The sequence below is a fragment of the Aeromonas sp. QDB20 genome (genome assembly GCF_027707805.1).
Taxonomy (GTDB): domain Bacteria; phylum Pseudomonadota; class Gammaproteobacteria; order Enterobacterales; family Aeromonadaceae; genus Aeromonas; species Aeromonas dhakensis.
On record NZ_JAPCJC010000006.1, the window covers coordinates 38,253 to 95,304 of the forward strand.

Sequence of the window (57,052 nt, forward strand, 5' to 3'; positions counted from 1 at the left end):
TCTCTCACGTACTTTTTCCCGACCTGCAAGTAAGGAAGCCTGATGACTGAACGCTATATAGGCTTGATGTCCGGTACCAGAATACGGCATGGGATCGAGGCCACTCCCTCTCTCACGTACTTTTTCCCGACCTGCAAGTAAGGAAGCCTGATGACTGAACGCTATATAGGCTTGATGTCCGGTACCAGCATGGATGGCATTGACGCCGTGCTGGTCGTGATCGAGGGGGATCAACTGCGGGTCGAGGCGGCCCTCAGCCACCCCTGGCCCACCGCCCACGAGCTGCACGCACTCAGCACCCCGGGCGACAACGAGATCGATCGCATGGGGGTGGCCGACAACCTGGTCGCCCGCGAATTTGCCGCCGCCACCCACGCCCTGCTGGCCAAGGCGGGGCTGACTCCCAAGGATATTCGCGCCATCGGCAGCCACGGCCAGACCATCCGCCACCGTCCCCAGCTCGGCTTTACCCTGCAGATCGGCAACGCGGCCCTGCTGGCGGCGCTGACCGGTATCGACGTGGTGGCCGATTTTCGCACCATGGACATGGCCCTCGGCGGTCAGGGGGCGCCACTGGTGCCCGCCTTCCATCAAGCCTTCTTTGCCCGCCCCGGCGCCCTGCGGGTGGTGCTCAACCTCGGCGGCATCGCCAATATCTCTGTACTGCCGGGCCAGGCCGATGGCGTCTATGGCTTTGATACCGGCCCGGCCAACACCCTGCTCGACGGCTGGTATCGCCGCCATCACCCCCAGGGGGCCGGCTACGATGCCGGCGGCCAGTGGTCGGCCAGCGGCCAGCTTATCCCTGCACTGCTGGAGCAGCTGCTGGCTCACCCCTACTTTGCCGCCCCCCACCCCAAGAGCACCGGGCGGGAGATGTTTACCCTCGACTGGCTCGATGGCGAGCTGGCCGGCCACGCCCATGCCCCGGCGGATGTGCAACGCACCCTGCAGGCGCTCACCTGCCACAGCGTCGCCCGCCAGCTGCCCGCACTGGCTGATGCGCAGAGCCAACCCGAGCTGTATGTCTGCGGCGGCGGCGCCCATAACGCCCCTCTGCTGGCGGAGCTGGCCAGCCTGCTGCCCGGCTGGCGCATCGCCAACACGGCCGAGCTGGGGATCGCCCCCGACTGGATGGAAGGCGCGGCCTTTGCCTGGCTGGCACAACGCTTTATCCACCGCCAACCCGGTAACCTGCCCGCCGTCACCGGTGCCAGCCGCCCCGCCGTGCTGGGTGCCCTCTATCCCGCCTGAGCCAGGACTAGCCCAAGGCACCGCCTGAACAAGGAGGGCAACCTGCCCTCCCATACGCCTGTGCCAGCCGCCCCGCGATACTGGGTGCCCTCTATCCCACCTGAGCCATACCTGGTCTAAGGCACCGCCTGAACAAGGCTCCTGCAACCCAGGCGGCCGACCTCTCAAACACCAGACCCAGTCGCGCCGACCATGGGGCGATACCGGGTTTTTCCGCCAGAACAGGGCAACGCGGCAGCGCTATCTTGTCCGGGTTCCAGGCACAAGCTTTACACCCGCTGAACCAGCCTGCCCCCCCTGTTGCATCATTCGCCCGATATCGGCTGGGCTGGAACATCCGTCCTAATATTTGCCCCTGATGGCGCTTGTCCCACGCTGCAATTTCATTGCATAAACCTGACGGGTGCCATCTGGAAAATAACGGCAGCCAATATCTGGCAAATAACGGCTGCCCGCGGCGAGCTTTGCCTGCAAATAAGCAGACAGCCATGCAAAATCACTGAATGATATGTCAGGTGCCGACGAATGGGCACAATAACCGCCCCCGGCTAGCATATTTTCCATGCATATGACAGCCCCTTTCAACGCAATGAAATGCATAGCCATGCATAGTTTTTTGCATTAACAGCGAAATAGTGCCAATCATTAACGCTTTATTCACAGGACCGATCGCTGAGCATGATGGCGGGAAGCCACGCCATTCGGCCTTCACCACCATAACGCACTATATGAAGCCATTTATCCCGTCATTTATCGTGCATTGAATGCCATTCTGGCTATATTTCAGAGCGTTGAGCCACCTCATAGAAATGCGATCCCGGTTTGCATCCCCTGAATACCCTTCATAGAATCCTCTCGTCTGAGATAACCAACCCAATCCATACCTCTGTTATCCGATCGCCTGCACAGGCGACCTTGACTCAATATGCGAGGCGATGTTTGCCACCCGTCATTATTTGGCGGGAATGGCCGGCTATTGCCGAAATAAAGAGGAGAGCCCGCTCGCTGGCGAGCCGAGGCGGCCATCAGAAGATGAGGGAGGGTGACCCGTACCTACACCAATAATGATTGAAAAAGGAGTATCGCCATGAGTGGTACCATCATCAAGTCAGCCAGAAATACCGCCAATGCACCGCAGGATCTGAGCCCCAGCACCCAGAGCGTGGCCTTCTCCCACTACAACAATATCTCCGCCCAGCTGCCGGTCGACCCGAAAACGGGCGCTCTGGTCGCAGGGGATATCAAGGCGCAGGCCAGACAGTGCCTCACCAATATCAAGGCCATCGTCGAGAGCATCGATCATGTGATGGATGACGTGGTCAAAATCACGGTATTTCTCAAAGAGATTGCCGATCTCGACGCGGTCAACGCCGTCTATGGCGAGTTTTTCCCCCACCTGCTGCCGACCCGCACAGTGCTGGCGGTGGCCGGTCTGCCGCTCGGCGCCGCCGTGCAGATGGACGCGCTCATCTCCAACGGCGAAGGCACCTTCCCGCAGGCCCCCTGCCCGCTGCTGAAGCTCTCCCGCAACAGCGACAAGGCACCGCAGGATCCGCTCTCGACCCATACCGTCGCCTTCTCCCACTACAACAATATCGGTGCCCAGCTGCCGGTCGATGCCGCGTCGGGCCAGCTGGTCGCCGGTGGTATCCAGCAGCAGGCTGGCCAGTGCCTGCGCAACATCAAGCACGTGCTGGAGAGCATCGATGTGCCGTTTGACGATATCGTCAAGGTCACCGTCTATCTGACCGATCTGGCCGATCTGGATGCCGTCAACGAGGTCTACACCACCTTCTTCCCGGACTCCGCCATTGCCCGTGCCGTCGCCTATCTGCCAGCCCGCAGCGTGATCGTCGCCTCCGCCCTGCCGCTGGGCGCCCGGGTGCAGATGGATGCGGTCATCTCCCACGGTGACGGTACCCCGCCACAGCTGGTGGAAGACAGACACAATCTGGTGATCAGCGCCCGCAATACCGACAAGGCGCCGAGAAGCCCGCTGCACACCCAGACCGTCGCCTTCTCCCACTACAACCATATCGCCGGCCAGTTGCCGCTCGATCTGGCCACCGGCAAGATCCTGACCGGTTGCATCAAAGAGCAGACCGCCCAGTGCCTCGGCCATATCAAGACCATCGTCGAGAGCATCGGCCACGTGATGGACGATATCGTCAAGGTCAATATCCAGCTGAAGAACATCGCGGATCTGGCGGAGGTGGATGCCATCTACACCAAATACTTCCCGGCCTATCTGCCCGCCCGCACCGTGATTGGCGTGAGCGAGCTGCCCGCCGGCGCCCTGGTGCAGATTGATGCTGTGATGTCCAACGCGGAAAGCACCCCGCCGCAGGCGTAAGGTTTGTTGAAATAAAAAGAGACCGGCTATATGCCGGTCTCTTTTTTGGTAACACGAGGGAATATTCTTCTTATGGCATCGACACAGATGCGCGAACGTCCGATGACGCTACGCTAATCGAACCTGTGGGCCAATAACACGCTATCAAATATGGCGTTTCAATTCAGCTTCCCACTGCTTGAACAATTTAAAATCGCTCTCTGCCCTGCTCTTGGCCGCTGTGAACCACTGCACTCCGACCTCATCAGAATGTCTGAACTCCAACCTGAACTCATACTTGGTGCTAATCACCAGTGCCAGACATGCTCCAATCAGAAATGCAATGGCAGGAAGAATCCATGTAATAGCCTGACCTTGTGCATCCGTTGGCACAAATATGAACAGTAGACTGGAAGCGATGGCCCCCAACATAATCATATTGAGTATTTTGTCTTTCCAGGAAAGGACCCGAACCTGTACGTTCGATATTTTACCGAGATCATAACTATCTTTATTGACTTGTAGCTTTTTTGCTGACTGATTGATGACAATGGAACAAGACATGGGAAAACTCCATTTCAGATATACGTCACATGACATTTTTATAATTAACAACGGCACATACAGAATTGACCAGGCCCCGGAAAGCTTGCCGCTTGATGCAATCACCAGGCAGCGACACATAGCTTACGTCACGTTGGCTGAATGAAAACGGCCGAATATCCATGGAGAGCTGATGATGACGGGGATGGTCGGCAGGAATGGTATCGTATGGCGCTATTTTTGGAAGTAACTTGCAAAGAAAAAGCGAGATGGATCAAGTAATCTATCCGGCCAATCTTCACATCGATTTGCTCACGCTCGCCATGCCAAATTCGCCAATAAAAAACGCCCCCCATCTTGCGACGGAGGGCGTTTGATTTTCCAGCTATTGGGCCTGCGCGGCCCAACGTTCAGGAATTACAGGGGCGATTACAGGGACTCTGCGGTCGCAACCACGTTTTCCACGGTAAAGCCGAATTCCTTGAACAGCAGCTCGGCCGGCGCAGACTCACCGAAGGAGCGCATGCCGATGATCTTGCCGCCAAAGCCCACGTACTTGTACCAGTAGTCGGCGATGCCGGCTTCGATGGCCACACGCTTGGTGACGGAGGACGGCAGCACGGACTCCTTGTACTCGGCGGATTGAGCGTCGAATACGTCGGTAGACGGCAGAGAGACCACACGCACGGCACGACCCTTGGCAGTCAGCTGCTCATAGGCGGCAACGGCCAGTTCCACTTCGGAACCGGTGGCGATCAGGATCAGCTCCGGAGTACCGGCGCAATCCTTCAGCACGTAGCCACCCTTGGCGGTATCGGCCAGCTGCTGAGCGGTGCGGTCCATCTGGGCCAGGTTCTGACGAGAGAAGATCAGAGAAGTCGGGCCGTCGGTACGCTCGATGGCGTGTTTCCAGGCGATGGCAGATTCAACCTGGTCACACGGACGCCAGGTGCTCATGTTCGGAGTCAGACGCAGGGAGGCGATCTGCTCGACCGGCTGGTGAGTCGGACCATCTTCACCCAGACCGATGGAGTCGTGGGTGTAAACGAAGATGGAACGCTGCTTCATCAGGGCAGCCATGCGCAGGGCGTTGCGGGCGTACTCCATGAACATCAGGAAGGTGGCGCCGTAGGGGATGAAACCACCGTGCAGGGCGATACCGTTCATGATGGCGGACATGCCGAACTCGCGTACACCGTAGTGGATGTAGTTGCCGGAGGCATCGTCGTTGGTCAGGGACTTGGAACCGGACCACATGGTCAGGTTGGACGGAGCGAGATCCGCAGAACCACCCATGAACTCCGGCAGCAGCTTGCCGAACGCTTCCAGTGCGTTTTGAGACGCTTTACGGGTGGCGATCTTGGCCGGATTGGCTTGCAGGGTTTCGATGATCTTGGCGGAGTCGGCAGCCCAGTTGGCCGGCAAGTCGCCTGCGGTGCGGCGCTTGAACTCGGCAGCCAGTGCCGGGTGAGCGGCTTCATAGGCGGCGAACTTGGCAGCCCAGTCGGATTCCAGCTTGGCGCCCTTCTCCTGACCGTTCCACTCGGCAGCGATGTCGGCCGGGATAACGAACGGTGCGTGGTCCCACTTCAGGAAGGCACGAGCGGCGGCGATCTCGTCGTTGCCCAGCGGTGAGCCGTGGCAGTCGTGAGAGCCGGACTTGTTCGGGGAACCGTAACCGATGATGGTGCGGCAGCAGATCAGGGTCGGCTTGCCGGTCTCGGCCTTGGCGGCTTCGATGGCAGCGTTGATCGCTTCCGGACTGTGACCGTCAACGGCCGGGATGACGTGCCAGCCGTAGGCTTCGAAGCGCTTGACTGTGTCGTCGGTGAACCAGCCTTCCACGTGACCGTCGATGGAGATGCCGTTGTCATCCCAGAACGCGATCAGTTTGCCCAGTTGCAGGGTACCGGCCAGGGAGCAAGCCTCGTGGGAGATACCTTCCATCAGGCAGCCGTCGCCCATGAAGGCGTAGGTGTAGTGGTCAACGATGTCGTGACCCGGCTGGTTGAACTGCTCGGCCATGGCCTTCTCGGCGATCGCCATGCCCACGGCGTTGGTGATGCCCTGACCCAGCGGACCAGTGGTGGTCTCGACGCCCGGCGCATAACCGTACTCCGGGTGACCCGGGGTGCGAGAGTGCAGCTGGCGGAAGTTTTTCAGATCGTCGATGGAGAGGTCATAACCGGAGAGGTGCAGCAGGGAGTACAGCAGCATGGAGCCGTGGCCGTTGGAGAGGATGAAACGGTCGCGGTCGGCCCACTTGGGGTTGTTCGGGTTATGTTTCAGGTGGCTGCGCCACAATACTTCGGCGATATCCGCCATTCCCATGGGGGCGCCCGGGTGACCGGAGTTGGCTTTTTGAACGGCATCCATACTCAATGCGCGAATGGCATTGGCAAGCTCTTTACGAGAAGGCATCTGTATCTCCTGCGATTGCTTCATTTGATGGCCAAGATTAAGGCGCGTCATTGTCCCAGCAGGGGGCGCGGCGTGCAAATATTATCTGGGCGAATAAAGCCGCTTTGGGAGCTCAATCGCTTTTCTTGACGGGGCAAACGATTGAGTCGTAACCACTATCTACCCCAAATGGGGTGAAGAACGGATCTTGTTCGGCCAGGGGGCGGCAAAACCAAAATAGTGCTGGCAATCGAGGGGGTCGCTAACTAAAATGGACGTCCAGATGTAGATACCTCTACAATCATCCTATCATCACCCGGTTATTGCTGCGGCGATAACCCCAGACAAGCTGAGAATCCCATCATGGCAAAGCTGTTTACTTCCGAGTCGGTCTCCGAAGGCCATCCCGACAAGATTGCGGATCAGATCTCCGATGCGGTCCTGGACGCCATCCTCAAGCAAGACACCAAGGCACGCGTCGCCTGCGAGACCCTGGTCAAGACCGGCATGGTCATGGTGGCCGGTGAAGTAACCACCACCGCCTGGGTAGACATCGAGCAGATCGTGCGCGACACCGTGCGCGAGATCGGCTACACCCACTCCGACATGGGCTTCGATGCCGACTCCTGCGCCGTGCTGAACGCCATCGGCAAGCAGTCCCCGGACATCAACCAGGGCGTTGACCGCAGCGATCCGCTGGAACAGGGCGCGGGCGACCAGGGCCTGATGTTCGGCTACGCCACCAACGAAACCGACGTACTGATGCCGGCCCCCATCACCTACTCTCACCTGCTGGTGAAGCGTCAGGCCGAAGTGCGCAAGAATGGCACCCTGCCGTGGCTGCGTCCAGATGCCAAGAGCCAGCTGACCTTTGCCTACGACGACGCCGGCAAGATCATCGGTGTGGATGCCGTGGTGCTCTCTACCCAGCACGCCGAATCCATCAGCCACAAAGACCTGGTTGAAGCAGTGCGCGAAGAGATCATCAAGCCGGTGCTGCCGGCCGAGTGGATCAACAAGGACACCAAGTACTTCATCAACCCGACCGGCCGTTTCGTTATCGGCGGCCCGATGGGTGACTGCGGTCTGACCGGTCGCAAGATCATCGTCGACACCTACGGCGGCATGGCTCGTCACGGTGGTGGCGCCTTCTCCGGCAAGGATCCGTCCAAGGTTGACCGCTCCGCTGCCTACGCCGCCCGCTACGTGGCCAAGAACATCGTCGCCGCCGGTCTGGCCGATCGCTGTGAAGTGCAGGTCTCCTACGCCATCGGCGTGGCCGAGCCGACCTCCATCAGCGTCGAAACCTTCGGCACTGCCAAGGTGGCCGAGGATCTGCTGGTCAAGCTGGTTCGCGAGCACTTCGAACTGCGTCCGTACGGCCTGATCCAGATGCTGGATCTGAAGCGCCCGATCTACCAGGCCACCGCCGCCTACGGTCACTTCGGTCGCAACGAGTTCCCGTGGGAGCAGACCGACAAGGCCGAACTGCTGCGTTCCGCCGCCGGCCTGTAAGCGTCGCGCTTGTGGTATAAAGGGGAGCCTGGCTCCCCTTTTGCTTGTCCGCCATTTGCCGAGAACCCGATGCCCGCCACAGCTACCCGCCTCGATCCCGCCCTGCACCAGCAGTTGCTCACCCGAATCGACGCCTGTTTTGTGCAGGCCGAAGCACGCCTTGGCCGCTCCTTTCCCCGCCCGCAAGTCCATTGCAACATGCGCGGTCGGGCGGCAGGGTCGGCGCGGCTGCAGACCTGGGAGCTGCGCTTCAACCCGGCCCTCTATCAGGCCAACCAGCAGGCGTTTCTGGCCGAGGTGGTGCCCCACGAGGTGGCCCACCTGCTGGTTTATGCCCTGTGGGGCGAAGGGCGTGGCAGATCGCGGGTGCTGCCCCACGGCCGCCAGTGGCAATCGGTGATGCGGGAGGTGTTCGGCCTTGAGCCCAGAACCACCCACAGCTTCGATCTCACGGTACTGGCGCAGCCGACCATCCCCTATCGCTGCCTCTGCCAGCAGCATCAGCTGTCGGTGCGCCGCCACAACAAGGTGGTACGCGGCGAGGCTCGCTACCACTGCCGCCGCTGTAAGCAGCCGCTGGAACGGGTTGGCTCATCGCAGTAAGCCAGCCGGTGTCGCGCCCTTGTGGTAGGGTGCCCGCCATCGTTCGTCAATCATCCCGTTTGCAAGGAATCCCATGCGTCTCATCTCTTCCCTCGCCCTGACCCTGCTGGCCGGTTTGCCGCTGCTCAGCGCGCCCCTGCATGCCCAGACCTTTCGCGAAGCCAAGCAGGATCTGGTCAAGCTCTACCAGAGCCAGCCCGCTGTCACCACCATCTACTGCGGTTGCAACATCGACTATCAGGGCAAGAAAATGAGCCCGGATCTCGCCAGCTGCGGCTATGAGCCGCGCAAGCAGCCCAAGCGCGCCGCCCGCATCGAGTGGGAACACGTGGTACCGGCCTGGGAGTTCGGCCACCAGCTCAAGTGCTGGCAGCAGGGGGGCCGCAAGAACTGCGGCAAGAGCGACGAGTTCAACCAGATGGAGGGGGACATGCACAACCTCTTCCCCGCCGTTGGCGAAGTGAACGGCGATCGGGCCAACTTCCGCTTCTCCGACTGGAACGGCACTCCGGATCAGTACGGCCAGTGCCGGATGCTGGTGGATTTCAAGGAGCGCCGGGTGCAGCCACCCAAGGGGCCGGTACGGGGCCAGATTGCCCGCGCCTACCTCTACATGAGCCAGCAGTATGGGCTGCGTCTGGCGGCGCAACAGCGTAAACTATTCGAAGCCTGGGACAGGCAGTACCCGGCCGACGGCTGGGAGTGCGAGCGCAACCGCCGCATCGGCAAGCTGCAGGGCAATACCAACCCCTTTATTGAAAAGCAGTGCCAGTAACCCCATTTGACCTGGGAGGGGGATCGCCCCCTCTTATCATGAACCCCTTCACCCTCTGTCTCGTGAGCCTTGCTCACCGCCGTGCAGTAGGATATTGAAGGGTTTCCAAGCAAGAGACTGACTATCAGCCATGCGCATTCCACGTATCTATGAACCGGCCGCCCTGCAGGTGGGCCAGACCCTCGCCCTGTCGGAAGACGGCGCCAACCACATCGGCCGGGTACTGCGCATGCAGCCGGGTCAGCAGCTCGAGCTGTTCAACGGCGACGGCAACCAGTACCCCGCCACCATCGCCAATGTGGGCAAGAAGTCGGTGGAGGTGACCATCGACAGCTGCGAGCAACGCTCGGTGGAGTCACCGCTGGCCATCCACCTGGGTCAGGTGATCAGCCGCGGCGACAAGATGGACTTCACCATCCAGAAATCGGTGGAGCTGGGCGTCACCTGCATCACCCCGCTCTTCTCCGAGCGCTGCGGCGTCAAGCTGCCGGCCGATCGGCTGGAGAAAAAACGCGAACAGTGGCAGAAGGTGGTGATCAGCGCCTGCGAGCAGTGCGGCCGCAATACCGTGCCCGAGGTGCGCATGCCGATGGAGCTGGACGCCTGGCTGGCGGAAGAGACCCAGGAGCTCAAGCTCAACCTGCACCCGCGCGCCCCTTACAGCATCAACACCCTGCCAATCCCCGAGCACGGCGTACGCCTGCTGATCGGCCCGGAAGGGGGCTTGTCGAGCGACGAGATCGCCCGTACCGTGCAGGAAGATTTCAAGGAGATGCTGCTGGGGCCGCGGGTGCTGCGCACCGAAACCGCCGCCCTGACCGCGATTACTGCGCTGCAGTGCCGCTTCGGCGATCTGGCCTAACTCCCGGAGCCTGCCAAGGCGGGCTCCTCTACAGAAGGAACAGCGGATGACCATTAAACTCGGCATCGTGATGGACCCCATCTCGGCCATCAACATCAAGAAGGACTCCAGCTTCGCCATGCTCGAAGAGGCGCAAAAGCGCGGCTACGAGCTGTTCTATCTGGAGATGAAGGATCTCTACATGGAGGGCGGTCGCGCCTTCGGTACCATGCGTCCGCTCACCGTCAAATATGACTATGCCGACTGGTATAGCCTCGGCGAGGTGGTGGATCAGCCGCTCTCCAGCCTGGACGTGATCCTAATGCGCAAGGATCCCCCCTTCGACACCGAGTTCATCTACGCCACCTACATGCTGGAGCGGGCCGAGGACGAGGGTTGCCTCATCGTCAACAAGCCCCAGAGCCTGCGCGACGCCAACGAGAAGCTCTACACCGCCTGGTTTGCCGAGCACACCCCGACCACGCTCGTCACCCGCCGCGCCGACAAGCTGCGCGCCTTCCACGCCCAGCACAAGGACGTGATCCTCAAGCCCCTGGACGGCATGGGCGGCGCCTCCATCTTCCGCATGAAGGAGGATGACGCCAACGTCGGCGTCATCATCGAGACCCTCACCGCCCACGGCAGCCAATACTGCATGGCGCAGACCTATCTGCCCGCCATCAAGGATGGCGACAAGCGGGTGCTGGTGGTGGATGGCGAACCGGTGCCCTACTGTCTGGCCCGCATCCCGGCCCAAGGGGAGACCCGTGGCAACCTGGCGGCTGGTGGCCGTGGCGAGGCGCGCCCCCTGAGCGAGGCGGACTGGGCCATCGCCCGCGCGGTGGGCCCTACGCTGAAAGAGAAGGGGCTCATCTTCGTCGGCCTCGACATCATCGGCGATCGGCTGACCGAGATTAACGTCACCAGCCCCACCTGCATCCGCGAGATTGAAGCGGCCTTCGACGTGCACATCACCGGCATGTTGATGGATGCCATCGAGCGCCGGCTGGCCAAGGCTTAAGCCGTCCCAGCCCAGCAGTGACGACAGACTATAAACAACAGAGGCGGCCCAGGGGCCGCCTCTTTTCTATCCATCCATCTATCCAGCGTCAGTCCCCTCAGCAGCGGAACTGCCCCACTTTCTCCTTGAGATCCCCCGACAGCTGCTCCAGCTCGTGGCAGTTCTGGTTGAGCTGGGTGGCCGCCCCGGTCGACTCGGTCGCGATATGGGCGATGTTGACCACGTTGCGGGTGATCTCCTCGGCCACCTTGCTCTGCTCTTCCGCCGCCGTGGCAATCTGGGTATTCATCTCGTTGATCACGTTGACCGAGCTGACGATCTCGCCGAGCGCCTGACCACAGGCCAGCACGGTACGGTTGGACTCCTCCACCTGCTCCAGCCCCTGCTCCATGCTGCTGGCCGCCTGATTGGCCCCCTGCTGCAACTTGACGATGGTCTTGCCGATCTCTTCGGTGGAGCGCTGGGTACGCTGGGCCAGGGTGCGCACCTCGTCGGCCACCACCGCAAAGCCACGCCCCTGATCCCCTGCCCGCGCCGCCTCGATGGCGGCGTTGAGGGCCAGCAGGTTGGTCTGCTCGGCGATGCCGCGAATGGCGTCCATCACGCTGCCGATGTCCCGGCTGTCATCCGCCAGCTGGGTGATCATGGCCGCCGTGTTCTGGATCTGGGAAGAGAGGTGTGACATGCGCGCAATGGCATCCTCCACTATCTGGTGGCCGTGCCGTGCGCTGTCGTCGGCATGGCGGGCCGCATCGGCCGCCTGGTTGGAGCTGTTGGCCACCTCGGCCACCGTGCTGCTCATCTGGTTCATGGCGGTCGCGGTCTGATCCGTCTCCGCCTGCTGCTGGGCAAACCGCTGGCGGCTCTCGACCCCGATATGGGCCAGCTGGGCCGATGCCCTGGCAAGCTGCTCGGCAGTCTCGTTGATCTGGGCGATGAGGCCGCGGAAATGGCGGATCACCTCGTTGAGGGAGTGCGCCAGACTGCCCATCTCATCCTTGCGCAGCACGGGAGCCAGCCGGCTCAAGTCGAGATCCGTCTGCATGCCGCGCAGGATCTGCCCCATGGCCGCCAGCGGCTGGCTGACGCTGCGCCCGGCCCAGATCCCGATGAACAGGACGCAGCCCCCCACCACCACAAACAGCGCGACAAACAGCTGGGTCAGCTGCTGCCTGAGCTGGTTGAGCTCGATCACCTTCTTCTCCGCCTCCTGCAGCTGGAACGCCACCTGCTCGCTCACCGCGTCGCTGACCGGGTCGATCACCTGATAGAGCGGCATGATGGCGGCGGCGAGCGCCGCGTTGTGCTCGCCCGGCGAGCCCTCCAGCAGCCCCATCACCTTTTCTATCTCCCGGTTGGCGGCGGCAAACAGCGCCTCCACCTTGTCCGCCCGCCTGCGCTCCTCGTCACTCATGTCATGGCTGCGATACTGGCGCCAGATGGTGGCGATCTCCTGCTGGGCGGCGCTCATGTCAGCCTTGGAGCGAGCCGGCTCGAAGCCCCCGACGTTGGCCTTGTTGGCGGCATCGATCACCTTGACCGCATAGAGATCGGCGATCTGCTTGAGCTCCTTGAGCTGGACCACCTCCCCCTGATACATGGCGTTGATGCCGGTCATCAGCCGGGACATCGCCTGGGTTGCTCCTATGACCAGCAGCAACAGCGCCAGCAGGGGAACCACACAGCCCAGGATCAACTTCTGCCTGATTGAAATACCTTCCATGGCTTTCTCTCCACTGAAACAGATTGACTGGTCTGAGCCGGCCGCCCAAAAAGCGGTTTTGCCAGACGAAGCGAGCTGCCATAATTGACTGCAAATACCTTTGCAATATTTGGCCCATATGCAAACACTGCAAAATCACTTCCTGCTCGCCATGCCGAGCCTCACCGACCCCTATTTCGAGCGCTCGCTGGTCTATCTGTGCGAACACAACGAAGAGGGCGCCATGGGGCTGGTGGTCAATATTCCGGTGGACATGTCGCTGGAGACCATGCTGGATCAGCTCAAGCTGGCACCGCCCGCCAACCCGGAACTCAAACAGCCGGTGCTGCAGGGGGGGCCGGTTCACGCCGATCGCGGCTTCGTGCTGCACAGCTTCCGCCCCGGTTTCAACTCCACCCTGCAGGTGGGGGACGAACTGATGGTCACCACCTCCAAGGACATACTGGAGACCCTGGGTACCGAGGAGGCACCGGCGCACTGGCTGGTGGCGCTCGGTTACGCCGGCTGGAGCGCGGGGCAACTGGAACAGGAGCTGGTGGACGGCGCCTGGCTGGTGATCCCCCCCAATCCGGATCTGGTGTTCAAGACCCCCATCCACCAGCGCTGGCAACGCGCCGCCGCCAGCATCGGGGTCAATCCCGTTCACCTGTCCAGCGACATCGGCCACGGCTGATGCAATCTGCTGTGCAATTTGCGACGCATTCTGAGGAAATTACCCAATGTCATCACGCAGTATCATGGGCTTTGACTACGGCACCAAGAGCATAGGGGTCGCCATCGGTCAGGAGCTCACCGGCACGGCCCGCCCGCTGCGCGCCCTCAAGGCCAACGACGGCATCCCCAACTGGGACGAAATAGACAAGCTGCTCAAGGAGTGGCAACCGGACCTGCTGGTGGTGGGTCTGCCGCTCAACATGGACGGCACCGAGCAGGAGATCACGGTGCGCGCCCGCAAGTTCGGCAACCGCCTGCACGGCCGCTTCGGCAAGCAGGTGGAGTTCAAGGACGAGCGGCTCACCACTACCGATGCCCGCGCCCGCCTGTTCGAACAGGGTGGCTATAGGGCGCTGGAGAAGGGGAGCGTGGATGGCGTCTCCGCCCAGCTCATCCTGGAAGCCTGGATGGAAGAGCAATACGACTGATCTGCCGGGGTGAGGCGCTCGTGCGCCTCACCCCTTCTGCCCCTCTCAGGCCTTGGCCTGCGACAGTTCCTCCTCCTCGCCATGGCGCTCACCGGCCTGCATCATGCGGTTGAGCCAGGGCACCATCAGCCCCATCACCCCCGCCACCAGCAGGGTCACCAGACCAATCTTGCCAAACACGTCCGTGTAGATGGGCAGGGTCTGCAGCGGATCCGTCACCCCTTGCGGCACCGCGGTAAAGGTCGCCACATAGCCCCCGAGCAGGGAGGCCATCGCCTGGGTCAGGAACCACATACCAAGGATGAAGCCCATCAGCCGCTGCGGCACCAGCGCCGCCACCATGGCCAGCCCCAGGGCGCTGATCATCAGCTCCCCCAGACTCTGGAACAGATAGATGAGCACCATGAACCAGGGTGAGGTGAGCCCCTGCGCATCGGCAAACCAGATGCCGGACGCCGCCGCGGTGAGAAAACCGAGGGAGCAGAACAGCATGCCCAGGGTGAACTTGAGCGGCATGGTGAGATCCCGCCCCTGGCTGCCCAGCCGTGTATAGATCATCGCCAGCACCGGGCTGCCCAACACCACCCAGAAGGGGTTGAGCGCCTGGAAGCTGACCGGGTTGACGGTCACCCCCAGCATTTCATGGTGCATGTTGTTGATGGCAAAGAAGTTGAGCGAGGTCGGCATCTGGGCATAGAGCACGTAGAACACCACCGCCTCCAGCATCAGCACGAAGGCCACGTACATCTTGTTGCGCCCGACGCTGTCGAGCTTGAACGCCTCGCGAAAGAAGAAGACCACCACGGCCAGGGTCACCGTCATCAGCACCATGTTGGCGATCACCACGTGGTGCATCAGCCAGGCGCAGAAGAAGACCAGGGCGACCGAGCCCAGCAGCACCAGCAGCAGCTTGCCGTAGTCGAGCGGCAGGTGGTCGGGGGCCGAGCCTATCCCCTTGACCATGCGGCGGCAGGCGAAGAAGGTGAGCAGGGCGATCACCAGGCCGACCCCGCACAGGTTGTAGGTCACTGTGTAGCCGTAGTGATCGGCCACCACGGGAGCCAGCGACAGGGAGATGAGCGAGCCGACGTTGATCGACATGTAGAACAGGGTGAAGGCGCCATCCAGTCGGGGATCACCGGGCTCGTAGCACTTGGCGAGCAGGCTGGCGGGGTTGGCCTTGAACAGGCAGTTGCCGACGGCGATGGTGCCCAGTGCATAGAAGATGAGGTCGGGGTTGTAGATGGACATGCCGGTCATGAAGTAGCCGATGACCAGTACAATGGCCCCCAGCACCATGGTGCGCTTGGTCCCCAGAATATGGTCACCCACGTAACCGCCCACCGAGATGAGGCCGTACACCAGCGCCGAGAAGGCACCGAAGGTGATGAAGGACTGCTCCTGGGAAAAGCCCAACTGCTGGACGAAGAACACCGCCAGCAGGCCCTGTACGCCGTAATAGCCGAAACGCTCCCAGAGCTCGACGAAGAAGATCATGAAAAAGGGTTTGGGTTGTTGCAACAACCCGGTCGGGGTGGATGGACGCATGCTAACCTACCTGTCTGTATGTATTTTCTTATTCATGTGAGCGGCCCCGCAGCCGGGTTGGCCAGGGGTCGCAAGCTTGCTGCCGCGATGCAGACGAAAGGGGGAACAGGCCGGCTGGCCCGGATGGGGTGATGTTGAGGGGGCGATGGTTTTCGCCATGCCATGAACCTCCCTGCTCGGGTCATCGACCCCTTGCTGGCGGCAGACCGAATATCGGCGGGCAACCAAAAATGGGGGATCGAACGGGCCTTCCTCTCCTGCCGCGACTCGCTTCCAGTCAAGATGGCCCGGCATTCACCGCATAACGTTAAAACATCGAGCAATCATCACTATTTATGATAATTAACTATATTTGAAGCAAATAAGCCGTAGATCACACTTGTAACTACACTATCAGTGAAGTTTTCTAATATGGCAGGATTAGTTTTGTTAATCTCAAACGGGTCTTTGTTTTGCTGCTGCCCCCAGACCAGATGACAACGCCGGGCAAAGCCCGGCGTTTTTTCAGAACAGGTGGGTCGCGGCAAATGGCGCCGTGACCCGCGGCCAGTGCCGACTCAGGGAGCCAGCTTGCTCAGGATGGCGTGGGCCGCCTTTACCCTCTCCTGGATGGGATAACTGCGGTTGGCCAGCATGACGATGCCCACCCCCTTGGCCGGCACGAAGGCCACATAGGCACCAAAGCCGCTGGTCGAGCCGGTCTTGTTGTAGAGCCGCGCCTCACCAAATGTAACCGGCGCCTTGAATCCTTTGACAGGATTGCCCTTGAAACTCACCTCGCGGGAGTTCCCAACCTGCAGCGTCTGCTCACTGACTGGATAGGGGTAGCTCTCCCAGCCCAGCCCCTGGGTCATCCCGCCTACCGAGTAGTGCCCCTGGTGGGTCAAGGCGATGGCCTGCTGCAACCCCTTGTCATCCACCCCGTTGACGTTAGCCTTCACGAAGGCGAGCAGATCCGCCGAGCTGGTCTTGATGCCGTAGGCCTCATCGGCCAGCATGCCGGGATTGACCCTGATGGGCTTGTCCTCTTTCGAATAACCATAGGCGTAGTTCGCCATCGCCTGCTTCGGCACATTGATATAGGAGTGATGCATCCCCAGTCCGGGCAGCAGGGTCTGCTCCATCAACTGGGCAAACGGCTGCTGCAGACTGCTCGCCGCCAGATAGCCGAACAGGCCGATACTGGGGTTGGAGTACTGACGATGGCTGCCCGGCTGATAGGCCGGCGTCCATTGGCGATAGTAAGCCTGCATCTGCTCGAGCGACTCCACCTCGTCGGGGAATTGCAGCGGCAGGCCCCCGGCACTGTAAGTGGCAAGCTCGGCCATGGTGATGCCATCAAAGGCGGAGTCCTTGAGCCAGGGGGCGTGCCGGCTTGCCTTGTCATCGAGTTTCATCGCCCCCTTGATCACGGCGTAGGCCCCCAGGGTTGCGGTCAGAGGTTTGCTGACCGAACCGACCTCGAACAGGGTCTGCTCGCTGACCTTCTTCCCCGTCGCCAGCTCGGCAACCCCGTAGTTGAAGTAGTGAGCCTTGCCATCCTTGAGCACTGCCACCGCCATGCCCGGGATCCGTTGCTCTTTGAGCAACGGTTGGATGCTGGCATCTACCACGGAGCGCAGGGGATCGGCCGGTGAAGTGGCTTCGGCATGGGCCAGACCGGTCCACATCAGAGTGGCCACAGCCCCCCACAGGATGGTTTTTCGTTGTTTCATAGAACCTTCTCCTAAATCTATATGTAGGTTTGCTGACTCAATAACTAGCAGTGGTGAGAGCATATCTTCGAATCATGTGTGGAATATGAGGTTCTGTGAAGCCAATGTGAAGTTGCCAACCAAACCATCCAGATTCAATGAGTTATCCATGACTTGTCCCCCTTGTCATGCCGCTGGCGTATAAGCTGTAGGGGCAACGACACCGAGGGGAGGCACCCGTGCAGACACAACCACAGATAACCCGGCTGCTGACGGCGCTGGAGCAGGTGATCCTGGGCAAGCCGCTGCAGCTCAAGATTGCCCTGGTGACCCTGCTGGCTCGCGGCCACCTGCTGATCGAGGATCTGCCCGGCATGGGCAAGACCACCCTGGCCCACGCCCTGGCGCAGGTGCTGGGGCTCGACTGCCGGCGGGTACAGTTCACCGCCGATCTGCTGCCGGCCGACCTGCTGGGGCTGCAGATCTTTGACCCCCAGCAGCAGCAGTTTCGCTTTCACCCCGGCCCCGTCTTTGCCCAGGTGTTGCTGGCGGACGAGATCAACCGCGCCAGCCCCAAGGTGCAGAGCGCCCTGCTGGAGGCCATGGCCGAGGGCAAGGTGAGCATCGAGGGGCAGAGCCACCCACTCCCCTCCCCCTTCTTCGTCATCGCTACCCAGAACCCGGCGGATCAATCGGGCACCTACCCCTTGCCGGAATCCCAGCTCGATCGCTTCGCGGTGCGCCTCTCTCTGGGCTTTCCGACCCCGGATGCGGAGCGGCGGCTGCTGCGTGGGGCCAGTCAGAGCGCTCCCCTCGAACGCCAGCTCGATGCCGCAGATCTTGCCGCCCTGCAGGCCGAGGCGGCGCAGATCCACCTCGCCGATGCCACCCTCGACTACCTGCTAGCACTGGTGCAGCAGAGCCGCTTCGACGCCGAGCTGCCGCAGCCGCTCTCGCCCCGCGCCGCCCAGACCCTGCTGGCGGTGAGCCGGGCCTGGGCGCTGGTGGCGGGCCGCCGCTTCGTCAGCGTGGAGGATGTGCAGGCGGTCTTCCCCTACGTGGCCGAGCACAGGCTAAGGGGGAGCTTTGGTGTGCAGCGCGGGGAAGCCTGCCCGCTCAGCCAGCGCCTGCTGGCCCGGGTCGATCCGGATCACCCCTGATGGACTGGCGCCAGCGCAGAGCCAGGTGGCAGCAAGGCTGGCTGGCCCGGCGCATCCCGCCGGCGCGCCAGCTCACCCTGCAGGGGCGCTGTCTGTTCATTCTGCCCACCCGGCTCGGCCTCTGCTATCTACTGGTGATGCTGGCCATCTATCTGCTCGGCACCAACTACCAGAACAACCTGGTATTGCTGCTGGCCTACGGCCTCGGCAGCCTGTTCATGGTCACCATGTGGCTCACCCACCGCAACCTGCTGGGGCTGGCCCTGCTGGGGGGGCCTGCCGTGCTGGGAGAGGTGGGCAGCCCCTTGCCCATACGCATCACGGTGCGCAGCGAACGGCCGTTGCAGGCCCTGCAGTTTTCCCTCAATGAAGGGCGGCTCTGGCTGACGCAGGTGGATGCGGTGCCCCAGCCCCTGCTCCTGCCGGTGCTGGGTACCCGGCGCGGGCGCCTGCCGCTGGAGAGGCTGCGGGTGGAGAGCCGCTACCCCCTCGGCCTGTTTCGCTGCTGGTCGCTGCTGGATTTGCAACTGGAGGGCTGGCTCGCCCCGGCCTCGGCGTACGGCCCATTGCGCGGGGAGGCCGCGACCGACGCGGCGGGTAACCGGGGACAACCCACCCCGGCCTCGATGGGAGATTTCGACATGCTGCGGGCCCACCAGAGCGGGGAGCCGCTCAGCCGGGTTGCCTGGAAACAGCTCGCCCAGGGGCGCGGCCTGCTGGTGAAGCAGTTCTGCGAGCCGGGGCAGGATGATACCCACCTCTCCCTCTCCCGGGTTGGCGGCCAGGATCTCGAAGCGAGGCTGGCGGTGCTCGCCTGGTGGTGTGGCGACTATGCCAAACGGGGCATTCCCTTCAGCCTGACCCTGGCGGGCCGAACGCTGGGGCCGGACAGCGGCCCCGCCTTTTTGCAGCGCTGCCAGCTGGCACTGGCCCGCCTCGACGCCCGGGAGCCAATGCAGGAGACAGACCTCGATGCTGCTCGATAACCGGCGCCTGCTGCCGCTGCTCGCCCTGCTGCAGTTGCTGCTTATCCCGGCCCTCTGGCCCCAGCTGCAGCTCTGGGTGATGGCCGTCTCGCTGCTTGCCCTGGGCGTGCGGGCCATGATGCTGTGGCGGGGCTGGCGCCCGCCGCCCGCCGCCGTGCTGGCACTGCTGGCCATACTGGGCGTGGCGCTGTTGGGCTGGCAGTGGCGCCAGCTCGGCACCCTGCCGGCCCTCATCAACCTGCTCTGGCTCGGCTACGGCCTCAAGCTCATCGAGGTACGGCGGGAGCGGGATGTGGAGCAGGTGCTGTTGCTCGCCTTCTTTCTGGTCGCGCTGGCGCTGGTGCAGCGCCAAAGCATGGGCTGGGCCCTGGCGATGGCGGGGGCGCTCTGGCTGGCAGTCACCACCCTGCTGGCGGCGGTGCAGCCCCTCGGCCGACGGCTGTGGCTGCGCGCCGGCGTCACCCTGCTGCTGGCCGCGCCCCTGCTGCTCACCCTGTTCCTGCTGCTGCCAAGGCTACCGCCGCTCTGGCAGATGCCAAGCAGCAACCGCGCCCTCTCCGGCCTCTCGGAGGAGGTGGCCCCCGGCGACATCAGCGAGCTGGTCAACTCCTCCGAGCTGGCTTTTCGCATCAGCTTCGCCTCAGCGCCCCCCCTGCCCCAGGAGCGCTACTTCCCGCTGATGCGCCAGGAGCTGTTCGATGGCCGCCGCTGGTTGTTAAGCGATGAGGTGCGCCGCTGGCAACAGTCCCAATCCGTGCAGACGCAGCCGGCGGCAAACTCGACCACCCCGCTGCCTGCCGGCGGCTATCAGGTGATCGCCGAGCCCCAGCGCCACCGCTGGACCCTGGCCCTGACCGATCCCGAGGTGCTGAGCGGCCCGGTCACCTTGAGCCCCCTCGCCACCCTCTATCGTCGCGATCGGGGGGATGGCCGCATCAGCTACCGGGTCAGCACGGCCGCCACGGCGCCGCCAGCCAGCCAGGCGACCCGCCAGCTCAACCTGCAGTTGCCCGCCACCGGCAACCCCAAGGCTCGGGCCCACGCCCTGATGCTCAAGGCCCGCCATCCGACGCCGGAGGCGCTCGCCGCCGCCCTGCTGGGCGAGTTTCGTCAGGGCGACTTCTACTACACCCTGCAGCCGCCACGACTGGGGCAGGACGGGGTGGATGATTTTCTGTTCGAGAGCCGGCGCGGCTTTTGCGGCCACTACGCCATGGCCACCGCCTTCGTGCTGCGGGCGGCCGGCATCCCGGCCCGGCTGGTGACCGGCTACCTTGGCGGCGAGTGGAATCCGAGGGGCAACTATCTGGAGGTACACCAGTTCGATGCCCACGCCTGGGTGGAGTATCTGGATGAGCAGAACCGCTGGCAGCGGCTCGATCCCACCGCCGCGGTGGCACCCCAGCGCATCGAGGGGGGCGTGCCGGCGGCCCTGGCTGGCGAGTTCGCCGCCGCTGACCCGCTCTCTTTGCAGCGCTATCGCAACTGGGCCCTGCTCAACCAGCTGCGCTGGTGGGGGGCCAACCTCGATTATCAATGGACCCGCTGGGTACTCAACTATGATGCGGCCAACCTGTGGCAACAGCTGGGGCAACGCTGGCCGGCGCTCTCAGGCCATACCCACTGGCTTATTCTGGCCGCCCTGTCGGGGGTGGCGACTCTGGTGGGCGGGCTGCTGCTCTGGCGTGGCCCGACCCCGGCGAGGCTGCGGCTATGGCAGTCCCTGCGCCGGCGCGCCGCCCGCCACGGCTGGCAACCGCAGGCGGGGGAGAGCCTGGCCAGCTGGTGCGAGCGCCTCGCCGACCTCAGACCCTTGCTGGCGCGGCCGCTGCGACAGGGGGCCTGGCTTTACCGGCGCTGGCGTTATGCCCCGCTGTCACCCACGCAGCGCCAACGCACCCTGCGCCAGTTGCGGCGCCGGCTGCGCCAAATCTGTCGGCGCTGGGATACCCACAGGTGACGGTAGTGTAGCGTCAACACATCTTGCACAAGGTACGGCGACGACTGCGCCAGATCTGCCGGAGCTGGGATGCACACGGCTGACGGCCAGGCAGCGTCAACATACCTTGTGCCAGTTGCGACGACGACTACGTCAGATCTGCCGGTGCTGGGATGCCAACAGCTGACGGCAGTGTAGCGTCAACACACCTTGCACAAGGTACGGCGACGACTGCGTCAGATCTGCCGGCGCTGGGATGCCCAAAGGTGACGACGATGAAACGGCGCCCAAACAAAAGGGGAGCCCATGGCTCCCCTTGTTATCAGACAACGGCGACTGCGAGGCTTATGTCTGCTTGCTGTTTTGCGCCGGATTGTCCCAGATACCTTCTTCCAGCTGGCTGCGGATCTCGGGGTACTTGTTGGCATCGAAGGTGGGCAGCTTGCCCAGCTTTAGCTGGTCGTTGTAATCCTTGGCCAGCTTGATGGCTACCCCGGAGAGCAGCAGGATGGCCACCAGGTTGACGATGGCCATCAGTCCCATGGAGACATCCGCCATGGCCCACACGGTCGGCAGCTCGCCCACCGAGCCGAACATCACCATACCCAGCACGAACAGGCGGAACAGCATCAGGCCGCCCTTGTGGTTGTGCTCAAGGAACACCAGGTTGGTCTCGGCGTAGGAGTAGTTCGCCACGATGGAGGTGAAGGCGAAGAAGAAGATGGCCGCCGCGATGAAGATGTTGCCACCGCCACCGATCTGGGAAGAGAGCGCCCGCTGGGTCAGCTCAACACCTGTGATGCCTGAGCCAGGCTCAAACTGGCCGGACATCAGGATGATGGCGGCAGTACAGGTACAGATGACGATGGTGTCGAGGAACACCCCCAGCATCTGCACATAGCCCTGGGAGGCCGGGTGCGGCGGATAGGGGGTCGCAGTTGCGGCGGCGTTGGGGGCGGAGCCCATGCCCGCTTCGTTGGAGAAGAGGCCGCGCTTGATGCCGTTGATCATCGCCTGGGAGATGGCGTAACCCAGCGCACCCGAGCCTGCCTGCTCAAGGCCGAGGGCGGACTTGATGATGAGGCTGAACACACCCGGCAGCTCGTGAATGTTGACCAGCACCACGAACAGCGCCATCAGGATGTAGGCCAGTGCCATGAAGGGCACCACCAGCTCGGCGAAGCGGGCGATGCCGCGGATGCCGCCGAAGATGATGAGGCCGGAGAGCACCACCAGAGCCAGACCGCTGACCCAGTCGGGGATGCCGAAGGCCACGTTCATCGCCAGGCTGATGGAGTTGGCTTGCACCGCGTTGAACACCAGACCGAACGCCAGGATCAGGCAGAGCGAGAACAGCACCCCCATCCAGCGCATGCCGAGCCCCTTCTCCATGTAGTAGGCGGGGCCGCCACGGTAGTTGCCATCCTCATCCTTGACCTTGTAGAGCTGGGCCAGGGTGCTTTCGACGAAGGCGGTCGCCATGCCGATGAAAGCGATCAGCCACATCCAGAAGATGGCGCCCGGGCCACCCAGATAGATGGCCACCGCCACACCGGCCAGGTTGCCGGTGCCGACGCGGGCGGCAAGGCTGGTACAGAGGGCCTGGAAGGAGGAGATACCGGCCTTGTCTGATTTGCGGCTGTTGCGCAAAACGGAAAACATGTGGCCGAAGTGGCGGACCTGGATAAAACCCAGACGGAAGGTAAAGAAGATGCCGACGCCGATGAGCAGGTAGATGAGCACGGCTCCCCACATCAGGTCGTTAATCATTGCGATCAAGGTGTCCATATTTCTCTCGTTGTTATCACATCCATGGTCAGTCTGCGCTGACCCCTTGCTGTCGATTTCTGAATTTGCGGTTCACTAAAGGGGCGGAATCTAGCATAGCGAAGGAGTTCAGAATAGTGATCGGGATCACTACGGAAACAAAAAACGAGCGTTTTAGCGCAATAAAGCTTCATTTAACTCGCAAAATTTCAACAAAACTGAGAATCCAATCAATCGGCCAACAAATTAGACCCATAAGAAAACCTTTTGGCAATTATCTACATAGAGGTATAACCGGGAAAAAGGAGGCAAACCATTACGCAAGCGTTTACCCATCGGGGATGCCAAAACGGCCCGCTTTCGCCAAACGTTTTACACGTAATAAAATTTCAAGTGGTTGACCACACAATTTATGTGATCGAGGGCACAAAACAGATAATCAACCAAAAAAGTTGTTTTTGACGAAGGATAATTTCAGCGACTAAAAACAGATAAAAGTCGTTTTTTATCAAACACTTTTATCCACTCCTTCCCGCCGGCGCCAGGGAGTGGCTGATAAGCATACAGCCCCCCCTATTGCAGGATGCGCCACATCCGTATTAATTAGGCAGGCAATGACGATGGGGCCCGCCCATCGTGCTTTTCTGAGCCTGAGTCGCCGGGATTTTGTAATTTTATTTCAGAACTGTCGTCTCACGCCCGCCACCCCCGAGCCTGCGTCCTCACCAAGAGAGTGCGCCCTCATAAAGAGATGATATTTGCCATGGCCGATAAATTAACCCAGCTGAAAGCCCTGACCACAGTTGTCGCCGACACCGGCGATATCGAAGCCATCAAGCGCTACCAGCCCATCGATGCCACCACCAACCCCTCTCTGGTGTTGAAGGCATCCGAGATCCCCGAGTACGCTCCGCTGATCGAAGACGCCGTCACCTGGGCCAAGGCCCAGAGCCAGGACAAGGCACAGCAAATCATCGACGCGGGCGACAAGTTGGCGGTCAACATCGGTCTGGAAGTGCTGAAGATCGTCCCGGGCCGCATCTCCACCGAAGTAGACGCCCGTCTCTCCTTCGACACCGAGGCCAGCATCGCCAAGGCCCGCAAACTGATCCGTCTCTACAACGACGCCGGTATCAGCAACGATCGCATCCTGATCAAGCTGGCCTCCACCTGGGAGGGGATCCGTGCCGCCGAGGTACTGGAGAAAGAGGGTATCCAGTGCAACCTGACCCTGCTGTTCTCCTTCGCCCAGGCTCGTGCCTGTGCCGAAGCCGGCGCCTTCCTGATCTCCCCGTTCGTGGGCCGCATCCTCGACTGGTACAAGGCCAAGAACGGCCGTGACTACACCGCCAGCGAAGATCCGGGCGTGGTCTCCGTCACCTCCATCTACAACTACTACAAACAGCACGACTACCCGACCGTGGTCATGGGTGCCAGCTTCCGCAACACCGGCGAGATCCTGGAACTGGCCGGCTGCGACCGCCTGACCATTGGCCCGGCCCTGCTGGAAGAGCTGAGCAAAGCTGAAGGTGCCGTGGTACGCAAACTGGACTACACCGGCGAGCGCAAGGCCAAACCGACCCCGATGACCGAAGCCGAATTCCGCTGGGAACTGAACCAGGACGCCATGGCTCACGAGAAACTGGGCGAAGGCATCCGCATGTTTGCCATCGACCAGGGCAAGCTGGAAACCATGCTGGCCAGCCGCCTCTGATCGCTGCGCCATCTGCCGACAAAAACCGGGTTCCCGCAAGGGCACCCGGTTTTTTTATGGGCGCAGGATCCGCTGTCATGGGTTCGTCACGAAAACGTTTTATTTTCAATGCCGGTATGTTATACGGATGGTGAAAACGAGAATAACCAAGGAGGGAGCCATGGAAATGTTCAACTTCGATTATGAAGATGTAGTTGAGCTCGGTTCACGTAGCCGCGGGACAACGGGAAAAAAACGTAAATGGCGTGAGATAGAGGCGTTGAAAGACAAGCACCGCCTGCAGAAGGAGCTGCAATCCATCGACATCGCCTACGAAGGTCTCTCAGACGAGATCGAGTTGTAAAAACAAGGCCCCGGTTAACCGGGGCCTTGTTTTTTAAGGGAGCGTTACCCCTCAGGAAGAGAGTGGCAGCGACAGGCGCCTGGCCAGATCCTGAAAGTGCTGGCTGATCTCGGGCCCGAACAGGGGATCCCCGATGGCGCGGTTCTGCCAGACCTGCTCGAGGTGACGCCAGTCATCCTCGGTCAGCGAGTCGCGTAGATGGGGGAAGATGACCCCCTCTTCGTAGTTCATGTGCGCCTCCTGCAGCGCCACGAACTGCTCCAGCTTGGCGGTGAACTGATCGAGCGGAATGACCGCATCCATCAGGATCATCTCCACCATCTCCCTGAGCTCGGCACCGGCCTCCACCAGCTTGGCATGCTCCAGTTGCAGCCGGTTGGCCACATCCCCTTCCACTACCCGGTACTTGAGGTAGTAGTCATAAATGATGTCTTCCTTCGGATGGTGATACTTGTCCGATACCTCCCGCAGGTAATCCACCACATCGCGGATCAGGAAATAGCTGACCCTTTCTTCGCTGCGAATGGCGGCCAGCTTCTGCTTGAGCAGACCCAGCAACCGGGCGATGTTGAGATGATCCTTGTGCAGACTCGCTAACATGGGCACTCCTTGCGCTGAAATGAGACGATTCTGATCCGAGTATACGGCCATTTATCGCGCCAACTTTGCACTCAATCAAGTCAGCTGCAGACAAAACGGCCAGTGGCGCATGCTGCCCCACCCTCCCGACGGAGCAAATCACGGCTATCTGCCCCCGCGTTATTCGCAGACCGAGTGCCAGTTGATGGGGCTCATCCCCTGCTGGCTCAGCAAGCGGTTGGTCTCGGAGAAATGGCCGCAGCCGATGAAGCCGCGATAGGCCGAGAGCGGGCTGGGATGGGGGGCACTCAGCACGTGGTGGCGGCTCCGGTCGATGAAACGTCCCTTCTTCTGGGCGTGGGCGCCCCACAGCAGGAAGACCACCCCCTGACAGCTGGCGTTGATCTGCTCGATGACACGGTCGGTGAAGGTTTCCCAGCCCAGATGGGCATGGGAGTGAGCCTGGCCCGCCTGCACCGTCAGCACCGTATTGAGCAGCAATACCCCCTGGGTGGCCCAGGACTCCAGAAAACCGTGATTGGGTGTGACAAAACCCGGCAGATCCCGCTGCATCTCCTTGTAGATGTTCACCAGCGAGGGAGGCGTACGCACGCCGGGCAGGACGGAGAAGCAGAGGCCATGGGCCTGGTTCGGACCGTGATAGGGATCCTGACCCAGGATCACCACCTTGACCTGATCCAGCTCGGTCAGCTTGAAGGCGTTGAACACGTCGGTGGCCGGCGGGTAGATCACCTTGCCCGCCTCCCGCTCGCTCCTGACGGTCGCCAGGGTTGCCTTGAAATAGTCCTGCTCCTTCTCGGAGCCAATCACATCAGTCCAGGTCAGCACCCCAATCTCCTCATTGAATCTGTCGGGGGAGGCGCTTATTTCGACCCGGCCGCTCGTGCGTGCAGGCCGATGCGCCTCTCTCCTCGATATACAGGGCTGGATGGATGGCCTGCGCCCTGTCCACCCACATGGGCACAGCGCAGCACGCCACCATCCTCGATGAATACGGCAGGCCCGGGGTCACCTTGCTTTTACGCAGGCCAATCGGCCAGCACGCGCCCCCTGCCCCCATTAATGCAGCAAGGGGCTCAGGATAGGGGGCCAGCCCCCAAGACGCAACCAGGATGCCCCTGCGGATTCCTTCTCCCGGCCAAGCCGTGGCCACCGCGCTCACCTTTCGGTCGCCGCTGGCCATCTTCGGGTGAGCAAGAGGTCGGCACTGAACTCCCACGCGACTCCCCATGGCCTCGTCTGGCGATGGCAGGGCCACTCTCCCGCTCGCCTGTCGACCCCTATCGCCCTCTCTTGCCTTGGTTAAGCCTCTCCTTCACCTTTTTGGCATATCCCCATCATTGGCTTATCCCCTTCACCTACTGTATGGCGAATCCAGCTTCGAGCGGGCTGGAACATGAAAAGATGTAGTTAAATTACTAGATTTAATTAATGAAAGATGCATAATTTGGATATCTTTCATAATCAGAAAAATGACCTATTTTTGATTAATCTCAATAATTTAATCCCTTCACATCCACGCAGATCGCATATTTTTTGATTTAGATCAATTTTCGTAATATTACCATCGTGGTATATATGACCCAACAAAGTAAAGGTGTAAGGCAAGGGCCCTTTAAATCATCCCGGTGGTTTAAATACATCAGGGTAATGTCCTTACAGTTGAATCCGCTTTCCTATGAGGAGTCATACCATGATCAAGGGCATCCAAATCACCCAGTCTGCCAACGCCGCTCTGCTGAACTCGTTCTGGCTGCTGGACGAAGAGAAGCAACAGGCTCGCTGCATCTGCGCCAAGGGTGATGCCTTTGCCGCCGATCAGGAAGTCAGCCTCTCCGACCTGGGCCAGTTCGAATACCGTGAATTGCCGGTACAGGCCGAGCCGGCAGTCGAAGGTGGCCAGCACCTGAACGTCAACGTCCTGCGTCGCGAGACCCTAGAAGACGCCATCGCCAACCCGGAGAAGTACCCGCAGCTGACCATCCGCGTCTCCGGCTACGCCGTGCGCTTCAACGCACTGACCCCGGAACAGCAGCGTGACGTGGTGACCCGCACCTTCACCCAGAGCCTGTAAGTCGCTCTGCAACAACCGGTATCATGAAAAACGGCCCAAACGGGCCGTTTTTTTATGGCTTGAATTCACCCACCCCCGTTGGCTGCCCGTGCTCGACAGGCTGGCAGCGCACGGCGCAGGTATCGGTGGTTCAATGCTGATCCACCTTGACCGCCAGCGGCGGGTTGTTCAGCGCCTCGTGCATCTGCTGCTCGTCAAGCTGATCGCAGTAACGGGCCACCACTAGGGTTGCCACCCCGTTGCCGATGAGGTTGGTCAGGGCGCGGGCCTCCGACATGAAGCGATCGATGCCGAGGATCAACGCCAGCCCGGCCAGCGGCAGGTGGCCCACCGCCGAGATGGTGGCCGCCAGCACGATGAAGCCGCTGCCGGTCACCCCGGCCGCCCCCTTCGAGGAGATGAGCAGCACCACCAGCAGGGTGACCTGCTGGAACAGATCGAGCGGGGTATTGGTGGCCTGAGCGATGAAGATGGCCGCCATGGTCAGATAGATGGAGGTACCGTCCAGGTTGAAGGAATAACCGGTCGGGATCACCAGTCCCACCACCGACTTCTTGCAACCGAGCGCCTCCATCTTGACCAGCATGCGCGGCAATACAGATTCAGAAGAGGATGTACCAAGCACGATCAGCAGCTCTTCCCGGATATAGGAAATAAAACGCAGGATGCTGAAACCATTCGCTCTGGCAATACTGCCCAGCACCAGGAAAATAAACAGCAGGCAGGTCATGTAGAAGCAGGCTATTAATTGTCCGAGCTGAACCAGCGAGCCGATACCATATTTACCGATGGTAAATGCCATGGCACCAAATGCCCCAACCGGCGCCAGCCGCATGATCATGTTGATGATCCCGAAAATAACCTGGGAGAAGCTGTCGATGACATTGAATATCACCTTTCCCTTCTCGCCGATATGGTGTAGAGAGAAGCCGAACAGCACTGCAAATAACAGCACCTGCAGAATGTTGCCGCTGGCGAAGGCACCGATCACGCTGCCCGGGATCACGTCCAGCAGGAAGGGGATGATGCCCTGTGCCTTGGCCTGTTCGGCGTAGGCAGAGATGGCGCTGGCGTCCAGCGTAGCGGGGTCGACGTTCATGCCCGCCCCCGGTTGCAGCAGGTTGACCACGCACAGCCCGATGATGAGGGCGATGGTGCTGACCACTTCAAAATAGAGCAGCGCGATGGCGCCGGTTTTACCCACCGCTTTCATGCTCTCCATGCCGGCAATGCCGGTCACCACGGTGCAGAATATAACCGGGGCGATGATCATTTTGATTAATTTGACGAAACCATCCCCAAGCGGTTTCATGTCCGCTCCGAGGTCGGGATATATATGTCCCAGGATGACTCCGAGGGTGATCGCTAACAACACCTGAAAATACAGGCTGCTGACTATTTTTTTCTGCATTCTTAACGTCCTGTCAGTTTAATGAGATGTGTCATGGCAGAAATACGCATGCAGCAAGCCGTGACGAAATATGAATTATCTCGCCCGGTTCGTGCCGTTCCCTCATCACAACAGGGGCTACTTTCACATGTTGAAAGAAGCAATTAATAGACATCAATCACACAACGGATTTAACAACATTAACACCATGGCAACCAGGATGTATTTATTCCGCGATTGATTTATGCTGGCCCAGGAAATAAAAACAGCGCGAAAACAAAAATGCCCCGCAGTGCGGGGCATTTTTATGGGGCCAGCGTGGGCCAGGTTCAGATGGAAGTATCGAGCGGCTCGAAGCCCTTGACCAGATCGTCGATGGCCTTCATCTGCTTGAGGAAGCCTTCCAGCTTCTCCAGCGGCAACGCGCTCGGGCCGTCGCAACGGGCCACCTTGGGGTCCGGGTGGGATTCGATGAACAGACCGGCCAGACCGACCGCCATGCCGGCACGAGCCAGCTCGGCCACCTGCTCGCGACGACCGCCGGAGGCGGCGCCCATGGGGTCACGGCACTGCAGGGAGTGGGTCACGTCGAAGATGACCGGGTAGCCGCCGGTGCTCTTCTTCATCACCCCCAGCCCCAGCATGTCCACCACCAGGTTGTCATAACCGAAGTTGACGCCGCGCTCGCACAGGATAAGGCGATCGTTACCGCACTCCTCGAACTTGTCGGTGATGTTCTTCATCTGGCTTGGGCTCAGGAACTGCGGCTTCTTGATGTTGATGACGTTGCCGGTGCGGGCCATGGCCTCCACCAGGTCGGTCTGGCGCGCCAGGAAAGCGGGCAGCTGGATGACATCGACCACCTCGGCCACCGGTTTGGCCTGATGGGGCTCGTGCAGATCGGAGATGACCGGCATGCCGAAGGTCGCTTTCAGCTCCTGGAAGATCTTCATCCCCTCTTCCAGACCCGGACCGCGGTAGGAGTGGATGGAGGAGCGGTTGGCCTTGTCCCAGCTCGCCTTGAATACGAACGGGATACCCAGCTTGGAGGTCACTTCCACGTACTTCTCGCACACGGCCATCGCCATGTCGCGCGATTCCAGCACGTTCATGCCACCGAACAACACGAACGGTTTGTCGTTGGCGACGTCGATGCCATTGACCTTGATATTCTTCTGTTCCATCTCAGGCTTCCTTAGGTAAAAGGGCTTGCAGGGCTTGAATCCACATCCGGCCGCGCTGCCCAGGGCAGCATGGCCTCGATACTCGTCTATTGCATCTCCCAGGCCTCGCATGCAGCGGGGCCGTTGCCCGCCCCTCAGTGGAGGGGCTTGGGGCTCAGATCCAGGGCGGCCAGCTGGGCTTTCAGCACGTCGGCCACCGGATCGTCCGGGCACTGTTCAATAAAGTATTCAAAATCGTCGGCGGCAAAGCGCGGGCAGTCGAGCTGCTCGTAGATGAAGCCGCGATCCCGCGTCTCCAGCGGGTCACCGGGCTTCATCCGCAGCAGCAGTTCGCTGCAACGCAGCGCCTCTGTCATCCGGTCTTCCCGCAGCAGGGCACCCTTGCTCACGTTGAGCAGCCGCTCGATGATCTCCCACTGACCGGCAGGTTGCAGGTGATCCGAGGTGAGGGTGGCCAGGTTGCCGAGGGCACCGCGCAGCAGCAGCTCGATGTGGTGCAGGCTCAACTCGTCGCCGGTGAAGGGGTCTACATAAACCTCTCCCTCGCTGCCGGCGAAGCTCACCAGGAAGTGGCCGGGGAAGCAGATCCCCTCCACGTCCAGCCCGAGCTTGCGCCCCAGCTGGATGATGAGGATGCCAAGGCTGACCGGAATGCCCTGCTTGCGGGCCAGGACCTGGGACAGATCGCAGTTGGCCACCGAGAAGTAGTCCTGCCAGTCGCCGTGAAACCCTAAGGTCTGGTAGAAGCCCTGTAGCAGCTGACGGCGCACCTGGTCGCAATCCCCTTCCTCGATGGCCTCGTCCAGCCAGGCGTCGAGCCGGGCCAGCTCAGCCGTCCCGCGGCCGCTGATGCCATGGATCTCGTCGCTCACCGACAGCGCCAGCTCGGCGATGTCATGGGCTTCGAAATCGGTCCATTCGTCTACGCGTATCATCGTCATCATCCTTAACCGAACAGGCTGGCCTGCTTGTAGACGGCCAGCTTGGCGATGAAGAAGAGCCAGCCGAGGGCTCCCAGAAACGCAAACCAGCGGATGCCGTTACTGCGGGCCAGGCGCAGTGCCATCATGGCCAGAAAAGCCACCACCAGGATGGCGGTCAGCTTCTCGCTGAGCCAGGGGGTGGCGTTGTTGAGCGGATTGAGATCCAGCACCATGCACAGCAGCACGCCTGAGAGCACCACCAGGCCGTTGAGCCAGCCGCTCATCTTGAGGGTACGGGCGCTGGCGGCGCGGCTCGAGCCGGTCTGCAGCCAATAGAAGCGCAACATGAACATCAGCACCGCCAAGCCTATCAGCAGCAGGTGCAGATGTTTGATAGCAAAATACATAACGTGTCCTTGAACAGAGGCAGGCCCGGCCTGCCCGTCATCATCACTGAGCCAGCCGCCCCAGGGTCACCCGCTCGTTATCGCCGTAATCGCGCACGGTTTCCACCTGAAGGTAGCCCTGTTGCAGCAGGAGTTGACGCACCGCCTCCCCCTGCTGCCAGCCATGCTCCAGCAACAGCCAGCCGCCCGGCAGCAGATGGGCCGGCGCGCCCGCCACGATCAGCCGGATATCCGCCAGCCCCTGCTCGTCCGCCACCAGGGCGGAGCGGGGCTCGAAGCGCACGTCCCCCTCGTCGAGGTGCGGATCTGCCCCGTCGATGTAGGGCGGGTTGGAGACGATCATCGCAAAGCGCGGCGCCTGGCTTGGCGAGGGCTCGACCAGCGGTTCGAACCAGCTGCCGTCGCGCACCTCGATGGGCAGACCAAGGGCGGCGCTGTTGGCACGGGCCAGGGCTGCCGCTGCCGGCATTCTGTCTACCGCCCATACATCGGCATCCGGTCGCTCCGACTTGAGCGCCAGTGCGATGGCGCCGGTGCCGGTGCCCAGATCCAGCACGGCGCAGGGGCCTGCTGGCAGCCGCGCCAGCGCCTGCTCGACCAGCACCTCGGTGTCGGGGCGCGGGATCAGGGTGGCGGGGCTCACCTTGAGCGGCAGCGACCAGAACTCCCGCTCGCCAATCAGGTGGGCGATGGGTTCGCCATAGAGACGGCGTTCGAGCCAGCCCTGCAGGGTCGCCTGCTGGGCGGCATTTAGCTCGCGCTCCGGCCAGGTCATCAGGTAGCTGCGCCGGCACTCCAGCAGATGGCAGAGCAACGCATCGGCATCGGCGCGGGGGGATTCCCCCCCTGCCAGGGTCGCCATGATGTGGGCGCGAGCCTGCTGGATCTGCATCAGTTGCTCTCGGCCAGGGAGGCGAGCTGATCGGCCTGGTACTCCTGGATCATCGGGTTGATGACGCAGTCCAGGTCCCCTTCCATGATCTCGCCGAGGCGGTAGAGGGTGAGGTTGATGCGGTGCTCGGAGAGGCGCCCCTGCGGGTAGTTGTAGGTGCGGATACGCTCGGAGCGATCCCCCGACCCTACCAGGTTGCGGCGGGTGCTCTGCTCGGCGGCGCGGTGGCGCTCATCCTCGGCCGCCTGCAGACGGGCGGAGAGTACCGACATCGCCTTGGCGCGGTTCTTGTGCTGGGAGCGCTCGTCCTGACACTCCACCACCAGGCCGGTGGGCAGGTGGGTGATGCGGATGGCGGAGTCGGTCTTGTTGACGTGCTGGCCACCGGCCCCGGAGGCGCGGAAGGTGTCGATCTTCAGATCCGAGGGGTTGATCTCGATCTGCTCGGCTTCCGGCACTTCCGGCAGCACGGCGACGGTACAGGCGGAGGTGTGCACCCGGCCCTGGGATTCGGTTTCCGGCACCCGCTGTACCCGGTGACCACCGGATTCAAACTTGAGGCGGCCGTAGACGTGCTCGCCCTCCACCTTGGCGATCACCTCCTTGTAGCCGCCATGCTCGCCGTCGTTGCAGCTGACGATGGAGACGCGCCAGCCCTGGCGCTCGGCGTAGCGCGAATACATGCGAAACAGATCGCCCGCAAAGATCGCCGCCTCGTCACCACCGGCGCCGGCGCGGATCTCCAGATAGCAGTTGTTGTCATCCTTGGGGTCGCGCGGCAACAGCATTACCTGCAGCGCCTGCTGCTGCTCCTCGAAGGTCGCCTTGGCCAGCGGCAGCTCCTCCTGCGCCATCTCGCGCAGGTCGGCATCCTCCTCTTCCAGCATCTGGCGGGTGGCGTCCAGGTTCTCTTCGGCCTGGCGGAATTGCTGGAAAGCGTGAACGATATCTTCCAGCTGGGCATATTCCCGGGTCAGGGCGCGATAGCGATCCTGATCCGCGGCCACGTCCGGCTCGCCGAGCATGGCCTGTACTTCTTCGTGGCGCTCGATGAGGCCTTCCAGCTTTCTGATCAGTGACGGGTTCATAAATCTTGTGTTCTCGATGGAGGACGGGACGACCGGGTGATCGCCCCCAAACTATGACTCTTGTGACAACCCCAACACCTGGCGCAACTGGGCCAGCTGGTGGTGATCCCCCTGGGCGGCGGCCTGGCGCAGGGCCTGGGTCGGTGCGTGGATCAACTTGTTGGTGAGGCGGTGGGCCAGCGCCTTGAGCGCCTGCTCGGCAGGCTCGCCCTGCTGCAGAGCCAGCAGGGCGCGCTGCAGCTCTTCATCGGCCACCTGCTGGGACTGGTGGCGGTAATCGCGGATGAGATCCACCGAGTGGAGGCTGCGATACCAGCCCATGAAGTCATCGCGCTCTTCCTGCACGATGAGCTCAGCCTCGGCGGCGGCCCGTTTGCGGGTCTCGAGGTTCTGCTCGATGATGCCCTGCAGGTCGTCCACCGTGTAGAGATAGGCGTCCGAGAGCTCGTCCACCTCCGCCTCGATGTCGCGGGGCACGGCGATGTCCACCAGGAACATGGGCCTGAAGCGGCGAGCCTTGAGCGCCCGCTCCACCATGCCCTTGCCGATGATGGGCAAGGGGCTCGCGGTGGAGCTGATGACGATGTCCGCCTCGTGCAGGTAATCGGGGATCTCTTCGAGCGTCATCACCTGGGCGCCGAACTCCTCGGCCAACAGCTGGGCCCGCTGCAGGGTGCGGTTGGCCACCATCATCTGGGTGACGTTCTGCTCGCGCAGGTGGCGGGCCACCAGTTCGATGGTCTCGCCGGCGCCGACCAGCAGCACCTTGGTCTGGGAGAGATCGGAGAAGATCCGCCGCCCCAGGCTCACCGCGGCAAAGGCCACCGACACGGCGCTGGCGCCGATCTCGGTATCGGTGCGCACCCGCTTGGCCACCGAGAAGGATTTCTGGAACAAACGCTCCAGCGCCCCCTTCACCGCCTCGGATTGCTGGGCATGGGCATAGGATTGCTTGATCTGCCCCAGGATCTGCGGCTCTCCCAGCACCAGGGAGTCGAGCCCGCAGGCCACCCGCATCAAATGGCGGACCGCCTCCTCGTCCTGATGCCGATAGATGGCGGAGACCACCTCGGCCGCATCCAGGTCGTGAAACCGCTGCAGCCACTGCAACACCTGCTCGCCCTGCCCCTGCTCCAGGCTGCAGTAAAGCTCGGTGCGGTTGCAGGTCGAGACGATCACCGCCTCGCTTACACCGGGTTGGGCGACCAGCTCACGCAAGGCGCGATCGATGCAGTCCGGGCCGAAGGCGACCCGCTCCCGCAAGGCGACACTGGCGGTGTTGTGGTTGATTCCGAGGGCAAGCAAACTCATGAGTGGGCGTGGATCGTATCTGTGCGCAGGGAGTAAAGGCTGCCAATTGTACGAGAAAGGGTAAGTCTTTAAAAGCGATACGGCCCCCCCGTATACTGTGCCAAATCACCTTTTCCGGAGCATGACCTTGTTGTTGCGTCTTTTCACCCTTGGCTGCCTGCTGTTGCTGGCCGGTTGCGCCACTACCCAACCCCAGCGCGATCAGGTCAACTGGCAGCAGGAGCGTACCCGGCTCGAGCAACTGACCCATTGGCAGCTGTCTGGCAAGATGGCCATCATCACCGCCCAGCAGAAGGGCAGCGCCCGGGTCAACTGGCAGCAGGATGGCGACGACTATCGCCTCAACCTCACCAGCCTGATCGGCACCCACATCCTGGAGCTCTCCCGCAGCAAGGGCGAGATCACCCTGATCGACAACGAGGGCAACCCGCACCAGAGCCAGGATGCCGAGGCGCTCGTCTATCAGCTCACCGGCTGGAACATTCCGGTGGCCGGACTGCCGGCGTGGATCAAGGGCTTGCCGGGCGAGGCCGAGTTCGAACTCAACCCCGACCGCAGTCTGGCCAGCGTGCGTGACGGTCAGTGGCAGATCGTCTATGGCGACTACCGGGATCAGGACGGCTATCGCCTGCCGCACCTGCTCACCATGACCGGCCAGGGCAGCCGCCTCAAGCTGCAGATCAACCAGTGGACCATCACCCGCTGATGGCGGCCATCGACAAGGACTCCCCCATGAGCGCCATGCGCTGGCCGGCTCCGGCCAAACTCAATCTCTTTTTGCACGTCAACAGCCGTCGCCCGGACGGCTACCACGAGCTGCAGACCCTGTTCATCTTCCTCAACCACGGCGACTGGCTCGAGTTCGAGGTGATCCCGGCCAGCGACAGGCTCACCCTGAGCCCGGCCATTCCCGGCGTGCCCGATGAACAGAACCTCATCATCCGCGCCGCCCGCCTGCTGCAGGCAAAACTGCCGAGCCCACAGGGCGCGCATATCCGGCTGGAAAAAGTCTTACCCATGGGCGGCGGCATCGGCGGTGGTTCATCGGACGCCGCCACCACGTTAGTGGCCCTCAACCACCTCTGGCAGGCCGGCCTGAGCGAAGACGAGCTGGCCGAGCTCGGCGTGCAGCTGGGCGCCGACGTGCCGGTGTTCGTGCGCGGCAAGGCCGCCTTTGCCGAGGGGGTCGGTGAGCGGCTGCAGCCGGTCGAGTTGCCGAGCGCCTGGTATCTGGTGCTCAAGCCCGATTGCCATGTAGCGACCGCCGCCGTGTTCCAGGATCCGGACCTGCCCAGAGATACCCCGAAAATGGCATTGCACAATCTGCTGGAAGGGGAGTGGAAAAACGATTGCGAATTGCTGGTGAAAAAGCGCCACCCCGAGGTTGCCAATGCGCTCGGCTGGTTGCTAGAATACGCGCCGTCAAGAATGACGGGCACAGGAGCCTGCGTCTTTGCTCAGTTTGAAGACGAAGTGGCTGCTCGGGAAGTGTTGGCAAAAGTGCCGAGAGAGTGGGATGGATTTGTCGCCAAGGGCGAGAACATATCACCACTCTTCGCTACATTGCAACAAGTCAGTGATTGGGGTATCGCCAAGCGGTAAGGCAGCGGGTTTTGATCTCGCCATTCCTAGGTTCGAATCCTAGTACCCCAGCCATCTCCTGAACATCGAACAGGGTATATCGATTCACCTGCCGCAGCAGTCTTGCCGGGAGTGCACACTCCCCCTCGCCGGTTGCAGCACCCATCGTTACCCTGTCGTCTTCGGGAAGGTCACTGGTCATCATGGATGACGGGGGGTCGACCAGCACGACGCTCAACCGGCTTGCCGCATGTAACGTGGGCACCTGACCTGAAAGCAGCCTATAGTGGTCTGACCCGTCAACTTGATAAATCGTTTGCCCCCAAACGATAAGGGTCTAATCAGACTCCCCACATACTGGATGCAACCCCGAGGTTTCAAACCGTGCCTGACATGAAGCTGTTTGCTGGTAACGCAACGCCGGAACTAGCCCAGAAGATCGCAGATCGCCTGTTTATCAAACTCGGCAATGCTGCCGTAGGTCGCTTTAGCGACGGCGAGATCAGCGTACAGATCAACGAGAATGTACGTGGTGGCGATATCTTCATCATTCAATCCACCTGTGCCCCGACCAACGACAATTTGATGGAATTGATCGTGATGGTGGATGCTCTGCGTCGTGCTTCAGCTGGCCGTATCACTGCCGTAATTCCCTACTTTGGCTATGCCCGTCAGGACCGCCGCGTCCGCTCCGCCCGTGTTCCCATCACCGCCAAGGTCGTCGCCGACTTCCTCTCCAGCGTCGGTGTGGATCGCGTGCTGACCGTTGACCTGCATGCCGAGCAAATCCAGGGCTTCTTCGACGTCCCGGTCGACAACGTGTTCGGCAGCCCGGTGCTGCTGGAAGACATGAAGTCCAAGAACCTCGAATCCCCCGTGGTCGTGTCGCCGGACATCGGCGGCGTGGTACGTGCCCGTGCCATCGCCAAGCTGCTGGACGATACCGACATCGCCATCATCGACAAGCGTCGTCCCCGCCCGAACGTCTCCCAGGTCATGCACCTGATCGGTGACGTGGCCGGCCGCGACTGCATCATCGTCGACGACATGATCGACACCGGCGGCACCCTGTGCAAAGCCGCAGAAGCCCTGAAAGAGCGCGGCGCCAAGCGTGTATTCGCCTACGCCACTCACCCGGTCTTCTCCGGTTCCGCCGTGGAGAACATCAAGAACTCCGTGATCGACGAGCTGATCATCACCGACTCCATCCCGCTCACCGCGGAGATGAAGGCGGTCGACAAGGTCAAGCAGCTGACGCTCTCTTCCGTGCTGGCCGAAGCCATTCGCCGCATCAGCAACGAAGAGTCCATCTCTGCCATGTTTGAGCATTGATAGACCCTGTTGTGACAAAAACCGCCAGCTGGCGGTTTTTGTCTTTCTAGTCCCAGTTACACCCGGTATTGCCCTGCCCCGTCGCAGATTAAGGATTGTTCCATGAATCGCTTGCGCCCGCTGCTGCTCCTCGCCTTCTGCAGCTTCCTGTTCGCCTGTCAGCCCAACAATGAAAACCAGCCTTTCGTGCTGACTCTGGCTCATATGAACGACACCCACTCCCAGTTTGACCCGGTCAACGCCGATCTGAAGGGGCCTCTCTTTGGCGAGCAGGGGGAAACCGACACCCTCTACACCCGCTTCGGCGGCTATCCGCGCCTGCTCACCATGGCGAAATCCTTCCAGGCCGACGCGCTGGCCAAGAACCAGCCGCTCCTGCTGCTGCACGGCGGCGATGCCTGGCAGGGCAGCGGCTACTTCAAGCTCAACGAGGGGATGGCCAACGCCGAGCTGCTGAGCCAGTTCGGCCTCGACGCCATGGCGCTGGGCAACCACGAATTCGATCTCGACAACCAGAAGCTGGCCCGCTTCATCAAGGGGGTCAACTTCCCGGTGCTGGCCGCCAACCTGGATACCCGCGACGACCCGGATCTGCGCCACGCCGCCAACCTCAAGCCGTTCGTCATCTACGCCTTCGACGGCAACCAGAAGAGCCCGGTCACCGACATCAACAACCTGCCCCAGGGCAAGCAGCTGGTCGCCGTGATGGGGCTGGTGCTGGAGGACATGGCCAACATCTCCCCCAACGTCGGCAAGCTGCGGTTCGGCAATGAAGTCACCTCGGCCCAGGCCACGGTGGATCTGCTGCGCCAGCACGGCATCGACCACATAGTGGCGCTCACCCACATCGGCAACCAGCGGGATCTGGCGCTGGCGGCCAAGGTGAACGGCATCGACGCCATCGTCGGCGGTCACTCCCACAGCCTGCTCGGCGATTTTCGCAACATCGGCTGGGGCAACACCGGCGAGTACGCGGCGCTTGTCACCAACCCGGACGGGGTCGGCATGACCTGCGTGGTACAGGCCGGCTCCTATGCCCAGGCCATCGGGCTGGCCCGGGTCAGTTTCGACGCCCAGGGCAGGGTCATCGCCTGTCAGGGTCAGAACCAGCTGCTGGCCAGCCGCGACTTCTTCGCCGATCCCGCCCGCAAGCAGGCACTGGATGAGACCCGCAGCAAGCAGGCCGGCAAGTTCATCGACGCTCAGCCCAACCTGGTGACCGTGGATGAAGACCCGCGCCTGCGCGGCATCATCGACAGCCACTACAAGCCCGCTCTGGAGCAGGCGTTCGGCCCCGTCATCGCCACCATCCCGGCCGCCCTGCAAAATGCCCGCCGCCCCGGCGACAACGGCAGCGACAGCCACGGCTCCGACGTCGCCCCCCTGGTGGCCGAAGGGCAGTACTACTGGGCCAATACCCCGGCGGTGCAGGCGCTGACCGGCGGTCCGGTCCACTTCGCCCTGCTGGCGGTGGGCGGCGTGCGCGCCGATCTGCCGGCCGGCGAGCTGCGCGAAGGGGATGCCGCGCTCACCCTGCTGCCGTTCAAGAACCAGCTCTCGGTGCTGACCCTGACCGGCGCCGACGTGCGCGCCCTCTTGACCGAGACCATCACCGCCACCCTGCCCGCCAGCGCCCACGCCGGCAAGTTCCCCTACGGCGGCCACCTGCGCTACACCTTCACCGAGACCACCCCGGGCAAGGGCGGCGCCCTGACCCAGTTGCAGTGGCAGAATGCCGACGGCCAGTGGCAGGATCTGGTGGACAGCCAGCGCTATCGGGTGGTGATGAATGCCTACAGCGCCAACGGCAACGATGGCTGGCAGGCGCTGGCCCGCGCCCAGGCGCAGCAAGCCGAGCGGCTGGATCTCGCCTGGCAGGATGGCAAGCTGACCGGCTTCCCGGTCGAGCGGGTGGAGCAGCGCGGCGATCAGCTCAGCGCCCGCTATGCCGCCGGCCATCAGCTTGACTGCAAGGCGAGCGGCGTGGATTGCGGCACCGACGCCGCCTCCTTCGTGCAATATGTACGCGAACAGCGCCCGACCCTGACCGCCCTGGACGAAGAGACGGTCACCCTGGTGCGTGCCGCGCAGTAACCCGGCCCCCGCCGGCAAGCCACAAAACGGGCCCCGCACTGGGGCCCGTTTTGCTGCCGTTGGCCACCGGTTCCCCGCTTTTCCCCGGCACTGGCCGAGCTTTGGTTGAGTGATCGCCAGTCGGCGGCTAGAATATTGCGTCCCATTGCCCTGGGCAGTCGGCCCATTGCAAGCAGCGAGTGAAGAAATCAAGCGTGACAAGCCAAATCAAACTGATCGTGGGGCTGGGCAATCCCGGCCCGGAATATGCCAAGACTCGCCACAACGCGGGCGCCTGGTATGTGGAGCAACTGGCACGCTGGCACAATGTCAGCCTGCGCGAAGAGCCCAAGTTCTTCGGCCACACCGCCCGCATCCAGGTAGATGGCCAGGATGTGCGCCTGCTCATCCCGAACACCTACATGAACCTCTCCGGCAAGGCGGTGGCCGCGCTGGCCCGCTTCTACCAGATCGAGCCGGAAGCCATGCTGGTGGCCCACGATGAGCTGGACCTGCCCCCCGGCATCGCCAAATTCAAGCAGGGCGGTGGGCACGGCGGCCACAACGGCCTCAAGGACATCATTGCCAAGATGGGCAACAACAACAATTTCTTCCGGCTGCGGCTGGGGATAGGTCACCCGGGCGCCAAGGAGCTGGTCGCCGGTTTCGTGCTGACCAAGGCGCCCAGCAGCGAGCAGAGCCTGATCGACGCCGCGCTGGACGAATCCCTGCGCGCCACCGACATTCTGTTCAAGCAGGACATGACCAAGGCCATGAACCGCCTGCACAGCTTCAAGGCCGAGAAAGTCTGAATAGAGATGCCTGACACGCGTCAGGCTCGCACAATATGACAGGGTCGCCCAAGAACCTGTCCACGCACTGTGACGAGAGGTCGTCAGCAAGGTGAAGCGCAGCGCAGGAACCGGAGCGTATAGTCATACGTGAGGATTCCGAGCAGCACATGAGCCTTGATCACGGCCTCGCAGTAAGAGCATGGACAGGTTCTGCGGCCCTCACACAGCATCCATCACGTAAGGTAACAATCCATGGGTTTTAAATGCGGTATCGTGGGCCTGCCCAATGTAGGCAAATCCACCCTGTTCAACGCGCTGACCAAGGCCGGCATCGAAGCCGCCAACTTCCCGTTCTGCACCATCGAGCCGAACACCGGCGTGGTACCGATGCCGGATCCCCGCCTCGACCAGCTGGCGGCCATCATCAATCCGCAGCGCGTTGTGCCGACCACCATGGAATTCGTGGACATCGCCGGCCTGGTGGCCGGTGCCTCCAAGGGCGAGGGCCTCGGCAACCAGTTCCTGGCCAACATCCGTGAAACCGAGGCCATCGGTCACGTGGTGCGCTGCTTCGAGGACGAGAACATCGTTCACGTGGCAGGCAAGGTCTCCCCGGCTGACGACATCGAGGTGATCAACACCGAGCTGGCCCTCTCCGATCTGGATGCCTGCGAGCGCGCCATCAACCGCCAGTCCAAGCGCGCCAAGGGCGGCGACAAGGATGCCAAGCTGGAAGTGGAAGTGCTGGAGAAGATCAAGGTGGCACTGGAAGACGGCCAGATGATCCGCGGCATGAAGCTGGACAAGGACGAGCTGGCCGCCGTCAGCCACCTCAACTTCCTGACCCTCAAGCCCACCATGTACATCGCCAACGTGGCGGAAGATGGCTTCGAGAACAACCCCTACCTGGATCAGGTGCGTGAAATCGCCGCCGCCGAGAACGCCGTCGTGGTGGTGGTCTGCTGCGCCATCGAAGCGGACATCGCCGAGCTGGATGACGAAGATCGCGCCGAGTTCATGGCGGATCTGGGCATCGAAGAGCCGGGCCTGAACCGGGTGATCCGCTCCGGTTACGAGCTGCTCAAGCTGCAGACCTACTTCACCGCCGGCGTGAAGGAAGTGCGTGCCTGGACCATTCCGGTGGGCGCCACCGCCCCGCAGGCCGCGGGCAAGATCCACACCGACTTCGAAAAAGGCTTTATTCGTGCCCAAACCATCGCCTTCGAAGACTTTATCGCCTACAAGGGTGAGCAAGGCGCCAAGGAAGCGGGCAAGATGCGCGCCGAAGGGAAGGATTACATCGTCAAGGATGGCGATATCATGAACTTCCTGTTCAACGTCTAATCCCATGAGAGGCCAGCATTTGCTGGCCTCTTTTTTTATCTGGCCCAAGCACCTATCTGCCGGATATGTCGTAAAAAAAACCAGATTGTTGGGCTTTTGCGCGACAGCGACCAATAACTCGCCAAACGCACTCAGATTCGTTTTTTCAGACAAAAAAAGGGTTGACGCCCCAGAGCCAGATACGCATAATTCGGCCCGCACAGTGACGAGGCAACGAGGCACTGGAAGCAAGGTTGGCTATGTAGCTCAGTTGGTTAGAGCATCGCACTCATAATGCGGGGGTCACAGGTTCGAATCCCGTCATAGCCACCATCTCTAGTTGGGGTATCGCCAAGCGGTAAGGCAGCGGGTTTTGATCTCGCCATTCCTAGGTTCGAATCCTAGTACCCCAGCCATTATTTCAGTTATCGGTATCAAGGTGCCGGTGACAGGTCAAGGGAAGCAGTGATGGGTGTTGAACTCGTCAATGTGTCCAGGTTCAAATCCTGGTATCCCGGCCATTGTTAAAAGATGTTTGATAGACTCTGTCAGACATTGCTGTTGGGGTATCGCCAAGCGGTAAGGCAGCGGGTTTTGATCTCGCCATCCCTAGGTTCGAATCCTAGTACCCCAGCCATTCTTAAAAAGATGTTTGATAGTCTCTGTCAGACATTGCTGTTGGGGTATCGCCAAGCGGTAAGGCAGCGGGTTTTGATCTCGCCATCCCTAGGTTCGAATCCTAGTACCCCAGCCATTATTCTGTTCTCTTCCACCCAGTGGTTGACAACAAACGGCTATGTAGCTCAGTTGGTTAGAGCATCGCACTCATAATGCGGGGGTCACAGGTTCGAATCCCGTCATAGCCACCATTTTGAAGAACGTTCCTGCAATCATCTGATTGCAAAGAACACTGTTGGGGTATCGCCAAGCGGTAAGGCAGCGGGTTTTGATCTCGCCATCCCTAGGTTCGAATCCTAGTACCCCAGCCATTTTTACTTGTATTCGACGAAAGTCGTGCACAAGACGGCTATGTAGCTCAGTTGGTTAGAGCATCGCACTCATAATGCGGGGGTCACAGGTTCGAATCCCGTCATAGCCACCATTACTCTTGCGGAAGTGGCGAAATTGGTAGACGCACCAGATTTAGGTTCTGGCGCCCTAGGCGTGAGAGTTCGAGTCTCTCCTTCCGCACCATCGAAAGCAGTACCAAACAGACCAGCTCAGGCTGGTTTTTTTGTATCCGGCGTTTGCCACTTTTCTCTTCCCCTCTCCATGCCATTGCACCTCTACAACCCCTCCCATGTATCAGCGGCTGGGCCTTGTGCTCTCCTCTGCGACGACGCTCATGCCCCGCTCCCGTTTTATGCCGTCCTTTTCATGTCAGATTACTGCGGGCAATAAAAAGGCGGCCCGCAGGCCGCCATGTCATGTGCGTCGTCAGAACGGGAAGAACCAGGGGATGGCGATGACGCTCACCACCATCACCAGCGCCGTAAAGGGCACGCCGATGCGCACGAAGTCCACGAACTTGTAGTTGCCTGGGCCCAGCACCAGGGTGTTGACCGGCGAGGAGACCGGCGTCATGAAGGCCGCCGAGGCGGCGATGGCGATGGTCATGGCAAACGGATAGGGCGAGACCCCCATCTGTTGGGCCGTGCCGAGCGCGATCGGGGCCATCAGTACCGCCGTCGCGGTGTTGGAGATGAACAGCCCGATGACGGCGCACAGGGCGAACAGACTGGCCAGCATCACCCGCGGCCCCATTTCCCCCACCGCCGAGATCAGTGCGCCGACGATGAGATCCACCCCGCCGGTCTTTTGCAGCGCGAGCGCAAAGGGCAGCATGCCGACGATGAGGATCAGGGTCGGCCAGTGGATGGACTTGTAGGCGCTCTCCATGTCGATGCAGCGAAACTTGCCCATCAGCAGGCAGGCGATCAGCGCCGCTATCACGTTGGGCACGGGATCGGTCACCATCAGCACTATCATGACCCCGAGCGCGATCAGGGCGTGAATGGCCTGACTGCGGGCCGGCGCCATCTCGTCCACTTCGGCCGGCAGCCCCAGCAAGAGGAAGTCGCGGCTGTGGGTCTGCAGCAGGCGGATCAGGCTCCAGTTGCCCACCACCAGCAGGGTATCCCCCATCTGCAGCGCCTCGTCTACCAGCTTGCCGCCAAGCGCCTCGCCGGCGCGGCGGATCCCCACCACGTTGAGGCCGTAGTGGGAGCGAAACGCCACCTCGCGGATGCTCTTGCCGAGCAGACGGGATTCGGGGATGAGCGACACCTCCGCCATGCCCACCTCCCGCGCCTGATCGGAAAAATACTCCCCGCGCAGGATCATGGGTTCGAGCCGCGCCTCGCTGCAGAACTCCCGCACGTCCGCATCGGGGTCGGACATGTCGATGAGCAGCACATCCTTGGCCTGGAACTCGGTGACGCCGGAGACGGTCACCATCACCCGCCGGAACTTGCGCCAGCGCTCCACCCCGATGACATTGGCCCCGTAGCGGGCCCTCAGTTGCAGCTCGTCCAAGGTCTGGCCGATCAGGGGGGAATCGGGCCGCAACGCCAGCCGGCGCGCCCGCCCGGCCAGCCGATAGTCACGAATGAGATCGCGCATGGTGCTGCGCCCACTCTGCTTGTGCTTGCCCTCCTCCTCGCTACGTACCAGAGAGGTGCGCATCAGCAGCATGTAGAGGATCCCCATCCCCAGGATGATGACCCCCATGGGGGTGAAACCAAAGAAGCCGAAGCCGTGGATGTCGTGGCGCATCAGCTCGCTGTTGACCACCATGTTGGGCGGCGTCGCCACCAGGGTCATCATGCCGCTGATGAGGCCGGCAAAACCGAGCGGCATCATCAGCCGGCCGGCCGGGATCCCCATCCGGTTCGCCACGCTCAGCACCACAGGGATGAAGATGGCCACCACCCCTGTGCTGCTCATCACGGCCCCCAGCAGGGCGACCGCCACCATCAGCAGCACCAGCAATCGGGTCTCGCTGCTGCCGGCTACCTTCACCAGCGCATCCCCCACCTGATAGGCGATGCCGGTGCGCACCAGCCCCTCCCCCACCACGAACAGGGCGGCGATCAGGATGACGTTGGGATCGCTGAACCCCGCCAGCGCCTGTGGCAGGGTCAGGGTGCCGCTCAGCACGAACAAGATGATGATCAGCAAGGCAACCACGTCCATGCGGACCCTGTTGCTCACAAACAGATAAATGGCGCCCACCAGCATGCAGAGGACCCAGACCAGCTCGGAATTCACGCTCGCTCCTTTCGTTCAACACCCCCCGACCGCAGCGGGGGGATTCCATCAGACCACAGCCCATTCATCCCCATTTTGTGACATGTCAATAAAGGGCAGGGCATCATCGCATATCAGGGTGTCATCGGGGGCCTAAAGTTGCTTGCGGTTTGTCCATTCTTTGAGGTGGCTCGGCCCTGCACGGACAAAAGTCCTGCAAAGACCCCCACGCCGCCCCTAGAATAGGCCCGGTTCACTCCCCCCTATTTTCCAAGGAAATGAAAATGAGCATATTCGAGTGGTTCAGCATCAATCACACCCTGGTGACCATACCGCTGGGCGGTGGCTACGCCATGTCGTGGATCGAAGCCGTCGGCACCCTGTTCGGGCTGGCCTGCATCTGGTGCGCCAGCCAGGAGAAGACCATCAACTACCTGTTCGGGCTCATCAACGTCAGCCTGTTCGCCATCATCTTCTTCCAGATCCAGCTCTACGGCCTGTTGCTGCTGCAGCTGTTCTTCTTCTGCGCCAACCTCTATGGCTGGTACGCCTGGACCCGCCCGGCCAATGCCCAGGGGGATACCCTGCAGATCCGCTGGCTCAGCAAGTCCAAGCTCGTCGCCACCGCCGCCGTGAGCGTGCTGGCCATCGCCCTGCTGACCCTCTATATCGACCCGGTCTTCGCCGCCCTGGCACGCACCTCGGTCGCCCTGCTCAACCTGTTTGGCGCCAACCTCGCCACGCCAGAGCCCTCCCCCGATGCCTTCCCCTTCTGGGATGCCAGCATGACGGTGCTCTCCGTGGTGGCCCAGATCCTGATGACCCGCAAGTACGTGGAGAACTGGATCCTCTGGGTGGTCATCAACATCATCAGCATCGGCGTCTACGCTGCCCAGGGGGTCTATGCCATGTCCCTTGAGTACCTGATCCTGCTGTTCATCGCCGCCAACGGCACTCGCCTGTGGATGGTCAGCGCCAAACGTCCGCAACAGGAAGTCATCGCATGAGCCTACTACCCCATCTGCAATGCCGCCCGGATCAGATCGCCGAACGGGTGGTGCTGTGCGGCGACCCGGCCCGGGTCGACCGCATCGCCAGCCAGCTCGATGAGTGTGACGTGCTGGGCCAGCACCGGGAATTTCGCCTGATCAACGGCCGCTATCAGGGGCTACCCATTACGGTGTGCAGCACCGGTATCGGCGGCGCCTCCGCCGTCATCGCGTTGGAGGAGCTGGTGCAGGCGGGTGCCCGCGCCCTCATCCGGGTCGGCTCCGCCGGCGCCCTGCAGCATGAGATCGCGCTGGGGGATCTTATCGTGGTGGAGGGGGCGGTGCGCAGCGAAGGCGCCTCGCAGGCCTATCTGCCGCCCGAGTACCCCGCCTGCGCCGACATCCGCCTGCAGGCCGCTCTGCTCGCCCATCTCGGCGCCAGTGGCCAGCCTCACTGGCACGGGCTGGTGCGCTCCCACGACAGCTTCTACCGGGATGACGAGCAGGAGGTGTGTCGCTACTGGCACGCCCGCGGTGTGCTCGGGGCGGACATGGAGAGCGCCTCCCTGCTCGCCGTCGGGCGCCTGCGCAAGGTGCGGGTGGCCGCCGTGCTCTGCAACGTGGTGGCCTTCGAGCAGGACGTGCAAGCGGGGGTGAGCGACTACGCAGCCAGCGAAGCCGCCATGATGACCGGCGAGCAGCTGGCCATCGCCGCGGCCCTCCACGCCCTGACCCAATAGAGCGGGTCTGCCGGGGCCGCAAAGGCCCCGGCAAAACGTTACGCCCGGCACATTCGGGGGCACCAGCGCTGGCATCCAGCCCCCGCCCTTGCTAGCCTCATGACCCTCGTCAAGCCGGGCCTTCCCCATGCAGCAACAACCCTACCCCCTCGGTCGCTTTCACGCCGAGCTTGCCGCTCTCGAACCGCGCTTTGCCGCGGCGCTGACGGCCTGCACCCTCCATTCTCGCCGCTACCTGCCGGGCGAACCCATCATGCGCCAGGGGGAGCAGTGCGAGCACCTCTATCTGGTGGCCCAGGGTCGCATCTCCCTCAACAGTGCGGTGCACTCGGGGCGGCTGTTTCAACTCGGCGAAATCGAGTGCCACCAGCAGATCTTCGGCGAGATGGAGTTCTTCAGCGCCACCCCGGTGCAGTGGAGCGTGGTGGCCGAGACCGAGCTGGACGCCGACGTCATCTGCGCCGACAAGCTGGCCAAGCGGCTGCTGGCCGAGCCCGAGCTGACCCTCTTCTTCGCCGCGGCGCTCGCCAGCGACTATCTGGATACCCTGGACATCACCACCAGCCGGCTGCTGCACCCCATCGCCTACAACATCGCCTTCGAGCTGTGGCGCGAGCGCCAGCGCACCCCCATGCTGGGTTCGCGCAAGCGGGCCCACGAGGCGGCGCGCTTCGGCACCACGGAGCGGGTCTACCGGCGTGCCCTCAAGGAGCTGATCGAACAGGGTATCGTCGCCGATGGCCCCGACGGCCCCGTCATCGCCGATTTGGCCAGGCTGCGCGCCTATCTCGAACTTTGACCTTCCTTTACCATCGGAGTCCCCATGCCTGTTTCAAACATGTCCGTCTCAAACTACCCCGAGTTCACCTTCTTCAGCCGCTTTGTCGCCGACATCCAGGCCGGCCGCAAGACCATCACCATCCGCGACGAGAGCGAGGCCAACTGGCAACCCGGCCAACGTCTGGCCCTGTTCACCAACCCGGAGCACCAGCCCTTTGGCACCATAGAGGTGCTGTCGGTCAAGGCTGTCGCCTTCGATGAACTGAATGACGAGCACGCCCGCCAGGAGAACATGACCCTGCCTGAGCTCAAACAGGTGATCCGTGACATCTACCCCACCCTGCCGCCGCTCTATGTCATTGAATTCAAACTGCTTGCCTGAGCCAGATTTGGCCTTTGCCGAGCGATGTGTTAATAGTGTCCTCTTTTGAATCAGAGAGGTGACCCGAGTGTTTGAGATAGCGAGCCTGCGAGAGGGCATGATGCACGGGGTCGAGCTGTTCCAGCTGCTGCTGGAGATCATCTCCATCACCTGCGTGGTGATAGGGCTGGGCAAGACCCTCTGGCTGGCGGCGCGGGTGCGGGCTCACGAGCCCGGCTTTCCCCATATCCGGCTCTGTTTCGGCAGCTGGCTCATTCTGGCGCTGGAGTTCCAGCTGGCCGCCGACATCCTGGCCACCACGGTGGCGCCGAGCAAGGAGGAGCTGATCCGTCTCGCCATCATCGCGGTGATCCGCACCTTCCTGAACTACTTCCTCGGCAAGGAGCTGGAAGCCCAAGCGGAACGCCAGCAAGACAAGGCAGAGCGCCAGCAGGAACAGCGCAGCGAACAGGTCAAGGCGCCCCAATAGCCCCCTTCCTTGCACAGCATCCCCGCTGGGTACCGTGCCATCCCGACCCCCCGTGGCTCGGGATGGCCCAGTTGTGACCCTCCCCTCACTTCTGACAATCAGCCACTAATGGAACCCTTTTCAAGATTTTCACCGCCCTGTTGACTTCCCGCTCATCTGCGTAAGATAGACACTCTCCTCCCCCTACCGGCCCAGCTGATGAACCCGCGACCTCTCCACACACCCGACATCGACCTCGATAGTTGCGTCATCTACCAGATCTACCCCATGAGCTTTCAGGACAGCGACGGCGACGGCATGGGCGACATCAACGGCATCCGCCAGCGCCTCGGTTATCTGGCCACCCTGGGGGTCGACATGCTGTGGCTCACCCCCCTCTATCGCTCCCCCAAGCGGGACAACGGCTACGACGTGGCGGACTACCGCGCCATCGACCCCGCCTTCGGCACCCTGGCCGAGATGGAGCAGCTGATAGCCGAGGCGGCCGCCCACGGCATCGGCATCATGATGGATATCGTCGCCAACCACACCGCCACCGAGCACGCGTGGTTTGTGCAGGCGCTGGCAGGCGACCCCCGCTATCAGGCCTATTACGTGTTTCGCGATCAGGCCTTCGTCGATGCCCACCCGGTTACCTCGATTTTTGGCGGCAGCGGCTGGCAATACGTGCCGGCGCTGGATCGCTACTACCTGCACAACTTCGATCCCAGTCAGGCCGATCTGGACTGGGACAACCCGGCGGTGCGCGCCGAAATGGCGGCGGTGATCCACTTCTGGCTGGGCAAAGGAGTAAAAGGGTTTCGCTTCGATGTGATCGACATGGTGAGCAAGGATTGGGACCGGCTTGCCATGAGCAATGGCCCGCGCCTGCACGACTATATCCGCGAGCTCAATGCCGAGAGCTTCGGTGGCCAAGGGATCATCACGGTGGGGGAGACCTGGTCGGCCGACCTCGCCCATATGCAGAACTATTCGAACCCCGACGGCAGCGAGTTCAGCATGGTGTTCAACTTCGAGCATCTGGGGCTGGGCAGTGACAAGTGGTCATCCCGCTTCGACCCCCTCGCCTTCAAGCGAGCCATGGCCCGCCACCAGCAAGGGCTACATGGGCGTGGCTGGAACAGCCTGTTTCTCGGCAACCACGATCTGCCCCGCGCCGTCTCCCGTTTTGGCGACGACAGCCCAAAGTGGCGGGAAACCAGCGCCAAACTGTGGGCCATGGTGCTGCACCTGATGCAGGGCACACCCTTCATCTATCAGGGTGAGGAGCTCGCCATGACCAACCGCCACTGGCAGCCGGACGAGCTGCGCGATGTGGAGGCCATCAACTACCGCGTCAGCCAGGCGGGGCTGGACCCTGCCGAGCTCGCTCGCCGCCTCGATGCTATCGGCCGCGACAACGCCCGCACCCCGATGCAGTGGGATGCCGGCCCCAGCGCGGGATTCAGCACGGCCCCCCCCTGGATTGCCCTCAACACCAATCACATCGAGATCAACGCCGCCGAGCAGCTGGCCCGACCCGATTCGCCGTTTCACTGCTATCGCCAGCTCATCGCCCTGCGCAAGGCCCATCCGGTCATTCGCCACGGCGACTTCGAGTTTCTGGATGGGGATGACCCGGAGCGCATCGGCTATCGCCGCTGCTGGCAAGATCCGGCGAGCGCAGAGCGACACACCCTGCTGCTGCTCGCCAATCTCACTGACCACCCCCTGGTCATGCCGCACTTTGACCAGCTGGAGGCAGGTGCCACCCTGCTGACAAGCAACTACCCGGGGCAGCCCACCGCCACCTTTGCCCCCTATCAGGCGGCGGCCTGGCTGCTGCCAGCAAGGGAGTAACGGGCACTCCCTGGCTCGGCGTCAGCCTTCGTCAAGGGGGCTGGCCCCTGTGCCTCCCCCTGCTTATTCCCCTCCCGCTGACCTTGCCGACCCGCACCGGCGATTTACTCACTTAAAAACTTCGCATTTAACGGCTCGTACGACACCGCTTTGAAATATCCGACTCTCCCTCGCTATCGACAATTGAAATAGTGCAACACCCTGTTTTTGCTGGAAATAAGCAGCATCAAAAAAGACTCGTTTGTCATCAAGTGAATATATTCAACACGGTTTAGTCTGGGTTAAAAGTCAATTCAGATTTGCGCCCTTGTGGTTCTTGGTGAGCTCCTTATGGTTTCCATCCGAAGCGTGCGGCACGGCGCCGAACGCCGACGTTCAGGCTTGCGGGCACCAGCCCGCCATAACAACAGGACATCATCATGCGCAAAACCGGTGTGGCACTCGCCATCTCCAGCCTCTTCTGGTTCCACTCGGCCATGGCGGCCCCTCTGATCTTCCCGGACGATCCCGCCCTCAGCAACGGCCAGCACTCCCCCGCCCTCGAGCGCAGCTTCCAGCTGGCCCAGGACGATCTGGGCAACCGGATCCACCAGCTCCACCTGCCCCTCCAGACCGAGCCGGAACTGGTGGCGGAGCTGGAGCAGATTGGCAGGGAGCAGGGCTTTTCGGTCAGCACCCACGCTGACATGTACGCCTGGACCGAGGACAACATGTGGCTGTCGCGCGATGGCGCTCTCGTCTTCCGTCCCCAGGCGCCGCTGGCCGACAAGGGGCGCTACCACGCCTTCGTTACCGCCCTCACCGAGCAGAGCCCGGAGGCCGAGCAGGAGGGGCACCACAGCCTCGGCAGCCAGGATTCCCAAGGGCTGGATGATTACATGCTCTCCCAGGCCAACAGCTTCGCCGAGGCGCAGGGGCGCGAGCTCATCCCCACCTTCTCCATCATCGATGGCGGCAACATGCTGACCGGCCAGCGCCCAGACGGTACCCCCTATGCCCTGATCGGTCGCGACGCCCTGCTGCAAACCACCCTGCACCACAGCCGGCTGGATAGCGAGCGTATCGCCACCCGCCAGCAGAAGATGGAGCGCGACGGCGAGTTTCGGCTGCAACTCAGCGAAGAGGAGTGGCTGGGCAGCCCTCATACCTTCCAGAAGGGCCATGACACCGAGGTGGACCTCATCCTGCTGGAGGCGGCCAACCTGCTGCCACAGGGGCTGGATGAACCGCAGCGCCACGCCTTTGCCAAAACCGCGCGCGCCAAGGCCGAGCTGGCTCAGTACGAGGTGAACTGGGCGACCCGCCAGGCGGCGGAGCAGCGCATGTTTCTGAGCACTCAACAGGGGGAGCGCATCGCCGAGCGCTATCGCGCCATCCACGGCCAGCCGCTGCCGGCCTCCTTCGACCTGCTGGCCCAGCTCAAACGGGAGTACGCAGGGCTGGTGGTAACCGCCGAACTGCACGCCGACTTCGGCGATGAGCAGATAACCGATGCGCTGCAGACGCTGACGGCCGATACCGCCACCCTGACCCGGCTTGGCCGCATGTTGCAGGCCGGCGGCTATCAGCGAACCAGGCTGACCGGGGCCGAGCAAGCGCACCAGACCCGCCGCTTCCTCGCCATGATGGCCATCAGCCAGCGCCTGATGGCGCAGGAGCTCAAGGTGGCCGAGCGGGATCTGGTGATCCTGGCCCAGCCCGGTTTCCACCTCGACATGGCCATGCGCCCGCTGGCCGATGGCCGCATCCTCTTCAATGATCACGCCGCCAGCGCGGCGCTGATCGAGCAGGTGCTGGCCAGCGATGCCACCCTGAGCGACAGCGAGCGGCAGGAACTTGCCAAGAGCGTGACCGACCTGCGCCAGCAGGGCGAGCGCTGGCACAAGATCCATGCCCTTATCCATCAGCAACTGAGCGATGCCGGCCTGACCCCCATCGCCACCCCGGGCGCCTTCAGCGTGGGCAAACGGCCGGTGAACTGGATGAACGGCATCATGGGCACCCGTCAGCAGCCCTTCTACATCACCAATGCCGCCAGCATAACCCCCCTCAATGAGGCGTTCGCCGCCTGGTTGCAGCGCGAGGTGGCCGGGCTCACCCCCTATTTCGTGGGGCAGGCTGCCAGCAACCGACGGGACGGCTTGAACCAGGCGGAGGCCCTGCTGCGCGGCAGCGGCGGGCTGGACTGCATCACCCTGCACCACGAGTAGTGCGAGGGTCGCAGATTTGACTCACCGGCAAATTCTGGGTATTTTGCGACCAGAATTTTTATTGGACCGCTTTTCAATGTTGTACATCCTGTTCAAATGCTCGGTCAGGAGGCTGTGCTCCGTGCACTAACACGATGAAGTGTTGCCCGGAGCCCATCGACTGAATCTTCATCAGCTGCGCGAATGCCCTCTCTTTGGGAGGCTGCCCCGCATCTGATGAAAACAGGAGACACAGGCCGGCGAGATGCTTCATCGCCGGCCTTTTTGTCTCTGCCATTTGGCAGCGTTTCACCTTGCTGAGACGGGGGGCCGGTACGTCGCGTACCTGCCCCCCGTTTTTTTATGGATGTTACAACCATGAGTGTGCTCACTATCCACAACCTGACCTATCACATCGGCGACAAGACCCTGTACCAGCAGGCGAGCTTTCGTCTCCACGCCGGCGAGCATGTCTGCCTCACCGGCCACAACGGCGCCGGCAAGAGCACCCTGCTCCAGCTGATCCAGGGGGAGCGTCTGCCAGACGGCGGCGACATCCTCTGGCAGCCCGGCATCAAGGCGGGCTATCTCGACCAGCACGCCGCGCGGGATGGCCACCTCACCCTGCGGGGCTACCTGCAGTCGGTGTTCGCCGACCTCTATGAGGCGGAAGCCGAGATGCTGGCCCTCTACGCCGACCCCAAACTGGGGCCGCGGCAGCTGGCCCGGGCGGCCGATCTGCAGGCGCACCTGGAGAGCCAGGGTTTTTACCAGTTAGATCCGCGCATCGACGAGGTGGCGGCCGGCCTCGGTCTGACCCAGCTCGGCATGCAGACCCGGCTCGCCAATCTAAGCGGCGGCCAGCGCCACAAGGTGATGCTGGCCGGCCTGCTGCTGCGCACGCCGGAGGTGCTGTTGCTCGACGAGCCGACCAACTACCTGGACACAGCCCACGTCGACTGGCTGGCGGGCTACCTGGAGCGCTTCCCCGGCGCCTTCCTGGTGGTCTCCCACGACCGCGCCTTCGTCAATCGCATCGCCACCGCCATCGCCGACATCGACCGCCAGCAGATCCACACCTATCGCGGCAACCTCGACCAGGCGCTGGCCCAGAAGGGCGCCGCCGAGGCGCTGCACGCCCGTCAATACCAGGCCCAGCAGCGGCAGATCGACAGGCTCGAGCAGTTCATCGCCAAGAACGGGGCCGGGGTCAACGCCAGCATCGCCAACGGCCGCAAGAAGCAGCTGGCGCGCATCGAGCGCCTGGCGGCCCCCGAGCAGGCCAAACCGGTCACCCTCAGCTTTCGCGCCGCCCAGGGGGGCCACCCGCAACTGCTGACCGCAAGCGCGCTGGAGATCGGCTACCACCAGCCCCTGCTGGCACCGCTCAGCCTGCAGCTGCGCCGCGGCGAGAAGGTGGTGATCGCCGGCTTCAACGGCATCGGCAAGTCGACCCTGCTCAACACCCTGACCGGCCGCCTCGCCCCGCTCGCCGGAGAACTGGCCCTGGCCCCCGGCCTCAAGTCGGGTTACTTCGAGCAGGCGCTGCACTGGCCCGATCCCGCGGCCACCCCGCTGGCCCTGGTCAAGGCCGCCGCCCCCGGGCTGGATGACAAGGGTGCCCGCCAGCAGTTGGCGCGCCTTGGCATCGGCGGCAAGCTGGCCATCCAGCCCATCAGTGCCCTGAGCGGCGGTGAGCAGACCCGGGTCAAGCTGTGCCGACTGGCGCTGCAGCCCACTCATCTGCTGATATTGGATGAGCCGACCACTCACCTGGATGCCGGCACCAAGGCCGCCCTGCGCCAGGCCCTGTGCGACTACCCGGGCAGCGTGCTCGCCGTCTGCCACGAGCCGGCCTTTGTGGCCGACTGGCCGGATCGGGTGGTGGACATCCAGCAGTTCGCCGCCGTGTCGACCCAAGCTTAAGGAATAAAAATTATGTTACTGAAAGTACTGCTGTTTTTGATTGCATTTCTGATCGGGGCCGATGAGCTGATGCTGGGCCCCCTGCTCGCCCCCATCGGCGCCGAGCTGGGGGTCGCTCCGGAGCGGGTGACCCTGTTCATCACCGCCTACAGCGTGGCGCTGGCCCTCATCGCTCCCCTGCTCGGCGGTCTGTCGGATCGCCACGGCCGGCTGCGGGTGATGCTGCCGGCCTCCCTGCTGTTTGGCGCCGCCTCGGTGGCCACCGGCCTGGTGGCGAACTTCGAGGTTGGGCTGGCGACCCGGGTGATCACCGGGCTGGCCAGCGCCGGCATGCTCCCCATCGCCTTCGCCATGGCGGCGGACGGCGCGCCGGCCGACGCCATGAAGCGCATCGCCTGGGTGCAGTCGGGGCTCACCCTCGGCATGATCTCGAGCCCGGCGGTAGGCGCCCTGCTGGCCCAGCTCAGCAGCTGGCGCACCCCCTTCATCGTGCTCGGCCTCTGCGCCTGGGCCGTGGCGGCGGCCCTGGCCTGGCTCACGGCGCGCACGCCGCAAGTGCATGCCCGCGGCACGCATCCCGCGCCGCAGGGCTCGGTGCTGGCCATTCCGGGGGCGCTCGGCGCCCTGCTCGCCATGGGGTTGGGACTGGGGGGCGGCATCGGCCTGTTCAACCTGGTCGGCCAGCACCTGCACGACAGCCAGGGGCTGCCGGTCTGGTCGGTGGGGCTGCTCTACGGCGCCCTTGGCGTGATCAGCGTGGTCGGCAACGTGCTGATGCCGCGCCTGGCCGGCTATGTGGAGAGCGGCCGCCCCCTGATGCGCGGCGCCCTGGTGGTGTGCGCCCTGGTCAGCGCCTTCTTCTACCTCTATCCGGCCGGCAGCCTGGCCAGCCTCGCCCTGCCGCTGGGCCTGTGGGCGCTGGCCGGCGGCATCGGCTCACCGGCGCTGCAGGGCTACATCGCCCAGCTCGCCCCGGCCCAGCGCGGCATGTTGATGTCGCTGGCCATGACCCTGATGCACCTCGGGGTAGCGCTCTGGTCCGCCGTCGCCGGCTTTGCCTACAGCGCCGGCCCCATGGCCATGGCCCTGCTGGCCCTGCTGCTGTTTGGCGGGGCCATCCTCGCCCTGCGCCCGGTGCGGCTGCCGGGCTGAGTACAACAGGCACAATGACAAGAGGGCTCCCGCGGGAGCCCTCTTCATGACCTCTGCCATGTGGCAGACGATGCCTGGTAACCAGCCCCTCCTCTTCACAAGCCGAAGGATGTGCATCACCCAAGGATGGCGCTCACTCTGCCGGCCACAGGGACAACAGCTGCTGCACGGCCCGATCGGCCTGCTCTGCGCTGGCAAAGTTGGCAAACCCCATCATCACCCCCCTTTGCTGCGCCGGGTTCATGTACCAGCTACTCAAGGCGTGCAACGCCAGTCCATTGGCTTGGGCAACCTCGACCAGCTGCTGATCCGTCACGCCCCCGGCAACCTGCGCCAATAGCTGGATCCCGCCAGCCTGTGGCTGCACCCGCAACCGGTCGCCCAGGCGGGCTGCCAAGGCATCGACCAGATAGCCATGCCGCTCGGCATAGACTCTGCGCATCTTGCTCAGGTGGCGGGTGAAATGCCCCTGATCCATGAAGTCTGCCAGGGTGGCCTGCAGCACCGGATTGCCCGCGCCGGGCAGCTGCGCCACCAGCTCGCGAAAACGGACGACCTGCGCCTCGGGCACCACCAGATAGGCCAGCCTAAGGCCGGGGTAGAGCACCTTGCTGAAGGTCCCCGTGTAGAGCACGCGCCCCTGATGATCCAGGCTCTTGAGGGGGGGCAAGGGCCGGCCGTGGTAGCGAAACTCGCTGTCGTAGTCATCTTCAATGATCCAGGCGTTGCGCCGCTCTGCCCACTCCAGCAGCGCCAGTCGACGCGGCAGGCTGAGGGCCACCCCCATCGGGCTCTGGTGGGTGGGGGTGACCACCGCAAACCGGGCCTCGTCGGCGGTTTGCTCACCCAGGCTGACATCCATGCCATGCATGTCGACAGGCACCGGGTGCAACCGCAGGCCCGCCTGCTGCAAAAACTGGCGCGCATGAAAATAGCCAGGCTCTTCAAACCAGCCCAGATCTCCCGCTCGCAGCAGGGCGCGGCACACCAGATCCAGCGCCCCCCGATAACCAACCGTGATGAATACCTGTTCGTGGCTGCAGCGGATCCCCCGCGAAATGCCCA

At 62.4% G+C, this 57,052-nt stretch carries 48 protein-coding genes and 9 tRNA genes (1 of these 57 running past the window's edge); 39 read left to right on the forward strand and 18 right to left on the reverse strand.

What is annotated here, in order from left to right:
• The first annotated feature begins 150 nt into the window (after positions 1 to 150).
• Positions 151 to 1,254, forward strand: a complete 1,104-nt coding sequence (locus PG897_RS09305; protein ID WP_201885166.1) for an anhydro-N-acetylmuramic acid kinase — start codon at positions 151 to 153, stop codon at positions 1,252 to 1,254.
• 342 nt (positions 1,255 to 1,596) lie between these two features.
• Here the strand turns inward: PG897_RS09305 and PG897_RS09310 are convergent, their stop codons facing one another.
• Positions 1,597 to 1,818 carry a hypothetical protein gene (locus PG897_RS09310; RefSeq protein WP_201882667.1) on the reverse strand — a complete coding sequence of 74 codons (222 nt, stop codon included), beginning with the start codon at positions 1,816 to 1,818 and terminating at the stop codon, positions 1,597 to 1,599.
• Positions 1,819 to 2,341: 523 nt separating this feature from the next.
• Here PG897_RS09310 and PG897_RS09315 point away from each other — a divergent pair.
• Positions 2,342 to 3,607, forward strand: a complete 1,266-nt coding sequence (locus PG897_RS09315; RefSeq protein ID WP_201882668.1) for a RidA family protein — start codon at positions 2,342 to 2,344, stop codon at positions 3,605 to 3,607.
• Between the two features lie 144 nt (positions 3,608 to 3,751).
• Here the strand turns inward: PG897_RS09315 and PG897_RS09320 are convergent, their stop codons facing one another.
• Positions 3,752 to 4,150, reverse strand: coding sequence for a hypothetical protein (locus PG897_RS09320; protein ID WP_017778453.1), 399 nt, complete (start codon positions 4,148 to 4,150; stop codon positions 3,752 to 3,754).
• Positions 4,151 to 4,558: 408 nt separating this feature from the next.
• The gene (gene tkt, locus PG897_RS09325; RefSeq protein WP_054544334.1) at positions 4,559 to 6,550 is read right to left on the reverse strand and encodes a transketolase; all 1,992 of its coding nucleotides are present in this window, start codon (positions 6,548 to 6,550) and stop codon (positions 4,559 to 4,561) included.
• A 342-nt stretch (positions 6,551 to 6,892) separates the two neighbouring features.
• On the opposite strand from tkt, the gene metK reads away from it, so the two are divergent.
• The 5 genes from metK (at position 6,893) to gshB (ending at position 11,284) form a co-directional block, all read left to right on the forward strand.
• Positions 6,893 to 8,044: a methionine adenosyltransferase gene (metK, locus tag PG897_RS09330; RefSeq protein ID WP_005303314.1), complete on the forward strand. Its 1,152-nt coding sequence runs from the start codon at positions 6,893 to 6,895 to the stop codon at positions 8,042 to 8,044.
• A gap of 69 nt (positions 8,045 to 8,113) precedes the next feature.
• Complete coding sequence (locus PG897_RS09335; protein ID WP_117402643.1) at positions 8,114 to 8,647, forward strand: SprT family zinc-dependent metalloprotease; 534 nt, start codon at positions 8,114 to 8,116, stop codon at positions 8,645 to 8,647.
• A 73-nt stretch (positions 8,648 to 8,720) separates the two neighbouring features.
• Positions 8,721 to 9,422, forward strand: coding sequence for an endonuclease (locus tag PG897_RS09340; protein ID WP_010633240.1), 702 nt, complete (start codon positions 8,721 to 8,723; stop codon positions 9,420 to 9,422).
• A gap of 130 nt (positions 9,423 to 9,552) precedes the next feature.
• Positions 9,553 to 10,284 carry a 16S rRNA (uracil(1498)-N(3))-methyltransferase gene (rsmE, locus tag PG897_RS09345; protein ID WP_017785228.1) on the forward strand — a complete coding sequence of 244 codons (732 nt, stop codon included), beginning with the start codon at positions 9,553 to 9,555 and terminating at the stop codon, positions 10,282 to 10,284.
• Between the two features lie 46 nt (positions 10,285 to 10,330).
• Positions 10,331 to 11,284, forward strand: a complete 954-nt coding sequence (gene gshB / locus PG897_RS09350; protein ID WP_043171821.1) for a glutathione synthase — start codon at positions 10,331 to 10,333, stop codon at positions 11,282 to 11,284.
• Between the two features lie 97 nt (positions 11,285 to 11,381).
• Here the strand turns inward: gshB and PG897_RS09355 are convergent, their stop codons facing one another.
• Positions 11,382 to 13,007 (reverse strand): methyl-accepting chemotaxis protein, encoded by a 1,626-nt coding sequence (locus tag PG897_RS09355; RefSeq protein WP_201881702.1) that lies wholly within the window; start codon positions 13,005 to 13,007, stop codon positions 11,382 to 11,384.
• 118 nt (positions 13,008 to 13,125) lie between these two features.
• Between PG897_RS09355 and PG897_RS09360 the strand changes: the two genes are divergently transcribed.
• Positions 13,126 to 13,680, forward strand: a complete 555-nt coding sequence (locus PG897_RS09360) for a YqgE/AlgH family protein (protein ID WP_005303325.1) — start codon at positions 13,126 to 13,128, stop codon at positions 13,678 to 13,680.
• Between the two features lie 46 nt (positions 13,681 to 13,726).
• The gene (gene ruvX, locus PG897_RS09365) at positions 13,727 to 14,149 is read left to right on the forward strand and encodes a Holliday junction resolvase RuvX (protein WP_005303327.1); all 423 of its coding nucleotides are present in this window, start codon (positions 13,727 to 13,729) and stop codon (positions 14,147 to 14,149) included.
• 45 nt (positions 14,150 to 14,194) lie between these two features.
• On the opposite strand, the gene dtpB is transcribed toward ruvX, so the two are convergent.
• On the reverse strand, positions 14,195 to 15,697 hold the full coding sequence (gene dtpB, locus PG897_RS09370) for a dipeptide/tripeptide permease DtpB (protein WP_005303329.1): 1,503 nt from the start codon (positions 15,695 to 15,697) through the stop codon (positions 14,195 to 14,197).
• Between the two features lie 557 nt (positions 15,698 to 16,254).
• Positions 16,255 to 17,412, reverse strand: a complete 1,158-nt coding sequence (ampC, locus tag PG897_RS09375; RefSeq protein WP_201881701.1) for an FOX/MOX family class C beta-lactamase — start codon at positions 17,410 to 17,412, stop codon at positions 16,255 to 16,257.
• 218 nt (positions 17,413 to 17,630) lie between these two features.
• Here ampC and PG897_RS09380 point away from each other — a divergent pair, with 218 nt between their 5' ends.
• From PG897_RS09380 to PG897_RS09390, 3 genes are read left to right on the forward strand one after another with little or no spacing between them, the layout of a single operon-like run.
• Positions 17,631 to 18,551 (forward strand): AAA family ATPase, encoded by a 921-nt coding sequence (locus PG897_RS09380; RefSeq protein ID WP_201881700.1) that lies wholly within the window; start codon positions 17,631 to 17,633, stop codon positions 18,549 to 18,551.
• Entirely contained in the window at positions 18,551 to 19,537 is a 987-nt protein-coding gene (locus tag PG897_RS09385; protein WP_201881699.1) for a DUF58 domain-containing protein, read from the forward strand. Before PG897_RS09380 ends, PG897_RS09385 begins: the two co-directional genes overlap by 1 nt.
• A complete protein-coding gene (locus tag PG897_RS09390) occupies positions 19,524 to 21,497 on the forward strand; it encodes a transglutaminase TgpA family protein (RefSeq protein WP_201881698.1) in 1,974 nt (657 codons plus the stop codon). The genes PG897_RS09385 and PG897_RS09390 overlap by 14 nt, the downstream gene beginning before the upstream one ends.
• 324 nt (positions 21,498 to 21,821) lie before the next feature.
• Here the strand turns inward: PG897_RS09390 and PG897_RS09395 are convergent, their stop codons facing one another.
• A complete protein-coding gene (locus PG897_RS09395; RefSeq protein WP_017778926.1) occupies positions 21,822 to 23,264 on the reverse strand; it encodes an alanine/glycine:cation symporter family protein in 1,443 nt (480 codons plus the stop codon).
• A gap of 742 nt (positions 23,265 to 24,006) precedes the next feature.
• Between PG897_RS09395 and tal the strand changes: the two genes are divergently transcribed.
• Both tal and PG897_RS09405 read left to right on the forward strand, forming a co-directional pair.
• Entirely contained in the window at positions 24,007 to 24,957 is a 951-nt protein-coding gene (tal, locus tag PG897_RS09400) for a transaldolase (RefSeq protein WP_026141265.1), read from the forward strand.
• Positions 24,958 to 25,117: 160 nt separating this feature from the next.
• Positions 25,118 to 25,300: a DUF3545 family protein gene (locus PG897_RS09405; protein WP_005298488.1), complete on the forward strand. Its 183-nt coding sequence runs from the start codon at positions 25,118 to 25,120 to the stop codon at positions 25,298 to 25,300.
• Between the two features lie 51 nt (positions 25,301 to 25,351).
• On the opposite strand, the gene PG897_RS09410 is transcribed toward PG897_RS09405, so the two are convergent.
• Together PG897_RS09410 and ung are read right to left on the reverse strand one after the other, a co-directional pair.
• Positions 25,352 to 25,900, reverse strand: a complete 549-nt coding sequence (locus PG897_RS09410) for a hemerythrin domain-containing protein (RefSeq protein WP_005298486.1) — start codon at positions 25,898 to 25,900, stop codon at positions 25,352 to 25,354.
• A gap of 159 nt (positions 25,901 to 26,059) precedes the next feature.
• A complete protein-coding gene (gene ung / locus PG897_RS09415) occupies positions 26,060 to 26,728 on the reverse strand; it encodes a uracil-DNA glycosylase (RefSeq protein WP_270828956.1) in 669 nt (222 codons plus the stop codon).
• An 865-nt stretch (positions 26,729 to 27,593) separates the two neighbouring features.
• Here ung and grcA point away from each other — a divergent pair.
• Positions 27,594 to 27,974 (forward strand): autonomous glycyl radical cofactor GrcA, encoded by a 381-nt coding sequence (grcA, locus tag PG897_RS09420; protein WP_005298483.1) that lies wholly within the window; start codon positions 27,594 to 27,596, stop codon positions 27,972 to 27,974.
• A gap of 130 nt (positions 27,975 to 28,104) precedes the next feature.
• Here grcA and PG897_RS09425 read toward each other — a convergent pair whose 3' ends face one another.
• The 7 genes from PG897_RS09425 to hemA all read right to left on the reverse strand — a co-directional run bounded on the left by PG897_RS09425 (position 28,105) and on the right by hemA (position 35,169).
• Complete coding sequence (locus PG897_RS09425; protein WP_201881696.1) at positions 28,105 to 29,385, reverse strand: dicarboxylate/amino acid:cation symporter; 1,281 nt, start codon at positions 29,383 to 29,385, stop codon at positions 28,105 to 28,107.
• Positions 29,386 to 29,693: 308 nt separating this feature from the next.
• Positions 29,694 to 30,548: a 3-deoxy-8-phosphooctulonate synthase gene (kdsA, locus tag PG897_RS09430; RefSeq protein WP_005298479.1), complete on the reverse strand. Its 855-nt coding sequence runs from the start codon at positions 30,546 to 30,548 to the stop codon at positions 29,694 to 29,696.
• Positions 30,549 to 30,682: 134 nt separating this feature from the next.
• The gene (locus tag PG897_RS09435) at positions 30,683 to 31,483 is read right to left on the reverse strand and encodes a SirB1 family protein (protein WP_201885164.1); all 801 of its coding nucleotides are present in this window, start codon (positions 31,481 to 31,483) and stop codon (positions 30,683 to 30,685) included.
• An 11-nt stretch (positions 31,484 to 31,494) separates the two neighbouring features.
• A complete protein-coding gene (locus PG897_RS09440) occupies positions 31,495 to 31,878 on the reverse strand; it encodes a SirB2 family protein (protein WP_005298476.1) in 384 nt (127 codons plus the stop codon).
• Positions 31,879 to 31,921: 43 nt separating this feature from the next.
• Complete coding sequence (gene prmC / locus PG897_RS09445) at positions 31,922 to 32,770, reverse strand: peptide chain release factor N(5)-glutamine methyltransferase (RefSeq protein WP_201885163.1); 849 nt, start codon at positions 32,768 to 32,770, stop codon at positions 31,922 to 31,924.
• Positions 32,770 to 33,858, reverse strand: coding sequence for a peptide chain release factor 1 (gene prfA, locus PG897_RS09450; protein WP_201885162.1), 1,089 nt, complete (start codon positions 33,856 to 33,858; stop codon positions 32,770 to 32,772). The genes prmC and prfA overlap by 1 nt, the downstream gene beginning before the upstream one ends.
• Positions 33,859 to 33,909: 51 nt before the next feature.
• The gene (gene hemA / locus PG897_RS09455; RefSeq protein WP_005298470.1) at positions 33,910 to 35,169 is read right to left on the reverse strand and encodes a glutamyl-tRNA reductase; all 1,260 of its coding nucleotides are present in this window, start codon (positions 35,167 to 35,169) and stop codon (positions 33,910 to 33,912) included.
• Positions 35,170 to 35,290: 121 nt separating this feature from the next.
• Between hemA and lolB the strand changes: the two genes are divergently transcribed.
• From lolB to PG897_RS09530, 15 genes are all read left to right on the forward strand, one after another.
• Positions 35,291 to 35,875 carry a lipoprotein insertase outer membrane protein LolB gene (lolB, locus tag PG897_RS09460; RefSeq protein WP_010633224.1) on the forward strand — a complete coding sequence of 195 codons (585 nt, stop codon included), beginning with the start codon at positions 35,291 to 35,293 and terminating at the stop codon, positions 35,873 to 35,875.
• Positions 35,876 to 35,901: 26 nt separating this feature from the next.
• Positions 35,902 to 36,771 (forward strand): 4-(cytidine 5'-diphospho)-2-C-methyl-D-erythritol kinase, encoded by an 870-nt coding sequence (gene ispE, locus PG897_RS09465; RefSeq protein WP_201889469.1) that lies wholly within the window; start codon positions 35,902 to 35,904, stop codon positions 36,769 to 36,771.
• Positions 36,751 to 36,825, forward strand: a tRNA-Gln gene (locus PG897_RS09470). Before ispE ends, PG897_RS09470 begins: the two co-directional genes overlap by 21 nt.
• 309 nt (positions 36,826 to 37,134) lie before the next feature.
• Positions 37,135 to 38,082, forward strand: coding sequence for a ribose-phosphate pyrophosphokinase (locus PG897_RS09475; RefSeq protein WP_005298464.1), 948 nt, complete (start codon positions 37,135 to 37,137; stop codon positions 38,080 to 38,082).
• A 102-nt stretch (positions 38,083 to 38,184) separates the two neighbouring features.
• Positions 38,185 to 40,176 (forward strand): bifunctional metallophosphatase/5'-nucleotidase, encoded by a 1,992-nt coding sequence (locus PG897_RS09480; protein ID WP_201881689.1) that lies wholly within the window; start codon positions 38,185 to 38,187, stop codon positions 40,174 to 40,176.
• 194 nt (positions 40,177 to 40,370) lie between these two features.
• Positions 40,371 to 40,967: an aminoacyl-tRNA hydrolase gene (gene pth, locus PG897_RS09485; protein WP_017765021.1), complete on the forward strand. Its 597-nt coding sequence runs from the start codon at positions 40,371 to 40,373 to the stop codon at positions 40,965 to 40,967.
• 234 nt (positions 40,968 to 41,201) lie between these two features.
• Complete coding sequence (ychF, locus tag PG897_RS09490) at positions 41,202 to 42,293, forward strand: redox-regulated ATPase YchF (RefSeq protein WP_005298458.1); 1,092 nt, start codon at positions 41,202 to 41,204, stop codon at positions 42,291 to 42,293.
• Between the two features lie 235 nt (positions 42,294 to 42,528).
• Positions 42,529 to 42,605, forward strand: a tRNA-Met gene (locus PG897_RS09495).
• An 8-nt stretch (positions 42,606 to 42,613) separates the two neighbouring features.
• A tRNA-Gln gene (locus tag PG897_RS09500) sits at positions 42,614 to 42,688 on the forward strand.
• Between the two features lie 146 nt (positions 42,689 to 42,834).
• Positions 42,835 to 42,909 (forward strand) — tRNA-Gln (locus tag PG897_RS09505).
• A 42-nt stretch (positions 42,910 to 42,951) separates the two neighbouring features.
• Positions 42,952 to 43,026 (forward strand) — tRNA-Gln (locus PG897_RS09510).
• A gap of 38 nt (positions 43,027 to 43,064) precedes the next feature.
• A tRNA-Met gene (locus PG897_RS09515) sits at positions 43,065 to 43,141 on the forward strand.
• A gap of 45 nt (positions 43,142 to 43,186) precedes the next feature.
• A tRNA-Gln gene (locus tag PG897_RS09520) sits at positions 43,187 to 43,261 on the forward strand.
• A gap of 36 nt (positions 43,262 to 43,297) precedes the next feature.
• Positions 43,298 to 43,374, forward strand: a tRNA-Met gene (locus tag PG897_RS09525).
• Between the two features lie 8 nt (positions 43,375 to 43,382).
• Positions 43,383 to 43,466 (forward strand) — tRNA-Leu (locus tag PG897_RS09530).
• 243 nt (positions 43,467 to 43,709) lie between these two features.
• On the opposite strand, the gene PG897_RS09535 is transcribed toward PG897_RS09530, so the two are convergent.
• On the reverse strand, positions 43,710 to 45,542 hold the full coding sequence (locus PG897_RS09535; protein ID WP_017765020.1) for an SLC13 family permease: 1,833 nt from the start codon (positions 45,540 to 45,542) through the stop codon (positions 43,710 to 43,712).
• Between the two features lie 263 nt (positions 45,543 to 45,805).
• Between PG897_RS09535 and pnuC the strand changes: the two genes are divergently transcribed.
• The 9 genes from pnuC (at position 45,806) to PG897_RS09580 (ending at position 55,987) form a co-directional block, all read left to right on the forward strand.
• Positions 45,806 to 46,528, forward strand: a complete 723-nt coding sequence (gene pnuC, locus PG897_RS09540) for a nicotinamide riboside transporter PnuC (RefSeq protein WP_010633219.1) — start codon at positions 45,806 to 45,808, stop codon at positions 46,526 to 46,528.
• A complete protein-coding gene (locus tag PG897_RS09545; protein WP_010633218.1) occupies positions 46,525 to 47,250 on the forward strand; it encodes a nucleoside phosphorylase in 726 nt (241 codons plus the stop codon). The genes pnuC and PG897_RS09545 overlap by 4 nt, the downstream gene beginning before the upstream one ends.
• A gap of 127 nt (positions 47,251 to 47,377) precedes the next feature.
• On the forward strand, positions 47,378 to 48,049 hold the full coding sequence (locus PG897_RS09550) for a Crp/Fnr family transcriptional regulator (RefSeq protein WP_201881685.1): 672 nt from the start codon (positions 47,378 to 47,380) through the stop codon (positions 48,047 to 48,049).
• Positions 48,050 to 48,088: 39 nt separating this feature from the next.
• Positions 48,089 to 48,412, forward strand: coding sequence for a N(4)-acetylcytidine aminohydrolase (gene yqfB, locus PG897_RS09555; protein WP_054544317.1), 324 nt, complete (start codon positions 48,089 to 48,091; stop codon positions 48,410 to 48,412).
• Positions 48,413 to 48,479: 67 nt separating this feature from the next.
• Positions 48,480 to 48,881, forward strand: coding sequence for a DUF1622 domain-containing protein (locus tag PG897_RS09560; protein ID WP_201881683.1), 402 nt, complete (start codon positions 48,480 to 48,482; stop codon positions 48,879 to 48,881).
• Between the two features lie 198 nt (positions 48,882 to 49,079).
• Entirely contained in the window at positions 49,080 to 50,720 is a 1,641-nt protein-coding gene (locus PG897_RS09565; protein ID WP_201881681.1) for an alpha,alpha-phosphotrehalase, read from the forward strand.
• Positions 50,721 to 51,139: 419 nt separating this feature from the next.
• Positions 51,140 to 52,930: a hypothetical protein gene (locus PG897_RS09570; RefSeq protein WP_043171174.1), complete on the forward strand. Its 1,791-nt coding sequence runs from the start codon at positions 51,140 to 51,142 to the stop codon at positions 52,928 to 52,930.
• Between the two features lie 357 nt (positions 52,931 to 53,287).
• On the forward strand, positions 53,288 to 54,835 hold the full coding sequence (locus PG897_RS09575) for an ABC-F family ATP-binding cassette domain-containing protein (protein WP_270828960.1): 1,548 nt from the start codon (positions 53,288 to 53,290) through the stop codon (positions 54,833 to 54,835).
• A 12-nt stretch (positions 54,836 to 54,847) separates the two neighbouring features.
• On the forward strand, positions 54,848 to 55,987 hold the full coding sequence (locus tag PG897_RS09580) for an MFS transporter (protein ID WP_270828961.1): 1,140 nt from the start codon (positions 54,848 to 54,850) through the stop codon (positions 55,985 to 55,987).
• A gap of 133 nt (positions 55,988 to 56,120) precedes the next feature.
• On the opposite strand, the gene pdxR is transcribed toward PG897_RS09580, so the two are convergent.
• On the reverse strand, positions 56,121 to 57,052 hold the 3' portion of the coding sequence (gene pdxR, locus PG897_RS09585; RefSeq protein WP_270828963.1) for a MocR-like pyridoxine biosynthesis transcription factor PdxR. Its footprint extends 478 nt past the window's final position; 932 of the gene's 1,410 nt are visible here — the last part of the coding sequence; its start codon lies off the right edge, out of view; the stop codon is at positions 56,121 to 56,123.

What these genes read in the sequence shown, in the direction of transcription:
- ychF (WP_005298458.1), top strand. Translation starts at nt 41,202, where the DNA reads ATGGGTTTTAAATGCGGTATCGTGGGCCTGCCCAATGTAGGCAAATCC.
- ruvX (WP_005303327.1), top strand. Translation starts at nt 13,727, where the DNA reads ATGTCATCACGCAGTATCATGGGCTTTGACTACGGCACCAAGAGCATA.
- tal (WP_026141265.1), top strand. Translation starts at nt 24,007, where the DNA reads ATGGCCGATAAATTAACCCAGCTGAAAGCCCTGACCACAGTTGTCGCC.
- PG897_RS09440 (WP_005298476.1), bottom strand. Translation starts at nt 31,878, where the DNA reads ATGTATTTTGCTATCAAACATCTGCACCTGCTGCTGATAGGCTTGGCG.
- PG897_RS09405 (WP_005298488.1), top strand. Translation starts at nt 25,118, where the DNA reads ATGGAAATGTTCAACTTCGATTATGAAGATGTAGTTGAGCTCGGTTCA.
- kdsA (WP_005298479.1), bottom strand. Translation starts at nt 30,548, where the DNA reads ATGGAACAGAAGAATATCAAGGTCAATGGCATCGACGTCGCCAACGAC.
- PG897_RS09395 (WP_017778926.1), bottom strand. Translation starts at nt 23,264, where the DNA reads ATGGACACCTTGATCGCAATGATTAACGACCTGATGTGGGGAGCCGTG.
- gshB (WP_043171821.1), top strand. Translation starts at nt 10,331, where the DNA reads ATGACCATTAAACTCGGCATCGTGATGGACCCCATCTCGGCCATCAAC.
- PG897_RS09425 (WP_201881696.1), bottom strand. Translation starts at nt 29,385, where the DNA reads ATGCAGAAAAAAATAGTCAGCAGCCTGTATTTTCAGGTGTTGTTAGCG.
- rsmE (WP_017785228.1), top strand. Translation starts at nt 9,553, where the DNA reads ATGCGCATTCCACGTATCTATGAACCGGCCGCCCTGCAGGTGGGCCAG.
- PG897_RS09410 (WP_005298486.1), bottom strand. Translation starts at nt 25,900, where the DNA reads ATGTTAGCGAGTCTGCACAAGGATCATCTCAACATCGCCCGGTTGCTG.
- PG897_RS09435 (WP_201885164.1), bottom strand. Translation starts at nt 31,483, where the DNA reads ATGATACGCGTAGACGAATGGACCGATTTCGAAGCCCATGACATCGCC.
- yqfB (WP_054544317.1), top strand. Translation starts at nt 48,089, where the DNA reads ATGTCCGTCTCAAACTACCCCGAGTTCACCTTCTTCAGCCGCTTTGTC.
- PG897_RS09545 (WP_010633218.1), top strand. Translation starts at nt 46,525, where the DNA reads ATGAGCCTACTACCCCATCTGCAATGCCGCCCGGATCAGATCGCCGAA.
- PG897_RS09340 (WP_010633240.1), top strand. Translation starts at nt 8,721, where the DNA reads ATGCGTCTCATCTCTTCCCTCGCCCTGACCCTGCTGGCCGGTTTGCCG.
- PG897_RS09320 (WP_017778453.1), bottom strand. Translation starts at nt 4,150, where the DNA reads ATGTCTTGTTCCATTGTCATCAATCAGTCAGCAAAAAAGCTACAAGTC.
- prmC (WP_201885163.1), bottom strand. Translation starts at nt 32,770, where the DNA reads ATGCAGATCCAGCAGGCTCGCGCCCACATCATGGCGACCCTGGCAGGG.
- PG897_RS09580 (WP_270828961.1), top strand. Translation starts at nt 54,848, where the DNA reads ATGTTACTGAAAGTACTGCTGTTTTTGATTGCATTTCTGATCGGGGCC.
- PG897_RS09355 (WP_201881702.1), bottom strand. Translation starts at nt 13,007, where the DNA reads ATGGAAGGTATTTCAATCAGGCAGAAGTTGATCCTGGGCTGTGTGGTT.
- hemA (WP_005298470.1), bottom strand. Translation starts at nt 35,169, where the DNA reads ATGAGTTTGCTTGCCCTCGGAATCAACCACAACACCGCCAGTGTCGCC.
- ampC (WP_201881701.1), bottom strand. Translation starts at nt 17,412, where the DNA reads ATGAAACAACGAAAAACCATCCTGTGGGGGGCTGTGGCCACTCTGATG.
- dtpB (WP_005303329.1), bottom strand. Translation starts at nt 15,697, where the DNA reads ATGCGTCCATCCACCCCGACCGGGTTGTTGCAACAACCCAAACCCTTT.
- PG897_RS09310 (WP_201882667.1), bottom strand. Translation starts at nt 1,818, where the DNA reads ATGGAAAATATGCTAGCCGGGGGCGGTTATTGTGCCCATTCGTCGGCA.
- ispE (WP_201889469.1), top strand. Translation starts at nt 35,902, where the DNA reads ATGAGCGCCATGCGCTGGCCGGCTCCGGCCAAACTCAATCTCTTTTTG.
- grcA (WP_005298483.1), top strand. Translation starts at nt 27,594, where the DNA reads ATGATCAAGGGCATCCAAATCACCCAGTCTGCCAACGCCGCTCTGCTG.
- PG897_RS09305 (WP_201885166.1), top strand. Translation starts at nt 151, where the DNA reads ATGACTGAACGCTATATAGGCTTGATGTCCGGTACCAGCATGGATGGC.
- metK (WP_005303314.1), top strand. Translation starts at nt 6,893, where the DNA reads ATGGCAAAGCTGTTTACTTCCGAGTCGGTCTCCGAAGGCCATCCCGAC.
- tkt (WP_054544334.1), bottom strand. Translation starts at nt 6,550, where the DNA reads ATGCCTTCTCGTAAAGAGCTTGCCAATGCCATTCGCGCATTGAGTATG.
- PG897_RS09575 (WP_270828960.1), top strand. Translation starts at nt 53,288, where the DNA reads ATGAGTGTGCTCACTATCCACAACCTGACCTATCACATCGGCGACAAG.
- PG897_RS09480 (WP_201881689.1), top strand. Translation starts at nt 38,185, where the DNA reads ATGAATCGCTTGCGCCCGCTGCTGCTCCTCGCCTTCTGCAGCTTCCTG.
- PG897_RS09570 (WP_043171174.1), top strand. Translation starts at nt 51,140, where the DNA reads ATGCGCAAAACCGGTGTGGCACTCGCCATCTCCAGCCTCTTCTGGTTC.
- pnuC (WP_010633219.1), top strand. Translation starts at nt 45,806, where the DNA reads ATGAGCATATTCGAGTGGTTCAGCATCAATCACACCCTGGTGACCATA.
- PG897_RS09390 (WP_201881698.1), top strand. Translation starts at nt 19,524, where the DNA reads ATGCTGCTCGATAACCGGCGCCTGCTGCCGCTGCTCGCCCTGCTGCAG.
- PG897_RS09360 (WP_005303325.1), top strand. Translation starts at nt 13,126, where the DNA reads ATGCAAACACTGCAAAATCACTTCCTGCTCGCCATGCCGAGCCTCACC.
- PG897_RS09335 (WP_117402643.1), top strand. Translation starts at nt 8,114, where the DNA reads ATGCCCGCCACAGCTACCCGCCTCGATCCCGCCCTGCACCAGCAGTTG.
- PG897_RS09315 (WP_201882668.1), top strand. Translation starts at nt 2,342, where the DNA reads ATGAGTGGTACCATCATCAAGTCAGCCAGAAATACCGCCAATGCACCG.
- PG897_RS09565 (WP_201881681.1), top strand. Translation starts at nt 49,080, where the DNA reads ATGAACCCGCGACCTCTCCACACACCCGACATCGACCTCGATAGTTGC.
- PG897_RS09385 (WP_201881699.1), top strand. Translation starts at nt 18,551, where the DNA reads ATGGACTGGCGCCAGCGCAGAGCCAGGTGGCAGCAAGGCTGGCTGGCC.
- PG897_RS09550 (WP_201881685.1), top strand. Translation starts at nt 47,378, where the DNA reads ATGCAGCAACAACCCTACCCCCTCGGTCGCTTTCACGCCGAGCTTGCC.
- lolB (WP_010633224.1), top strand. Translation starts at nt 35,291, where the DNA reads ATGACCTTGTTGTTGCGTCTTTTCACCCTTGGCTGCCTGCTGTTGCTG.
- prfA (WP_201885162.1), bottom strand. Translation starts at nt 33,858, where the DNA reads ATGAACCCGTCACTGATCAGAAAGCTGGAAGGCCTCATCGAGCGCCAC.